Genomic DNA, 57,671 nt, shown 5'->3' on the forward strand with positions numbered 1-57,671 from the left:
CAATTCAGCAGGTATTCCAATTGCAGCCATCGGCTTATTAGCACCTTGGGTAGCTGGAGCAGCTATGGCATTTAGCTCAGTATCAGTTGTGACAAACTCACTTCGCTTGAAGAGAGTCAAAATCTAACGGTGCTTATGTGGAGGTTTTGTTTAATAATTTATATATGAGATCTTTAGTTTTATCAAATAAGTTCTTATGTTGTTATTAAGTGTCGTGCATCTTTTCTATTAAAGTACGAGGTCTGGGTAAAATCTTAATAATAGCAACAAAGTTTACAAAAGAAACTTTAATTAAGAAATTCTAGTTATGAAGCTACCGCTACCTACCTATAATCAAATGATATTGTAACCTCGTCATCAGCTAATGACGAGGTTTATTGTGTTAGTCAAAACATATAGAAAAAATAAATATATTGATTTACAACTATAAAAAAGCTCGAATGGTGAAGGAATATTCAGAATATACTGTCGAAATAGGACGATAGATGTCATTATGTAAGTTTTATAAAAGATAAAATTCTTGTAGTATACAAGAAACTAGAATTGCTAGCGATTAAAGTCAATAGCATGGTCTAGAAAAATATGCGAAAAGGGAGTGGAAGTGAAATGGTCAATAAAAGTAAAAAAAACGTCATTGTTATGTTAATTGTTCTACTGTTCTCTCCTTTTGTAACCTTGAATACTACCAATGCAGCAGAATCTGATCAATATCTTAAGATGGACGCTAGTATCTTTGTTAGAATGGGTAACTTACAAACAGCAAAAGCGTACGTCCAAGTTCTAGAATATGAAGATTATATAGGTTTAAACTACCGCTTTTTTTATCCATATAATGGTAGTATAGGAGGGTTAGGTATTATTCCAAGTGGTGCTCATGCTGGTGACTGGGAAGGGGTAAAGATACTGGTTAATAAAGACTCAAATGAAATTGAAAGTATACTTCCTTCAGCTCATGATAATGAACATGATTGGACTGACTCATCTAAGTTTGAATTTGAAAATGGTCCCACTCACCCTGTTATATATTCTGCTGAGCAAAGTCATGCTAACTACTGGACTGAAGGGAAGCATAGTAGATTAAGTGGGTTCGGAAATGATTATACAAATAGAGGGCAGAAATGGGATATCTCTGACGATAACTTTATTATTTTCAATCAACAAAATACGCCATGGATGGATTTTAAAGGAAGATGGGGTGAAAGTGGAACGTCTGATGCTGTAGATCTGTGCAATCTTTCGTGCCCAGATAGTCCAAAAGGGCCAGGAGTGTCAAAAGGGTGGTTTAGGGATGTGACAGGTGCAAGTCATAATAATGATATTACGGACTTAGGAGCGAATCCTGAACAATTACAAAAAGCAGAAGAATATGCTGAAAAATACGCTCCTACAGTTTATTTGCATAGTAATGAACTATACTTCCCTTCAACAGTAGAATGGCTTCTTCCTCAAGTACAATTGAAAGAAAACGGAGAAGTACTATTGGATAAAGGACAAGTTACACCATGGACTCTCGTCGGCAAAGAACCACCTGCAGCAATGATTACGGATTTATCTCATACTACTAGTATGATGAAGCTGAATTTTGCTGTAAGCGTAAGCGGTGGTGATACTGTGACCTTAAGACGTGAAAAGTTATATGAAGATGGGATATGGCGTTATTCTGATTACGACGTAACTGGAAAATCAACTTGGGAAAGAGAATCAGTATGGGATACCCAATATAGAATGAAACTAACGATTACAAATTCAGTGGGTAATGAGAAATATGCTTCCCCTTGGAGCTATTATCTAATGCCAAAACCAGTTGAAATTAAGGGGATCTATAGTAGCGGTAATCTAATGATTGTTGATTTACTCGCAAATGTTGACGATGTAGGTGGCCCAGAGTATGTTTATTTACGACGTGAGAAGTTATACCCAAATGGACAATGGGGTTACACGGATTATAAACTTTTAAACCCGACTGATTGGAATGATGTTTGGACAAAAGAAGCGGATTTTGACACAGAATATCGAGTTAAAATGCTTGTTAAATGGGGGATAACTCAAGACCAAATTACTTATGAATCAGACTATGTGTACTTTACAATGCCTTCAGAATAAGTTCATACTAAGTAAAGAGCGTAAAACCGTAGATAATGCTCATCTACGGTTTTTCCATGTATAAAAAAGATTAACTTCAATTTTATTTTAATTTAATTAATATTTAAGGTTGCTTAATTATTTGTGTTAGTTTATAATAAAGGTGAAATTAAAAGGATCTTTTCGTAAGCTTTATCGCTATTGATAGTAAATTAGCATTATAAACAATGAGGCTATACGAGAGACCATGCACTCTTTATGGATGAAAAGAGTCTTAGTACGAAAACAACAATAAAAGTCAATTTCAAACTTCAAAGGTGATTATATGGATGACATTACTGCTATTTATTATAAAAAATTGAAACACTCTTCAGATGCTTTAAATACTATATTTTTGGAAGAATATCATGGATTTGCTAATAAAGAATTTCTAAATTTAACTACAAAGCAAAGTATCTTATTGGAACTGTTAAACGCAAATTCACTAACAAACAATGAGATTTCAAACCATTTTTCCATCACACCTAGTGCCGCAACTCAACTCGTAAGTAAACTTGAGAAAAAAGGCTTTTTGAAAAGAGAGATCAATGTTAATAACCGAAGAGAAATCATTGTCCATCTAGACGAGAAAGGAAAAGAATACAATCAAATAATGGCTAATTTCGAGTTATATATCATCCAAAAATATTATTCAAAACTAAATGAAAATGATTTAGAAAATTTAGTTGATTTACAACAGAAACTTTACAATATTGCTACAGAAATTCAACAAAAAGAAAAAAAATAACTATATATTTTTATATTATAGTTAAGTATAATTAAATATTTATATAATTTAAATTTTAAGTTACTTAGGCTTTTTGCCCGTCGATTGTTGTTTTTGGTGATTTGGCTCATATATAACTAAGTATTTGACCTGTAAATATTGTGATTTGACCCATATAACTGAGTAATTGACCCGTAAATATTATAATTTGACTCATATAACTAAGTAATTGACCCGTAAATATAGTAATTTGACCCATAAATGTGGTTAGGAAAAAACACGTGCAAACTAGAGTTCATGGCATCTTTCTTCTGTAACATGATGACTCACTTATAAAGCCACTTCTTATAGTACATATGTGGTCATAATAGCAACAAGTCTTACAAAAATAGCCTTTAGTTTCAATAAATGTTGGTCAGAAATGAATAATTTACAATTTTTTTCATTAAAATTTAAGTATACTTAAATTTTAATATAATTAAACAATTAAATTATAGGAGGTTTTTATTCATGAAGTTATTATCAAATAGAGTTTTCCAAATCATTCTTTTCACGGATTTAATTCAGCAATGTGCTATTTGGATTCGAAACATTGCATTATTGTTTTTTGTAATGGAATTAACTGATAATAATGCAATTTATGTTTCATTGCTAACTGTGATTGAATACACCCCGATTTTTCTTTTTTCTTTTGTTGGAGGAGCGTTAGCAGACAGGTGGAATCCTAAAAAGACAATGATCTTAGGGGATTTCGCTAGCGCTTTATCCATATGCATCATCATCTTATTTGTGAATAACGGAAATTGGCAGGTTATTTTTCTAGCTACACTTGTTTCTAGTGTTGTTAGCCAAATATCACAGCCTTCATCTTCCATAATATTCAAAAAACATATTCCAGAAGATATGGTTGCTCCTGCAATAGGAATTATTCAAAGCTTGCAAGCACTATTTTTAATCATTGGTCCAATTATCGGAACGTTAATCTACAGTTGGTTTGGCATTACCGCTTCCTTAGTAAGTATTACTATTGCATTTTTCATTTCGTCTATCACATTATTGTTCCTACCAACACCGCATAAAGAGCACTCACATAGCTCTTCTAGGTTTATTAAAGAATTGAAAGATGGAGTTCGATACGTAAAAAACTCAAGAAATTTAAGTATTATTGCAATTGCTTTTGTCTTTATTGGATTAGGAGCAGGTATTGTTCAACCGTTGGACATTTTCATTGTTATTGATCGTTTAGGCCTAGATAAAGAGAGTATTCAATGGCTTTATATGCTAGCAGGCATAGGAATGTTTGTTGGAAGTATTATGGCTGCTATATTAGGCAACAAGTTTAAGGTGAAAAGGGTAATTGTCGGAGGGTTATGTTTCTTGTCTTTCTCACTTATCATAGAGGTTTTGTCTGTATGGTTTGTATTAACAGCGACAATGAATTTTATAACAGGCTTAATATTAGCCATGTGGCAAACGATGCTTGGAATGCTCATCATTAAAATGATAGATGAAAAGTATATAGGGAGAACAAATGGAATATTAACTCCATTGTTTATTGGAGGAATGCTAGTAGGGTCAGCTGTTGCTGGACCTTTGGTCACTTACACATCATTAATCGTTACTTATGTTACAGCTGCAATCATCATAATAGTCGGTGCTATGGTTAGCATTAAGCTTAATTTAACGAACTTATCTGTTAATCAGCCAAACAAATCTAAAGAATTACCTTATGAAACAAAAATTAGTAATGAGTTCAATTAACAAATGCTCATGTTTTAGTAAATAACCGTAGATACAAATGTATCTACGGTTTTCATCTCTTTTGATACAACGGGTATAGCAGCGAGTCTACTTAATGACGAATCCTGTTAATGATTTTGAGAACTCCACAATCTATTGACATCTACTAACTCATGTCCATCAAAGGATAATTTATAAATATCTGGCATGGTGAGTTGTTTCCAAAAGGCAAAATCGAATTGTGGGTCAAAGTAATTCATGATTAATACCATAATATTGCCATGTGTACCGACGACTATATTTTTACCTTCATATTTTGATAATATCTCTTTAGTTATCTTTACACCTCGTGCCTGAGCAGTTATATTTGATTCCCCACCTTTGAATGAAAGCTGCTTATTTTCCCAAACGGCTGTTATAGCCTGTAGGAAGTTTTCAACTGGTCCGTCAGACAATAATCTCTCTTTAAAGTCTTCTTTTAGTACTATCTCCATATCTCTAAGCTGGGCAATACCGTCAACTGTTTGTATCGCTCTTTTGTAAGGGCTAGATATGACGATATCGATTTTCTCGTCTTTAAGAATAGATGTTACGTTAGTTGCGTCAAATAGACCTTGTTTAGACAGAGGCCTACTTAATTCATCAGGTGTATAAGTAGCATGAGCATGGCGCACAAGAAATAAGTTTGTTTTCATATAATCACCTTCATTTATGTTTGATATTGTTTTTTTCCACAGCTCGTTTCTTTTCTTACTAAGATATAAACACGGATAAAGCAGTTAGTGGCATCTTTTTTTACGAAGACTATAAAAACCATATCCTACATATCAGTTGCTCGAATTTAAGTGAAATAAAGCAACAAAGATAACAAAAGGCTGTTTTAGTATACTTTGCTGTTATATCAATATTTTTTAGAAGAAAAGATGCCCCGAAGCTTGAGTTGTTCTCATATATATTTATTAATAGGAAAAACAATCGAAAACAGCCTAACAAAAAGTGCCTATTAAATTAGCATTCCTTTGCTGCTAAAATGCAAATAGCTATTCCTTAGCTGATATGCAGTAACTTAATCGCATACAGCTTCAAAACTTTTTTAACTAGATTAAGGTGCTTCCGCATTCTGTGTATGGTGTCTCAACGATATTGATCTTATTTCTTTCGTGAAATACATATATAAACTTATGCTTAACAGTGTTGATCCTCCGACTAATGGTAGCCAATAAGGTGAGATGATGTTTAGTAGTGTTCCTGACAGTATCATAGCGATCGGTACAACGGTCTTAACAATAGTTAAGCCAGTACTTATAACTCTCCCTCTTAACTGATCAGGAACCGTTTGTTGAATAAACGTCATGATAGGGATATCGACAAATGATGAAGAAATCCCAAAGCCTATATTTAATACACAGTAAAATATTGTGTAAAAAATAGGGTGATAAGTTTGGTTAAAGAGCAATGGTCCACTAATGAGGATTGTTAAACTGGAGATGATCATAGTCATAAGTATTAAAAACTTATGATAATGTAACTTTGAAATAAATTTTCCAATGAAAATAGCTCCAATTAGCATACCAATTGGAAATGCCGCTTCAATGATTCCGAATGCAGTAGAAGGAAGCTTTAGAACATTTGTAATAATAAATGGAACTGGGATTGTTGATGATAAAGTAATAAAGAAGTTAACAAGTATTGACAGAACGATAATTGTCCGTAATTTTTGTTGAGAATAAATATATGAAAAACCTTCCTTTAGTTCTATGAAAAAGTGGTCTTTTTTTTTGTTAGGAGAATTTTTTTCGTTGAATCGGAAATTAATAAAGCACTCACTTATACTTGAAATGATAAAGGAGATAGCATTTATTAATATAAAGGTTTTTATATTAACAAAAGCAAATACCATTCCTCCTATAATTGGTCCTAAAGTAAAAGAAATTGAAAAAATCATTCTTGTGATCGCGTTGATCTTCATCAAGTTATTTTCATGAACAATATTTGGTTTAGATGATTCGATGCTCACACTAGCAAATGTACTGAAGACATTTAAAATAAATGTAATTGCATAAATCCAATATAAATGGAGTTCATGAAGACTAATTACATATAAAACAAGCAGCACCACGCCACTTAATACATCACTAAAAACTAGTATGAATTTACGGTTCAGGCGGTCTGTGATAACTCCAGCTACAGGTCCTAAAATAATGGTCGGTATAATAGATAATATTAAGTTTGTTGCAAATGAAAGCCCTGAACCTGTTTCTGTCAAAACATATAAACTGATAGCAAATGAGTAAACGAAAGATCCAAATAACGAGACAATGCTTCCAAATGAAAGTAAGATCAAATTTTTTACATCAGATTTTGGATCAAACATTTGACTTAATTTATTCCTCAATATTTCCCCCTCCTTTATAGTAATCCTAATTCATCGGGAAAGGGCAATAGCAAGGTAGTATTTACGTTTTTTTTACGATGAAATTTACAAAAGGTCGGGTTAACCCAACCTTTTTCCATAATATAGATAAGTATACATCTTCTCACCATCTAGTAATTGCAATTCATACTTTCCAGGGGATTGATCAACTGGAATAGAGACCATATCGTCGACAAGGTCATAGCGTAAAGTTTTTAATTTCTCTTTGATGTTATTAAGTTGAAAGTTTTGTCTATAAGACGGTTTGATTTCATTTTTTATATGATAGTTTTCATACGTCAAATATGCACCGATTAAATTACTTTCTTCTTTTAAATAAAGCTGTACTTCCTCTATTAAAAAGTTTTCATGTTGAAAGCTATGCTCTGAACTGCCTGTATCAATTAAAAAATCGACTGCTTCTTTTTTTAATGGAATATGTAGGAAATCAGAACAAATAAATAAGATGTTTTTCTGTTCTTCATAAGTTTCTAAAATACTTTTTAATACGTAATGTCGTTGGTAATCATGATCAACCGCAATATAGAGGCAATCTTTAGGCAAGGAGTTATAGATATGCCTTAATGAGAAACCAATTCCGGTACCAAGATGGAGCAGTATTTTATGCGTTAATTGTTCAAAATTAACCCTTTTATAAAACCAGTCAACAGCCTGATATAGATGATCTAAATATTTTTTATCTGTTTCCTTAATGTAATCTGATATAAAATAGTTGAATTCATTCATCATATGACTTGGACTTTTAACGTCGTGAGCATGATGAATGGTTTGTGGGGTGAAGAGAATTCCGTCTTTAATAAAGTGTTGATGCTCACAGTTACATTGAAGAACACCATGTAAGATTTGATTGTTAACGATGTCTCCATTTTTAATGCTTAAAGTAGCCCCGCATTTTTTACATTCTAAAAGTGGGAGCACTGATAAGCTCATACCCATTTTAAGCTGTTTAGGTTTATTCGTTGTATTTAAATGGGTAAGTTCATTTTGCAAATTTTGTCTCGTTTCTTCGTATTCGACTATTTTATGTTCTATCGTATGTAGCTTTTCTACAAAAATCTCTTTGTAAAATTCGTTATTTTCTAGTGCGGATAATTTGCCAAGTCTTTTATATTGAAAGATTGTTTTTATTTCACTTAACGAAAAGCCGAGGTTTTTTAAGTAAATAATATCCTTTACATCTCTGTGGCATTGTTCATCAAATTGATACTGTCCGGATGCTTTCTCAGGTGTTATTAAGCCAAGGTCTATGTAGTGTCTAGTTGTATTTATGCTTATTTTATTTTCTTTAGAAAATTTTCCTATTTTCATAGTTAGTCACCTTAACTTGTTTTATTAGAAATCAAATTAATATTTATTATATTATACACGTACTATTAGAAATTTCCTTTCACAAATATACATGCTATGAAAAAAGCTAGACTCATAATTTATTTTAGAATATACTGAATTATAACAACTGAATGATGAAATAAACAGGTGTTGTGCATAAGTAAAAGCTGTGTACAACTTAAAAGGGAAGTTCGGTGTAAAGCCGACGCGGTTCCCGCCACTGTAAGTCTGAGCAACCTGCATATGTGTCACTGTTTCGTAAAGAAATGGGAAGGCGCAGGAAGTGTTGAAGATAAGTCAGGAGACCTGCCTGTTTAAGTAACACGATTGTAACCTACGGGAATATAGGGAGGTGTTGTTAAGAATTAGTATGTAAACATATAGTTAATACTGACTTTTTCTGAGCACTCGATCCTTTATGGTTTGAGTGCTCTTTTTATTTTACATAAAGGCTCTTTCGGAATCTTCTAATTTTGTGTAGTAACCACGAGCAATATTCGTGTGTATATCAATATATTTAGAATCAGCCTTTATAAACATGGGGGAGAGCTTCACTGATGAAAAGAAAACATGCTTGGCTAATCGTAACAATTATTATTGGTTTGACTAGTTATTTTTGGCTGAATTCATTTCGGCCAGTATATGCGATGCACATAATGGAGGGCTTTCTGCCGGTTGGGTGGGCTATTTTTTGGTGGGTTTTAACGATTCCATTTTTGGCTGTTGGGATGTACTCCATCCGAAAAAAAGTGAAAGAAAACCCCGAGGTGAAGACGATGCTTGGGCTATCAGGGGCATTTGCATTTGTGTTGTCAGCATTAAAAATCCCTTCTGTAACTGGAAGTAGTTCACATCCGACTGGTGTTGGGCTAGGTACTGTGCTTTTTGGTCCAACAGTCATGAGTGTACTAGGGACGATTGTATTAATGTTTCAATCATTATTGCTCGCTCATGGCGGCATCACAACACTCGGTGCAAATGCATTTTCAATGGCTGTTGTAGGACCAATGGTTACATATTTTGTATTTAAAGCAGGCTTAAGAGTAAATTTCTCTTTTGCAGTCTCAGTTTTTTTAGCAGCAATGTTAGGAGATCTCAGTACTTATACTGTGACAGCTTTTCAATTGGCTCTGGCATTTCCGACTGAGGTTGGAGGGGTTGTAGCATCATTTATCAAATTTGCTGGGATTTTCTCTTTTACACAAATTCCTTTAGCAGTGAGTGAGGGACTATTAACTGTAGTAGTTATGAACTTGCTTGCAAAATACAATGTTCGAGAATTACAGCAATTAAATGTTCCAGTTAGTATGAGTTCAAAGAAGGCTTAGAACAACAAGGCAGCATTTTTTAGCAAAAGAGAACTAACTCAATCAATTATGCTACAGCCATTTTTCCAGTTTTTCGAAAGATTCTGATCGTATATGATTTTTTTCACTTCCATTTGAGTATCTGATGTGTATGAAATGCGAAGAAAAGATGTCCTGTACTAGTTAAATGCTTGCTTAGCTTTTATTACGAAAAGCAACTATTAATGCGAAAACAGCTATTTGAAACAAGGAGGTATGTTAATTAATGAAAAATCTGATTTTGATAGTGTTGGTCATCTTGTTGGCTATTGTTCCTTTAGTTATACAGCAGGATGCTGAATTTGGTGGGGCAGATGGACAAGCTGAAGAAGCGATTGGTGAAATAGCACCTAATTATGAGCCTTGGTTCAACGTATTATGGGAGCCACCAAGCGGTGAGATAGAAAGCTTGCTATTTTCCTTACAAGCGGCCATAGGTGCAATTATAATCGGCTATGTTATCGGCTATGGTAGAGCACGAAAAAAATTCTCCCCTGAATCTTCTAGTGAGGTGAAGCATGCTTCGGATTGACCAGCTTGCTTATTTGAATCAGCTACGACATGTTCACCCTATTGAGAAAGCAGTTTTCACATTTTTATTTTTGTTTTTCTGTCTTATTACAAAAAGTGAAGTTATTGCTGTTATAACTTTGTTAATCATGAGCATGGCAATAGTTTTCGGTGCGAAAATCTCAGTACGTGATTATATAAAACTACTTTTATTACCATCATTCTTTTTGCTTTCTAGTGTTATACCTATTCTTATTTCGATTGCACCGTATGACTACAAAGTAATTAATTCGTTATGGTCAATGACTATTGGTACGTGGCAGTTGTTTATAACTACAGATAATATATCAATCGTCACAAGCTTATTTTTTACCGTTTTGTCAACTGTAAGTTGCATGTATTTCTTAATATTATCTACGCCGCTTCATGATATTTTATGGCTTCTACAGAAAATGAAACTACCAACACTATTTATTGAACTCGTTGCATTCACATATCGATTTATTTTTGTACTTTTAGATAAAGCCCAAGAAGTCTATATCGCACAAGCTTCTAGACTTGGCTATCAACATTACCGTCTATCAATTTATTCTTTAGGTCAGCTAGTAGTAGGGGTGTTTGTAAAGTCTATGAAGTACGCAAAAGAACTACAAATAGCAGTAGATACACGTGGTGGACAAGATGGTAATTATGAAATTGAAAGCAGCTATAAATATCATCCACTGAACTGGGGGATCGTAGCGATATCAATGCTGACGCTTACATTCGTAGCATCAGCTATGTAAAAGGAGTTCTGTTTAATGAGTACACCAATTATAGAGCTTGAAAACATTACATACCAATATCCTGATGGGACTGATGCTATAAACAATATTTCTCTATCTATTGAACAAGGAAAGAAAATTGCTTTGTTAGGAAATAACGGGGCTGGAAAGTCAACATTGTTTTTACATTTCAATGGGATTTTACAACCGACGAGTGGTTCCATCTGTTTTCAAGGTGAAACGTTACGGTACAAGCGCAAAGAGATAAAGAGATTACGTCAACAGGTAGGGATTGTATATCAGGATTCTGACTCTCAATTATTCTCATCTAGTGTTTATCAAGATATAAAATATGGACCTAAAAATATGGGGCTTTCTGAGAGCGAAGTAGAGCTAGCTGTGGACAAGGCAATGATGTTAACGGAAACGACTGCATTAAAAGAAAAGCCACCTCATTTTTTAAGCATTGGCCAAAAAAAACGAGTTGCCATTGCGGGAATTGTGGCCATGGAGCCGAAGCTCATGGTATTAGATGAACCGACAGCAGGGCTAGATCCATACTATGCTAAGAAAATTATGAATGTATTACATGATATTCAAACAGAGAACAAAACAATGATTGTGTCTACACATGATGTGAATTTAGCTTATGAATGGGCTGATGAGATCATTGTAATGAATGAAGGGAGGATCATAGCTCAAGACAAACCTGATCAAGTATTTCGAGACGATGCGATTTTACAAAAAAGTCACTTAGAGAAACCGTGGATCATTGATGTCTTCGAACAGTTAAGAGTGAAAGATCGATTTAATTCATGCACCATTCCAAAAACAAAAAATGAAATAATGAAGCTTTTAGCAGAAATATAGAACTTTACATCTTTATTGAAGGGAGAGGATGAAATTGACGACATGGAATTTACAAGGGACGAAACACCACGTGTTGATATGTAATGGTTCAAGCTGCATGAGAAAAGGTGGTGAAGAAGCTACAGTAGCTATTCGTGAAGAAATTGAAAGGCTAGGTCTCGATTCAACTGTTCATACGACAAGAACGAGGTGTAATGGTAGATGTAAGGATGCGTGTGTAGCAATCGTCTATCCAGAGGGTACGTGGTACGAGAAGGTTACACCAGAACTAGGTCGCCAGATTGTTTCCGAACACCTTGCACAAGGAAAGCCCCTTACACATGCGATGAGCTATACAACAACAAATACGGGGATGCAGTTACAAGGTGATCGTCCACTTGGGATTTCGAAAGAAAAAGCAGTGGTAAATAAGTAAATGAATAAGGAGGGGTTAGCTTGAAGGGAAAATTACTCATTGTCGGTTTCGGGCCAGGTAGTGAAAAGCATATAACTAACAGGGCCAAGGAAGCCATCGCTGAAAGTGATTGTGTTATTGGTTATAAAACATATGTAGATCTCATTTTAGATCTTATAACAGATCAAGAAATAGTAAGTACAGGCATGTCAGAAGAAGTAAGTCGTGCACAAGCAGCGGTTAAGTTAGCGGAAGAAGGAAAATATGTGGCTGTAATATCAAGCGGAGATGCTGGAGTATATGGCATGGCTGGCTTAGTATACGAGGTGTTAATTGAAAAAGGGTGGTCAGAACTTGAGGGAGTTGAGGTAGAGGTTGTTCCAGGGATTTCTGCAATTAATTCATGCGCTTCGTTGTTAGGTGCTCCTGTTATGCATGATGCTTGTACGATTAGCTTAAGTGATCATTTGACTCCTTGGGAGCTTATCGAAAGAAGAATTGAAGCAGCCGGCCAGGCTGATTTCGTCATCGCTCTTTACAATCCAAAGAGTGGGAAGCGAACGAGACAAATTGTTGTAGCGCAACAAATTCTATTAAAATATCGTTCTCCAGACACACCAGTTGGTTTAGTAAAAAGTGCATATAGAGATCGACAGCATGTCGTTATGACGACTTTACAGGATATGCTTGATCACGATATTGGTATGTTAACAACTGTGATTATTGGGAATTCCACTACGTTTATGTATGATAACAAAATGATTACGCCAAGAGGTTATCAAAGAAAATACACATTGCAAACACAAGAGCAGAAGTTGAAACCACATGAACGGCTAAAAAGAGAGAACGAGCCTTGGGCATTGCACGGAGGTAAGGAAGAGTCTCCTTCAGCTTTAGATATGGCAAATAAGGCAATTGCTATGGTTGATCAAGACAAAGGGGTAACGAATGAGAGGTCAACATATGCAGGAACAAATATTGAGTCAATTTTTGAAGTAGCTGTCAGTCCAGGTGTCGTTAACAAAAAGTTTACGCCGCAGCAAATGCTTGTTCTTGCAGATGTCGTTGGTGATAAAGGAACGATGGAGTATACAATTAATCACCAGATTTTACTTCATATTCCTACTACAAGCCCTGAAACAGTCACAAATAAACTAACGGATGTTGGCTTTTTACTAGCACCGGTTGGTGATGTAGCGACTATGAAGGCATGTGATTTTTGTGATGGAGAGAAATTTGACTCCATATCGCAGGCTGAGGAAATACAAGCATTAATAGGTGGTATTGATGTTCCAAAGGAGCTTCATATCGGTTTTAACGGCTGTGCGATGGCTTGCTATGGTGCAGTGAATGATGATATTGGCATCGTATTTCGCAAAGGAAAATTCGACCTCTTTCTCGGGGCGAAAACCGTTGGTAGAACTGCTCATGCTGGACAGCTAGTCGCAGAAGGGATTGAACCTGAACGTCTGGTTCCATTAATACAAAATATCGTAGGAGAGTATAAGGAGAAGGGGCATCCGAACGAGCGCTTTCATAAATATTATAAACGTGTAAAGGAAATACAAGGTTACCAGTATAAAGATGTGTCACCAAATCTATCAATTGAACCGGTACCATGTGCTGATTAAAAGGAGGATTATCAATGAAGGCAGTGTTATTTGTTGGTCATGGAAGTAGAGATCCAGAAGGAAATGAACAAGTATTAAAGTTTATAGAAAATATGAAACCTAGTATAGATGATAGTTTATTAGTAGAAGCGTGTTTTTTAGAGTTTGAGTTACCAAATATACTTCAAGGGCTGGAAGCTTGTGTGAACAAAGGGGCGTCGCATATTGTTGTCATTCCAATAATGCTACTTCCTGCGGGCCATTCAAAGATTCATATCCCTGCAGCAATTGATGAGGCAAAAGAGAAGTATCCTCATATTGATTTTACATACGGTAGGCCGATAGGTGTTCATGATTTAGCACTAGACATCTGTACTAATAGACTAGTAGAGGCTGGAGAGAAGATAGATGATCCTAAAGAGCATACAGCAGTAATTTTGTTAGGTCGAGGAGGAAGCGACCCTGATGCGAATAGTGATTTGTATAAAATTACAAGACTGCTGTGGGAACGACTTAAATATAAGATCGTTGAACCTGCTTTTATGGGCGTCACTGATCCTCTTATTCGTGAGAGTATTGAGCGATGTATGAAGCTAGGAGCCAAAAGAGTTGTTGTCGTACCATACTTTTTATTTACAGGTATATTAATTAAACGTCTTGAGCGGTTGATGGCAGATTTTCAAACAGAATTCCCATCAGTAGAATTTGTGTTAGCAGAATATTTTGGGTTTCATCCAAAACTTGAATTGATTTTGCATGACCGCATAGCTGAGGCGTTAAAAGATGAAGTTAAGATGAATTGTGATACGTGTCTGTATCGTTTAGAGGCGATGGAACATATTGATCATCACCACCATCACGATCATGATCACGGTCACCACCATCATCACCATCCTGACGTGAAGACGGAGCATGTTAAATGATTCTATGTTTAGCAGGTACAAGTGACGCAAGAGAACTTGCGATAACTTTGAAGAATGGCGGATACTCCCTGCTTACAACGGTCGTCACAGATAGTGCAGCGATAGAGCTAAGAAAAGCTGGACTTCCTATAAAGGTCGGGAGATTAAATGTAGAAGAGATGGTAGAAGTTATTCAACTACAAAATATTGAAACAATTGTGGATGCAAGTCATCCCTTTGCGGAGGAAGCATCTAGAAACGCTATACAAGCAGCTAGAGCTGCAAATATTCCGTATATAAGGTATGAGAGGCAGCGAGAGCATATTAAGCACGAAAAAATCATCACAGTCGAGAGCTATGAACAAGCGGCTGAGGTTGCTGCTAGCAAGGGTGGCGTGATTATGCTCACGACGGGGAGTAAAACATTACAAGTTTTTGCTCAAAAGCTATTAAATTTACCAAACACTCGCTTGATTACTAGAATGCTACCGCGCAAAGATAATATGGAAAAGTGTGAGCAACTTGGTATTCTTCAGAAGAATATTGTCGCCATTCAAGGTCCGTTCACGAAAGAGTTTGATATTGCGCTTTACAAACAATACGGTGTTACATTGATGATTACGAAAGAGAGTGGAAAGGTTGGGTCTGTTGATGAAAAGCTAGCAGCAGCTGCTGAGCTAGACATAGAAACAATCGTGATCAAACGACCAAGCATTGAGTACGGCCTTACTTTTTCAACTTTTGATGAAGTACTAAGGCAACTAAATGAAATGGAAGTGCAGAACATATAAGGAGGACGATTTAATGGATTTTCGCACTGAATTTAAACCGGAAACTGTTCAGCCACAGCAAATTGAAGGAAGAAGCTTTGAAATGATTGATGAGGAGGTAGGGGATCACCCGTTTTCCGAAGAGCAATACCCTGTCGTTCAACGTGTCATTCATGCTTCTGCTGACTTTGAACTTGGGAAAAGCCTTGTGTTTCATAAAGATGCTATTGGAGCAGGTATTCAAGCTATTCGGAGTGGCAAGAAAATTGTTGCTGATGTGCAAATGGTACAAGTGGGTATTAGCAAGCCGCGCGTAGAAAAATATGGCTGCGATATTAACGTATATATATCAGATGCTGACGTGATGGAAGAAGCAAAAAGGCTTAACACAACACGGGCAATTATTTCTATGCGCAAAGCAATTAAAGAAGCTGACGGAGGCATTTATGCCATTGGAAATGCGCCAACAGCGCTATTAGAGCTTATTCGCCTAATAAAAGAAGGCGAGGCGAAACCGGGGTTAATTATCGGTTTACCAGTAGGCTTTGTTTCAGCTGCTGAATCAAAGGAGGAGCTGGCTAAGTTGGATGTTCCATTTATTACGAACATAGGTCGGAAAGGTGGAAGTACCGTAACAGTTGCAGCATTAAACGCAATTTCAATTCTTGCTGATAGAGGATAAGTATGAAAGACCAGAAACAGTCTACGGAAAAAAAATTACGACAAGGTTATACGACTGGATCGTGTGCTACAGCAGCTACGAAAGCAGCACTCACAGCATTAATTACGAAGGAAGAGCAAGCCGATGCAACGATTTATCTTCCGGTCGGAAAGTTTGTTACCTTCCAAATGGAGCATTGTGATTTTCATGTGGACGGTGTAACTGTTGGTGTGATTAAGGATGCTGGTGATGATCCAGATGCAACTCATGGTGCCTTAATACAAGCAACAGTGAGCTGGAAAGATACTGCTGGCATTGAGTTGGATGGAGGAGTAGGTGTTGGTAGAGCAACAAAACCAGGGTTACCTATCGAAGTTGGCGAAGCGGCAATTAACCCTGTTCCAAGAAAAATGATTCGATCCACAGCTGAAGAAGTGTTAACCCAATTTCACATTCATCAAGGAATAAAGGTCGTTATTTCGGTACCTGATGGTGTTGAAATTGCCAAAAAAACACTTAATGGAAGACTTGGAATTTTAGGTGGTATTTCTATTTTAGGTACAAGAGGGATCGTAGTACCGTTTTCTACTGCTGCTTATAAAGCGAGTATCGTACAAGCGATAAAAGTTGCTCGTGCAAGCGATTGTGAGCATGTTGCAATTACAACAGGTGGGCGTAGTGAAAAATATGCGATGCAACAGCTTCCTAATTTATCAGATGAGGCTTTTATTGAAATGGGTGATTTTGTCGGCTTTACCCTTAAACAGTGTAAGCGACTAGGGATCAAGAAGATCTCTATGGTTGGTATGATGGGAAAATTCTCAAAAGTCGCCCAAGGAGTGATGATGGTTCATTCGAAAAGTGCACCTGTCGATTTTGGCTTTTTAGCACAAGTTGCATCCGAGGTGGGTGTGAAAGGGGAATTAATTGAGGAAATTGAACAGGCAAACACCGCTTCACAAGTTGGGGATATGATGGTCGCGAATGGGTTTCATAGTTTTTTTGAAGTTCTTTGTAATTATTGTTGTCAGCAAGCTCTTCAAGAAATGTCCGGTGGAGTAGATGTCGATACAACTTTGTATACATTAAAGGGTGATCTGTTAGGAAGGGCGGAATGCTATGACGAGAGCGATTAAGATGATTGGTATAGGGGATGAAGGGAAACAAAGTCTCCTTTCTACATATGAACAATGGATTTATGAAAGTGAAGTGCTTGTTGGAGGAGAAAGGCAGCTCGCATTTTTTCCTGATTACTGTGGAGAAAAGGTAGTGATTAAGGGAGGGTTACGTTCTCTTGTTGAACGCCTTGAAAGTGAATCGAGACGCATCGTCGTACTCGCCTCGGGTGATCCGTTATTTTATGGTATCGGTAGTTATTTGGCAAAGAACCTTCAGCTAGAAATTTATCCATATGTTAGCTCAGTGCAGCTTGCTTTTGCCAGAATGGGTGAGAGCTGGCAGGATGCATATATAACAAGCTTACATGGAAGAAAGATGCAAGGTCTAGCACAAAAAATAGACGGCAAAGACAAAGTAGCTATTTTGACAGATGAAACAAATACGCCTTCAGCTATAGCTACGTACCTACTTTTTTACAACATGGTAGAGTATCGTGTTTTTGTAGCTGAAAACCTAGGTGGAGAGTCGGAAAGGTGTGGCTGGTATGATCTTCATGAGCTCCATGACATCGTAGACAATGTTTTTTCACCTCTTAATATTGTCATTCTGAAAAAGGTGGCAGAAAGCCCGACTTGGTCCTTAGGAATTAATGATAATGAGTTTGCCCAACGAAAGCCTGAAAAAGGGTTAATTACGAAAAAGGAAATCAGAACGCTAAGTGTAAGTGCACTACAGCTTAAACTCGATAGTGTCGTTTGGGATATTGGGACTTGTACTGGGTCAGTTGCTATCGAAGCTGCGAGAATTGCTCGAGAAGGGCAAGTGTTTGCGCTTGAGAAAAATGAAGCTGATATTGAAAATTGCTTGTTGAATATACGTAAATTCCGTACAGATATAACAGTAGTAAACGCAAAAGCACCTGATGGACTCGATTCTTTCCCTGATCCTGACGCTGTTTTTATTGGAGGGACAGCTGGTGGCATGCGTAATATACTACAAATTTGTTGTAACAAGTTACGGAAAGGTGGAAGAATTGTGCTTAATGCTGTGACAATTGAGAACTTATCAGAAGCAAATGCCTTGTTTGACGAATATGGCTTTCATACTGAAATTACTTTGGCACAAGTTTCGAGGAGCAAGCCGATTTTGAACTTAACGAGATTCGACGCATTAAATCCAATATATATTATTACGGCTACAAAGAAGAAAGGAGCTTAAAGCATATATGACTGGAACATTATACGGACTAGGAGTAGGACCAGGTGACCCTGAGCTGATTACGGTAAAAGCTTTTCGTACTTTGCAGGAATCGCCAGTAATTGCTTATCCAAAGAAACGCAAAGGAAGTAAAAGCTATGCTCATCAAATTATCGATGTGTATGTGAATCCGAACGAAAAGGAAATGCTTGGGTTAGTTTTTCCTATGACAAAGGATAAGAGCATTTTAGAGCGTGAATGGAATTTAACAGCGGAAAAGGTATGGGAAAAGCTACAACAAGGAAAAGACGTCGCTTTTATAACAGAAGGAGATCCGCTTCTATACAGCACTTTCATTCAAATGTTGAATGTGATGAAGGAACGATATCCAGAAGTAAAAGTTCATACGGTACCTGGTATCTCATCAATTAATGGTGCAGCTTCTAGGCTAGGTATCCCATTAGCTGAAGGAGATGATCATGTAGCAATCATCCCTGCTAGAGATGATTATGAAGCGATGAAAAAAGTGATTGAAGAAAATGATTGTGTCATATTTATTAAGGTTGCAAAAGTGATAGACCTTATGATCAACGTGTTAAAGGAATTGCAACTGTTAGATAAAGCTTCAGTGGTGACGAAGGTAACTTCAAATGAAGAGATTATTTGGAATGTAGAAGAACTCGAAGGTGTAGATCTTGAATATTTAACGTTAATGGTGGTGAGAAAATGAAGCTATATATCGTTGGAGCAGGACCTGGTGCGAGTGATTTAATTACTGTCAGAGGCTTAAGGCTACTTCAAGAGGCAGATGTTGTTTTGTATGCTGATTCGCTAGTTAGTGAAGAGTTAATAAAGGAATCGAAGCCTACAGCAGAAGTGCTCAAAACAGCTGGTATGCATTTAGAAGAAATGGTAGAAATCATGGTAAGCAGGTTGAAGCAAGGAAAAAAAGTAGTAAGGGTTCACACAGGAGATCCAGCCGTTTACGGAGCGATAATGGAACAAATTTCACTTTTAAAAAGTGAGGGAGTGGAAATAGAAATCGTTCCTGGTGTAAGCTCTGTTTTTGCAGCAGCTGCTGAATTAGGTGCCGAGTTGACAATACCTGATTTAACACAAACGGTTATTTTAACTAGGGCAGAAGGAAGGACACCTGTACCTGACCGTGAAAAATTACAAGATTTAGCTCGCCATCATTGCACGATTGCCTTCTTTTTAAGCGCAACATTAACTAAAAAGGTTATAAATGAACTACTAGAGGCTGGCTGGAGCAAAGCGACACCTGTTGCTGTAGTATACAAAGCAACATGGCCTGATCAAAAGATTGTTCGATCAACGCTTGAGCATCTTGATGAAGATATGAAAAAGAATGGTATAAGAAAACAAGCGATGATTTTAGCAGGCTGGGCGCTCGATGAGCATATACATGAAAAAGATTATCGATCAAAGCTATATGACAAAGAATTTTTCCACGGATTTCGCCCGGGGGTGAAATCGTGATTTTGTCGTTAGCGGAGAACAAGCTTCCAGTTATTAAGCACAAGAATACATATGCTGTTGTTGCTATAACAAAGCATGGGGTTGACCTTGCTAGACAGCTCGCTTCTTCATTCTCAAATACGGATGTTTACTATATGAGTAAATTTGCAAAAGGGGATGAGGAACAGCAAAACATTCAAATGTTTCAAGGAAGTGTAAGGTTGCTTCTTCCCTCACTATTTCAAGCTTATCAAGGGATTATCATAATTATTTCATTAGGTGCAGTCGTACGAATGATTGCCCCACTATTGAAGGATAAAAAAACAGACCCCGGTGTTGTTGTCATCGATGATAAGGGTGAGCACGTGATCAGTGTGTTATCAGGTCATTTGGGTGGTGCAAATGAATTAACGAAAGAGGTAGCTGCTGTGCTTCAAGCTACACCAGTGATTACTACAGCTTCAGATGTTCAGCAAACAATCCCAGTTGACTTATTTGGAAAGCGGTTTGGTTGGCAGTGGGAATCAGCAGAAAAGCTCACACCTGTAAGTGCTTCTGTCGTAAATGAAGAACAAGTAGCAGTTGTGCAAGAGTCAGGCGAAAAGAATTGGTGGAACTACGACAAGCCCATACCTAATCATATTTCTATTTATTCGGACATAGCTCAAGCCTTAGCGAGCAATCCTTCAGCAGCCCTTGTTATCACTCATCGGCTGCTCACAACTAAAGAGCAGGCAATTTTGGAAAATGGCGTATTGTATCGACCTAAAGCCGTTGTTTTAGGGATGGGATGTAATCGAGGGACTAGCTATGATGAAATAGAGCAAGTCATTGATGATACATTAGTAGAATTACAGATTTCAAAAAAAAGTGTCAAAGCAATTGCCACAATTGATTTAAAAAAAGATGAAGTAGGCTTATTGGAGATTACTGAAAAGAACCATTGGGATTTTACCTATTATACAGCGGAGCAGTTGAATAGTGTATCAATTGAACAGCCATCAAATACAGTATTTAAATATACTGGTGCATTCGGTGTTAGTGAACCTGCAGCGAAGCTGTATAGCGGTGCTGAGGAATTACTATTAGTAAAGAAAAAATCAGGTAATGTGACGATATCAGTAGCAGTTATTTCATATTGATTGATATGATAGGTAGTAATCTAGTTTTCCTAGCTTGTGAGTAGAAATATTAGGTTATGACAGTAAAATAAGAAGTTCTGACAGTAAACAGAGTTACTTGGACAGTAAAGTAAGAAGTTCGGACAGTAAACAGAGTTATTTGGACAGTAAAATAAGAAGTTCGGACAGTAAATAGAGTTACTTGGACAGTAAAGTAAGAAGTTCGGATAGTAAACAGAGTTACTTGGACAGTAAAGTAAGAAGTTCGGACAGTAAACAGAGTTATTTGGACAGTAAAATAAGAAGTTCGGACAGTAAATAGAGTTACTTGGACAGTAAAGCAAGAAGTTTGGACAATAAATAGAGGTAATTTGATAGTAAAGCAGAAGTTCGGACAGATATCTTCTTCCACAGTTGCTCATAGAACTTGGGCAACGTGTGGAATCGGGGCGCCTTTTGCATTTCTTATAAGGAGGCTACAAAATGAGCAAAAGATTTGTAATTGCTGGAACGGGAAGTGGAGTTGGTAAAACGACATTAACAATTGGTTTGATGGCTGCCTTTCAGCAAAGAGGATTGAATGTACAAGGTTTTAAGTGTGGACCAGATTACATCGATCCTACGTATCATACCGCTGTTACAGGCAGACCATCAAGAAATTTAGATAGTTGGATGCTTTCTCATGAAGTCGTTCGTGAAATATTCAGTCGTGGGAGTGATGACGCTGATATCTCAATTATTGAAGGTGTGATGGGTTTTTACGATGGCAAAAATCCACAAACGAATGCAGGAAGTACGGCAGAAATTAGTGTGATTACAAATACACCAGTTATACTAGTTGTCAATTGTACGAGTATGGCTAGAAGTGCGGCAGCTATTGTGAAAGGTTTTCAAGTCCTTTCTCCAGAGCCGAATATTGTAGGTATTATTGCGAATAGAGTAGGTAGCGAAGGTCATTATAAACTTGTGAAAACGGCGATAGAGCAAGAGTGTCATATTCCAGTGGTTGGCTATTTAAAAAGAGAGGATAATATTGAAATTCCAGAGAGACATTTAGGGTTAGTGCCCTCCATAGAAAGGGGTGAACTGGATCATTTTTTTGCAACCTTAGGAAATCTTGTGTCAGAGACAATAGACCTTGATCTACTGTATGAGCTTGCTGAATCAAAAGGAATTGATCATCACCCGACTGGATTATTTGATATACAACATGCCCAAAGTGTTAAGATTGCCGTTGCGAAGGATGAAGCTTTTAATTTTTATTATCAAGAAAATTTAGATATTTTAGAAGCCTACGGAGCTGAGCTCGTCTTTTTTTCTCCGTTAAGGGGTGACCAATTACCTGAAGGGGTTTCTGGTTTATACATTGGAGGAGGATTTCCTGAAGAATTTGCCCAGCAATTATCAGAACAAGCTGCAGTCAAAGGTTCGATCAAACGTGCGATAACTAGTGGGATACCAACATTAGCAGAATGTGGTGGATTTATGTTTTTAACAGAAACGATAGAATCTACAGAAGATGAGCGTTTTGAAATGGTCGGTATTATCCCTGGGAAAGTAAAAATGCAGCAAAAGCTTGCTGCACTTGGCTATCGTGAAATAAGTGGTGCACCAGGTAATTACCTATTACCAAATCACTTAAATGCTAAAGGCCATGAGTTTCATTACTCGACCTTTTCATCGGCCACTAATGTACAATATGCTTATGAAACAAAGGGGATGCGAGGGGTGAAAAAGGAAGGCTTTATGAATAGTAATGTTGTAGCAGGCTATACTCATTTTCACTTCGCTTCATGTCCAGAAATGGTTCAAAATTGGGTGACTAAATGTCGACAGTGGAAGAAAAATAATTAGCCATTGTTATGGGAATTAAGAAACGTTAATTATGTGAAAGAAATCACAAAAAATTAATACAAGCCTGTTTTTGGATAGATTGAGGTTTGTCGTACAAGATGTAACTCTCATTTAGCAATTCAAATTTGATAAGGTAGTTTTCACATGAATTGTTGTTTTTCGTACTTTATTTAACATTAAGACGTATACACCTTATTCTTCGTGTTTTCATTTGTTGTTATATAATGGTATCAACTAATTAAAAATCATTTATTGTTATTCTAATTTTGTCATAATAGCAACAAAGCTTTTAAAAAGAGCTTTACATATAAACAATTCAAGGAGGTTTCATTATTATGTCTATTCATGTGACGATTCCACCATTAGCGAAGCAAAAAGGAACAGAAGTAAGTAGGTATGTTGATACATTAACAAAACCTCAAGGTAGCCTTGGTAGATTAGAAGAAATAGCGATTACACTTGCTGAAATGACGGGAGAATCTTTTCCATCGGTAATGCCACCTGGTGTGATCGTCTTTGCAGCAGACCACGGGATTGCCAAGGAGGGTGTATCTGCGTTTCCTCAAGAAGTAACATCTCAAATGGTTTACAATTTTCTAACAGGCGGAGCGGCTATAAATGTCTTTAGTAGACAAATAGAAGCTAAGTTTAAAATCATAGATATAGGAGTAGCAAATGATATTGATGGTGAAGGATTAGTAAATAGAAAAATAAAGTATGGCACAGCAAATTTCCTACAGCAGGATGCAATGAGTCGTACAGAAGCTGAGCAAGCTGTCAAGGTTGGTTATGAAGAAGCTGAGAAGTTTATAAAGGATGGGGTAAAATGTCTCATCTTAGGTGAAATGGGTATAGGAAATACGACAACAAGCAGTGCAATATTGGCTGTATTAACGGATGAGAATGTAGCTGAAATTGTCGGTCATGGTACGGGTATTTCAGATGATGGGAAAATTAAAAAAATTGAGGCAATTAAGCAAGGAATAGTGAAACGAAATCCAAATTCAACTGAAGTATATGATATACTGTCTAAAATAGGTGGATTAGAGATTGCTGGAATGACTGGTGCAATGCTTGCAGCTGCTCATCATCGAGTTCCAATTCTAGTTGATGGCTTTATTTGTACCATTGCAGCATGTCTTGCTAAAGTAATTGATCCTGCAGTTGTGGATTATATGATAGTTGGACACCAATCGGTTGAGCCTGGACACAAAATTGCAATAGAGTTTTTGGGAAAAAGACCTTTGGTAAATCTTGGACTTCGGTTAGGTGAAGGAAGTGGAGCAGCAGTTGCATTTCCAATCGTAAAATCTGCCACACTAATGTTGAAAGAAATGGCCACCTTTACTCAAGCAGGTGTGTCTAATAAAAAAGAGTAAAGCGTACTCTTTAAAGAATGACAATGGGGAGTCATGTGGAGATCTGCTGCACATGAATGTAAGGTTCCACACAAGATGAGGTGTGAGTCTTAACCCCTTTATACAATATTTAAGATAAAGGGGAGACATCTATGAAAAAGGGAAAAGTGTATATAGTAGGAGCTGGTCCAGGAGACCCTAAACTTATTACTTTACGTGGATTAGAGTGTATTCAAGAGGCAGATGTGATTGCTTATGATCGCCTAATTAGTAATGAGCTTTTAAAGCATGCAAAAGATGGAGCGGAATTGATTTTTTGTGGCAAGCTTCCAGGCAAGCATGAACTAATTCAAGAGCAAATAAATGACCTTCTCGTTGAAAAAGCACTTGAAGGGAAAGTTGTAACTCGTTTGAAAGGCGGAGATCCTTTCGTCTTTGGTAGGGGTGGAGAAGAGGCAGAAGTATTAGTCACAAATGACATTCCTTACGAGGTTGTTCCAGGGATTACATCTGGTATTGCGGCACCTGCTTATGCTGGAATTCCTGTTACTCACAGAGATCATGCATCATCATTTGCGATTGTAACTGGCCATGGTCGAGAAAGCAAAGGACAAGACATGATTAACTGGCAGGCACTTGCTCAAGGAATTGATACGATTGCATTTTATATGGGTGTAGGTAATCTTAAACATATTTGTACACAATTAATAAATAACGGGAAAGATCCTTCAACACCGGTTGCCATGATTGAATGGGGCACAACAGCGGAACAAAGAACAGTAACTGGAGAATTACATTCGATTTTTGAAATCTCTCAAAAAGAGAATATTACCCACCCAGCTGTTGTACTCGTTGGTAATGTCGTTGGTATGAGAGAAAAAATTAAGTGGTTTGAAGCTATTAAATAATAGTGTTGTCTGCAGTCACTAGCTTTGTATATAGCTTTTTGTGGATGCAGTAATAAACACAAATTTTCTTATGTATTTAGAAGCCCCATAAACAGTCGTTTATGGGGCTTCGTATGTTCATTAAAATAGTTTTAAGTTATTTTAAAACTTTTATTCTGTCGATTTCGTTTAAGTTTATAGGTAAATACTAGTGATAAGTGAGGGTGTGAAAATTAGTATGAAAGTGAATAAAAAGTCTTTTATATATATTGGCATTGTCTTAATAGTAATCTTTTTTGGCTACTCAGTTTACACGAATGAAAATAACAATCAAACGTTAGTACAAGAATGTAAAGATAGGGGGATGTATCCTGAATATGAAAGAGGTTTTTTAACTTTTTCTTCTTCTGTTTCTTGTTTAGATAGGCTATCAAAATAAACTATAAATATTTGAAGTATTTCTATCGTAAGAACATATAATAAGAAGGCCAATTTCTCATTTAAATCTTGAGAGGTTGGTCTTTTGTTTTTACTTAATCATTTGCAGAACTTACATCATTTATTTCAAATAATAATCAACATCCTATTATTTACAATTATTTTTTTAAAACTTTTTTTATTATCATTTCGTTTAACTAACCGAGGTAACAAATACGAAGGACTAGTATACTACTAAAGTCATTTTTATCTGCACTGCAACATTGGTCAATATAAAGTTTGAAAGGTGTTTCACTTGAATTTAACAATTGAAAATATCTAACAGGTTTGGAGATAATTTCGCAGTAAATGATGTTTCATTTGAGTTATTAACACCGAACCTTGAAAATTTTTATTTATTCGAACAGGAGGTAGTACGATGAAACAACTAGTGAAATTTGAATTATATAAAATATTTAGACAAAAAGGGATATACATTTCGATGATACTTATGTTTCTCCTATTTGGTATGATAATGTTTAACGAATCCAGAATCCCAAATAATTTAGATACTTCTGCTGTAGATATTAAGGAAGAACTGCATGGAGTTGCAAAAAAGTGGGAGGGAAAAATAACAGAACAGAAGATAGAAGATGCCTCGGAAATTTCACAATCGCTTGAGGCTAAAGTACAGCAGAAATATGATGAAAATAACAAAGGAGTAATGACGGAATTAACATCAGAAGAAGTTGCTGAATACTTTATCCTAAATAAAATAATTATTGCAAGATCATATTTAGAAGACTATAAGATAACTATGAAAGAATTCGATGATAAGTTAAATACGCTAAATAAAAATGATTTCACTTATAAGGAAGCTTTGTTAGAAAAGGAAATGTTAGAAAATTTAGTTGTAGATACTTTCAAGTATAATGAAGGACCCAAAAATATAATTGGTTTCGCCAGTGGTTACGCCGCTTATTTTACAGGATTAATTATGCTAGTCGGACTAGCTTCAGTTTTTGTAAATGAAACAAGTACTGGAATGGACCAATTGATATACAGCACACGCCATGGACGTAAAATAATTGTTACTGCAAAAATAATTGCTGCAACTGTTTTGATCTTAGTTATTACATTGTCATGGGTTATTTTTGATGTGTTAATGAACACATACATTTATGGGACAAGTGGATGGACTTCATCTATACAAAATTTAGGATATCCTCATTCACCTTATAACCTAACTGGTCTAGAGTATTTTGGTATTCAAATCAGTGCTCACATACTCGCTGCAATTGCTTTTATGGCTTTCATATTAGCAGTGTCAGCACTATCGAAAAGTGTACTCGTATCTTTTATTATTAGTGCATTAGTCTTCATCTTGCCATCTATCTCTATGCCTATTCCATTATGGGAATATGTGCAGAAGTATAGCTTTGGAAGCTTTATGTCTGCTTCAGAATTTATAAACCCATTTCATGCAATAAATGTTGTTGGAGTCCCAATATTAGATCCAATTGTTCACTATCCACTAGTTGCAATCCTAGCAATTATTTTCACAATTGTAGTTTACAAAACGATTCAAAGAAAACAAGTTTCATAAGGGAATATTCACATAATAATGAATATGTAACTGAAAGACCAGCTAATGCTTACAAGATTAGCTGGTTTTAGTTGCCCAATAAATTTATATTATGCTATTCTTCCTTATCATGTTTAGTATCTTCTTGCGCTTTATGGATAATTCCGCTAATGCCAGCTGCAAGTTTTGAATCAACGATTTCAGCATCTTCAATATGCTTGAGAATCGTTTCATTAATTTCATCAAAAACAAACTTAGTGTCATTTATTTGCTGAATGACCTCTTTAGAAAAGGCTGTTTGTTCATTAATTGCTTGAAGTACGCTATTTACTTCTTCTTGTTCTTGTTCCATTATTAGTAAATTGTTATTTATTTTTGAAGTTGTTTCAGCACTTAATTCAATTCCTTTATCAACTAAAGAAGAGCTCTTTGTCGTTTCATTTAAGGCACTACTTATTTCACCTTGTATATGACTTGTAAGTTCAGCAATGTTTTTAGTACTTAAAGCTGTGCTTTCAGCTAGTTTTCTAACTTCATCTGCCACGACAGCGAAGCCTTTACCTTGTTCACCGGCACGTGCTGCCTCAATAGATGCATTTAATGCAAGTAGATTTGTTTGATCGGCAATATCGTTTATAACATTGACGATATTTTCAATTTCTTTAGATCGAATACCAAGCTGTGTCATACTCTCAGAAGCATTATTCGTTTGATCACCTAATTGTTTAATGAGAGCTTCTACTTCAATAACAGAATCTCTACCTATTTTTGACTGATCGACCATTTTGGTTGTAGAGGCTATAAGTGATTCTCCTTTATTGATAACAGATGTAGAAATGTCATTGGATTGAATACTTAAATTTTGAACTTGTTCAAAACGGCTTTTTATCGTTTTTACTAAAGAATCTAATGCTTGATGTTGATCATTAACGACTTGATGCTGGTCAACCGTCGCAACTAAGTCTGTTTGTAATTGTGCTAGAAACTCATTTGTCATCATTTCTTGTTGTTTTTTTTCTAATTCTAGTATTCTTACTTTCTCTTCTAGTTCATCTATGTGCTTTTGTAAATCTTTCGTCTTTTTCGTTTTTATTAACATATCGGTGCCTCCTGAGCTTTTTTCCTACTAAGTTATATTTTGTCATATTATGTGTGATTTTGTCGAGATTAAGAGAACATGTAATTATAATTTAAATGAAAGAGAATGAAGGGAATATGTATAAATTAGAGGAAATGTCATAAAGAAGTAGTAATTAATAAGTTAGCATTAAAATTGAACTTGTAAATCACTTTTTGAAAGAGCTAGAGGTTCAGGTTTCACGACCAATCGAGTTTACGGTGTGAACAACGAAATAATCTTTCTAATTAAATAATGTAATCAGATCATAAGCTTACAATGGTATGAATTAATATAACAGAGAGTAGCAAATTTACCAGGGGAGCCTTGGTGGAATTATTTAGAGTCTAAATGGGGTTCGGCAACCTGTTTAAAGGAATACTAGGGTTTATCTATGAATTAGATGAATATAGTATTATACCAATCCAAGCTGCTATAGGTACCCAATTTATATCCCAGTCTGGTGGGTAGCCTGACCTACAATATGTATTCGGGTTTTTTATAACAGCCATTATATAGCTTTGTTCGGGCTGCATTGTATATTAAATTGAATTGGAGCGAGTCACTTGTTTGATAAAATTGAGCTAGTAGTAGATGCAAAGGCAACGTTAGGAGAAGGACCATGCTGGGATAGTAAAACTCAACAATTGTATTGGGTAGATATATTTGAAAGAAAACTATTCGTTTATGATCCTCATTCCGATGAAAATAGATAAATACAGTTGAATAAACTTGTAAGTGCAGTCGTTCCTAAGGAAGCAGGAGGGCTTATTTTGGCGATGGAAGATGGCTTCTTTTCAATGAATGTTGAAACAGAAAAGACTCAGTTGATACATGATCCAGAAAGTCACCTTCCTGAAAATCGATTTAATGATGGGAAGTGTGATCCTGCAGGACGTTTTTGGGCAGGAACGACCGATAGAAACTTGAAAATGAACGAGAATGGCGCGCTTTATTGTTTAAATACAGATTTAAGTGTTGTAAAGAAACGGACACGTGTAAATATATCTAATGGACTAACATGGTCCCCTGACCATAAATATATGTACTATATAGATACTTTAACTAAGAAAGTAATTCGGTTTGATTATGTTATTTCGACTGGTCAAATAAAAGATCCGATTGATATTATTTTCTTTCGTAACGGCGATGGATTACCAGACGGTATGACGAGTGATGAGGAGGGTAAACTATGGATTGCCCATTGGGGAGGGTCAAAGGTTTCAAGATGGGATCCAAACACAGGTGAACAAATAAGCGAAATATACGTTCCAGCAAAAAATGTGACGTCTTGCGTATTTGGTGGCAAAGACTTAAATGAATTATATATTACAACAGCTAGATCAAGAACTTCCGAGCAAGATCTAGCGAGTTATCCACATGCAGGAGGGCTATTCAAAGTAGTCACTGATGTAAAGGGAAGTGGGACATACCGGTTTGGAGGCTAATAGTCACTCAAAGGTGAACTTTGTCAAAGAGTTTAACTCTAATAAACTGATGAGAGTTAAACCCTTGATTTTCCCCTATATACCGTTTGGGAGAGTTTTTAATAGTAAAAGCAAATCTCGTAAACTTATTTTTTACTAAAAATAGACAGTTAATGAGTTTTATAAGAGCTCAATAATTGTAAAAGTAGCAAGGTGCCAAGAACGTTAGTCGTATACTTGCTTATACCTTAGAACAAAATAGCAACAATTAATTTGAACTCATGTTTATGGAGTGGACAGAACTTCCTATATTTGTTAAATAATTTTCATTCTTAAATACAACACATGCATTTTTCGTCAATGCCATAGCCAAATGGAATGGAAGTCTGATTCAAAGCACTATGCAAATAAGGTTCCTGCTTGTCCACTGTATAATGTACATCTATAAGGATATTAGAAAGTAGACCAATACCTTTAATCATCTCAATCTCCTTAGTATAAGATTCGTCAGGTGAGATAAAACTTTCTGTTAATGAAATGAGTGCACCAGCAGAACGACCTGCGACAGGAACGCCATTGTAATAATGTTCTTTTATTAACTGTTTTATTAGTGACTTTGTATATTGTTTATGGTATTCGTATGTACTTCCACCACCTATGAAAATCCCCGTAGATTGAGCTAATGTATTGGTAGCTTGCTCGTAATCTAGTTGATTATTTTCGCCTGGCATAATGACAGAATAGCTATTAATACCTATCTCCTTCCAAGTCTGTACATAGTACGGTAAGGATTCTTTCCACTTAGGAGAATAAGTGATTAATAATGCAATATGAGCTTTTTTGCCCCCACATTTTTGAATAAACGTCTAATTAGCTTGTATTAATGAAGGGTTTCCACCAAATAAAAATAAATATCTGTCTTTCATTACATTCACTACGAACTGGGTGTATTTTTATTAGGCTACTTACGTAAAATTTGTTGCTATTAAGATTAGTTTAGGACAGCAATAAATAAAAAATTTATGGAATTGATCTTATTTTAAATGTATCCGAGGACTACTTACTCAGTATATGTCGTTTAAATCGACAAGGATTTTTTTCATTTCTATAATTAGTTGCTCCGGCCCTTCAACTCGCGCATGTTTACCTAGACTAATAAAAAAAGAAGCATAATATTCTAGATCAGGTTTGGTGATTTGAGTATATAAGTTACCGATGCCATTTTGTTCTTCGACAATACTCTGTTCTAAGAATGGGTCGTTTTTACAAATTTTCACACCTTCACGACTAAGCTTTACTTTGAGTGAAACCTTTTCAGGCTCTTTACCCATATATGACCAATTGTGAATGTTGAACTTACTTAAGTCCACACCCTCATGTTCTTCAACGATGGTTGCATTTAAAATGCGATCAGCTCTAAATAAGCGTGTATCTTCTCTCTTGAAGCAATATGCAGGGCAGTACCAATGCCCATTTTGTGAAAAAACACCGACAGGCTGAATGGTTCTAGTTGATTTTCCTTTTATTGAGTCATAGGTAATTTGAACAACCTGTTGATTAATGGAAGCATCTAGTAATAATTGTAAGCAAGGAGATGACTGCTGTCTTTGTTGTGTATAAAAGACAAAACGCTGTTCCATTTCCTCAATTCGTTTTTTTACATCACTCGTTAAGTAATGATGAAACTTTTTTAATGCAGATTTAGCATCTGTTTCAAAGGGAAGATCGTTATAGTATTGGAGTGACTGGTTTGCAAAGAACATTGCAATCGCTTCATTTTCAGTAAATGCAATTGGAGGAAGAATGCGTTCTTTGATAATTTTGTATCCTCCTCCTGCACCAACTTCTGAATATAGTGGGACACCTAGTTCTTGTAGATCAAGTAAGTCCCGTTGAATTGTACGAAGTGATACACCAAATTCATCTGCTAACTCTTTTGCAGTAAATACCCGCTTGGAGTTAATGACCATCATTAATTCCACTAACCTCTTCGATTTATTCATTCAATACAGCCCCCTGATTAGTCCCACCTTTATACGCTTAATATATCATATTAATACGTCAATAATTGTCGTAATTATAAGTTAAGATCTAAATGAAGGGAGGTAAATGTATGTATTATATAGTAGCAAGGAGTCATAAAACGAATTATCCCAAGCCTATTACTTTGATGAAGGGTCAAGCAATTGTTGTAAGTGAAAAAAGAGAGGGATATTGGATCTATTGTAAAACAACAGATGAGGCAATGGAAGGATGGGTTCCAGAAAGCCTTATTAAAATCGATGGAGGCACAGCGTTTGCCTCGGAAAATTATACAGCAAGGGAACTAAATATAGACGTAAATGAAAAGGTTATTGGAATAAAGGAACTTTATGGCTGGTTATGGTGCCGTAACGTTAGCAATGATGAAGAGGGTTGGGTCCCAAGTGATCATCTAAAACCAATAGTTTAAAAAACTATTAGTCTGTTGGATTCGTACAAAGTTACTACTCATATTAATTTTCATTTAAGTCGTGGCATCTTTTCATCTTAAATACGAGAAAATTGAGGTTAGTTAGTAAACATAGTAGCAAAGTTACTTAAAGAACTTTTTAACAGTTTGATATTAGTAATGGGTCTTAAGCTAAAATTCTTAAATGTCTATCTGCACATAACCACAATGTGCCCTCATGAGGAATGTCTCCAGTGGTTGTCTGGGGTAACTTAAGTGAGGGGGCTTTTCTTACTATTTGATATGAATAAGGGAATTAATCTTTGTGATAAAATTTGTTGCTTTTTCATGTGATTTTGAGTAACTGATATGTATTATGTGATTGTTATAGTCTTTGGAGAAAAAGGTGCCCTAATTATTAGCTCGCTATTTTTAGAGATATAAAGCTAATAAATAATTTGGAAAAATATAATAAATACGACATTAGATGTCGCTATTATTAACTAAGATGAAAGTGTAAAAGAAAAGGAGGAATAAATAATGAATATTAAAACGAATGAAATGAAGCTTGAACCGACAATTAAAGAGATGGACGAGATGGTGGTTGTAGGACTAGAATGTCATACTTCAATGACTGAAATGCAAAAAAATAATCCGATTCATGGTTTATGGATGGACTTTATGTCTTTGGAAAGTAGCATTCCTTTCCGAAAAGACAAAAATGTAACGTATGGCGTTTGCTACGATGAAAATAAAGAAACAGGTGATTTTGTTTACGCTGCGGCTGTTGAAGTAGAAAAGGTGGATCAATTGACAGATAAGCTAGTGACAAAAACAATTCCTGCACAGCGCTATTTAGTCTTTACTCATAAAGGGCTAATAAGTGAGCTTGGTAAAACATTTGGCTATATTTTTGAAGCTTGGCTGCCGCAATCTAATTTTGAAGTCGTTAACTCAGCTTCATTTGAGTTATATGGCGAGAGATTTCTTGGACCAGATAATGTTCAATCGGAGACAGATATTTACATCCCGATAAAATAGCAACATTTGTATGAAGTAATGATTGTGAAAAAATATGTCGCTTATCTTACTAATAAACAAGAATAGCGTTGTGCTCGCATATTTGTATTCAAAGAGATCGGGTTCAAGTACATTTGATATTATCGATGAACCAGCTGAAGGTTGGTAATTGTCAATATCAATTATAGAGTTAAGGGGCTTTAAGCCCTTAATAGCTGAAGATAATTTCTACAACATATAGGGTGACTCACTTATAGATAACTAATTTGAGTCACCCTTATGCTATGAAAGGAAGGTTATAATATGAAAACAGAAATCATCAATGAACGCATCAACAGTTTTGAAGGATTTATTCATTTTGTAGAGTCCTTACGGAATATGGAGGATGAGAAGTGGGAGCTGCCGATTGCTGAGGGAAAGTGGGCTGTGAGAGACATCATAGCTCATATCATGCTTTGGGACAAATATTTTCTTGAGAATGCTATACGTAAGATAAAATTACAACAACCTTTAACTAGTCGTCATGTTAATTTTGATGAATTTAATAATAATGCGGTTCAATATGGTAAGACAAAAGATAAAGATACACTTATTAGTGAGACAATAAGTTATCGTCGTGAAATTATTGATCATTTAACCCCCATACCACGTGATAAATATGAAAACAAGTATGTAGATGAAGACGGGAATCATTTTACTATTAAAAGCTATCTCGATGGCTTTATCCCCCATGATAGCCACCATAAATCTCAAATTGAACAATATTTAAATAAACCATAAGAAATATCTCTGCATATTTGAGGTTATACTGTTAAAACGTCTATAGTTGGATCACACTTATACTATCCAGATAGAGGAGGATTTTTCGTGTCTAACACATATACTAAAAGTAATGTTATAGCAAGAGAAGGTTTTGATTTCGTAGGCAATAGTACAAGAACAGCTAATAAAGTTGAAATGACAGCAGATAGACGTATCCCTAAACTATGGGACGATTTTTACAAAAATGAAGTTTTAGAAGCTATTACTCATAAGAAGAATTTGAATGTATTAGCAATCTATACTGATTACGAGACAAATGAACATGGTGCTTATACCTTTGCATTAGGTGCAGAAGTCAGGGACAACAATATGGTGCCGAATGGGATGGAATCAATGCAAATTCCTGATCAAAAATATATTGTATTTACAACTCGAAAAGGTCCTTTACCAGGAGTAGTTATAGAGGCTTGGGAGGAAATTTGGAAATGGTCGGAGCAGAGTGCAAGAGCTTATGGAGCTGACTTTGAACTATACGACGAAAGAGCAATGGACCCAAATAATAGTCAGGTTGATATTTATATCTCTGTGAAATGAACTACAAAACATTTAACTAGTATTGAAGACGGAAACTCAAAGCTTACGTAACTAGCAGTTAGGAAGTTGTACTTTATATAATAAGACTTGTACGTACATTCCCACGTTCTCTTCTTTATCTTAGTTTTCACACCTTTGGTGAGCGTGGGTGAAATCCTACAACATCCTCATAGCTTCAGTTCTGAAGGAGCAATCTGTACTTATAAGCTGAAGTAAATATTCATTCCGCATTTATATATCTGTACGCTCCGAATTGTTTCCGATTTAGTGAGGTTAATATGATAAAATAAGGTAAACTGTTATATATAGGAATTCTTTAGTACTAGTATTTTTAAACGAGAGGTATAGATAATGATATTGTTAGAACATGAAATATAACAACTTTGTTGCTATCCTAGAGGACCTCCTCCCTAAATTTTAATACTGTGCAATTTTGAAAATTTAGGAGGAGAAATAATGGTGGCAGTAAAATTTGAAGAATATATAAACGATGTGAATGAGAATTTTTCGGGTTGGGATTTTTCCTTTATAACTGGAACTGGGCGAATGAAAAGCAGTCTACTTCCCTGGTCTTACGGAAGCATGGCTAGGCAATTAATGAAGCATGCAAATTCTATGTTAGATATGGGCACAGGTGGCGGAGAATTTTTGTCAAAGCTTCAACCATTTCATGAGACAGTTTATGCTACAGAAGGGTACAAACCAAATATTCCGATCGCAAAAAAACATTTAGAGCCTATTGGAGTTACAGTGGTTTCAGTTGAAGAGGATTCCAATCTGCCATTTAGCGATAATCAGTTTAATGTCATTTTAAATCAACATGAATCTTATTGTCCTAAAGAAGTTAGAAGAATAATAAATTCTAATGGGATATTTTTAACTCAACAAGTTGGTGGCTTGGATTGCCTAGGGATAAATGAAGCACTAGGATCTTCGATAAATAATGAATTTAAAGACTGGAATCTGACTACGGCAATGAGTGACTTGGTGAACAATAATTTTGAAATTTTGTATTGTAAAGAAGAGTTTCCAACACAGCGTTTTTTTGATATAGGTGCCCTTGTATATTACTTAAAAGCAATACCGTGGCAAGTACCAGATTTTAGTGTAGAACAATATTGTGAAAATTTATACACCATTCATAAACATATACAATCTAAAGATTTTTTTGATGTAAACCAGCATAGATTTATCATTAAAGCTCTTGCAAAATAGAAAATATCACTTTAATAGTATATATGTTGTTACACAAGGTCTTCTTATTAGAAGACCTTGTTATATATTCAAAAACTCCTTCACTCCTTCAACAAAGGGTAGTGTAATGAATGAAGGAATGTAACAGTCATTCACAGAGGAAGGTAATTAATGTTAACTAGAGATTATAAAGTATGGAAGGCTGATCTTGAGAATTTCTTGTTAAGATTAGTTGGAGGGCAGCATCAAAACTCTTTAGAAATTGCTCAACCAGCTACAGAAGATGAAATAAAGACTATAGAGCACCAATTGGGGATACTTATTCCACAAGATTTTCGGCATGTATTGCTTCATTTTTCTAAACATCTACACTTTTATTGGTTTTTGAATAATATAACCTATCCAATAACACGACAATCAAATTACATTGATAAAACTTGCTTTAACATGGGGAATGTAGACCAACGTATTCTTGATTGTGGAGGAATATTTGATAACCCTTTGTGGTCCATACAAAACCTTATAAGCTATGAAAATGCCAGAGAGACATACGAATTTTTAGATGATGATGATACGTTCGAAAAAAAATATTGGGAAAATTGTTTACTGTTCACATCGTTCGGAAATGGAAGTTACTTAGGAATTGATCTAAAGTATAATGTTGGTGAAATTATCTATTTAACGACTAGTTATCATATGCATGGCTTAAGGTTAGGTGGTGATTTCTATACTTTTTTTAATAATTGGATAAAACTCGGTTGTGCTGGACATTGGGGAGAAGATTTTTACTTATTCAGTTCAAAAGATAAGCCATATTTAAATGAACAATCTGTAAATGCTACTGGATGGAAAAAATGGATAGGTATCATTTAAGAAGCTATTAAGGAGTTGACCTATATGGCAGTATCATTAGATCCGGTTTTGCAAGAACAAAAGCACGTATTAAAAAATCTGTATTCACTCTACCTTCATGATTTATCAAAATTTACTTCTAGTTTAGATATTACTAGTGACGGAATATTTGAGATGGAGGAATTGAATATATTTTGGGATACAGCTGGTTTTTCTCCATTTTTTATAAAACAAGGTGAAATGATTATTGGTTTCGTTTTACTTTTAGAGAGACCTTTTTTAAAAGGGCAATATGATTATTGTATAAATGACATCTTTGTACTTAATAAATATAGGGGAAAAGGAAATGGAATAAATGTAGTAAAAGAGCTTTTTGAGCAGAAGAAAGGGAAGTATTATGTAATTGAGCTTGCTAGCAATGAATCAGCTGTATCTTTTTGGAAGGGTATTTATAAAAAGATGAATATAAAATATGAAGACAGCAGAGATTTGATAGATGAAGAGGAATGTTTTGTTCAAACTTTTCAAGTTTAAGTAAAATACCTATTAAGTTCAGATAGGGCAAAAGTCTTGAAAAAGATTATTATTAATATTTTCAGAATATAAAATTATATAAGGTTATAACCTTAATTTTGGTATTTTACTACTTAAATAGTAGTGTTTTTTTGATTATATTGACGGAATTTTTGTATTTTTATTTTTTGCTTTAATATAACTATTCCCAATGAAAAAACTATACATTTGAACTTAAAAATCTAGAACACAAAGTGGTGTAATGACTACTGAATTAGCGAGTTCATTAGCATTAGGTAATCATCTACATTTAGTCAGTTACGCTCATCTTTAATCCAATCTGCCACTGACTTGTATGGAGAGAATGGTTCTGAAGTTGCAGCAATATCAGCAGCATTTGATGAAGTAGGAGTAGAATAATTATAAGGTGAGGCTTTTTCGAAAACTTTGTTGCTATTGTCACCAAATTATCATACTGGTTTAAACGTTTGATTACAGACAATAAAGGTGCCGATGGTGATGTAGGTATTTATTACTCGATTCGAAAAACAACAATCAATACGAAAACAGCCTAAGTAACAAATAGAGGATAGCTTAAAAGGGTAGGGCTAAATGTCCAACAACTTCTTAAGTATCCTCTTTTTTGTGTGTAATATCCTCGTTATATCGTTTTATTAGTAGGGGGTATATTGTGCTTTTTATAAATACCATATGAGCCTAATAGCATAACGAGAAGTATCATTCCTAAGGCGATAAAAAATGTGATTAGTAGTACTTTTGGTGTTAAGAAAATAAGAGGAAGCATGAGTATTCCTCCCACGAAGAGAACTTTTGCTAGAAAAAATCGAATGGTATTCCATGATTCATTTATAGTTGAATTTAATGGTGAAACATTGTCAGTGTTCATTTTAAATTGTTGAATGACATTTCCAGTTACGATAAAAATTAACGCTAAACATAATGGTAATAGGAATAAAATGTTAACTTCATATCCTAAACCGTTTACGACCACTCCAAAATAAACAGCAAAAACAATAAGCATCACTACCGTTAAAATCTTTTCAACATTTTGTTGAAATCTTCTGTATTGAGATTTTTTTTGTAAAACCCATGAACTAATAATGGCTGACAGATAAACGGCGATGACAGATATTATTAAGCTAAACAGGACATTGATTGTTGAAGTATAACTACTTGGTGTTCCAAAGTTGTTAAATTTATTAGGTAGCTGATCTGGTAAATATGGGTAAAGTAACAAACTTGATCCAATTACCACAATAACGACAACTCTTGTGATCCATTTACTCATCGTTTAATCCTCCTTGTTTTGAAATTGTAAAACCCATTTCATTAAATCTTGAAAGACAGTCGTGTTAAGTGAATAAATAATGTACTGGCCCTTGCGTTCATCCCATACTAGGTCTGCTTGCTTTAACAAATTCAAATGACGTGAAATGCTTGGCTTAGTCATATTAAAATGTTCAGCAATTTCTCCAGCTGTTAAGTCTTTGTTTTTTAGTAAATCTAAAATTTTTCGGCGGGTAGGATCAGACAAAGCTTTGAAGGCCAAATTTAGAGACATAGAAGTTCCCCCAAGATTGGTTTTTATTTTAACATTTAACTAATTAGCTAAATATTAATTTAAATTGTACTGTGGTTGAATTTATTTGTCAATGTAAAATTGAAAAAATTTACTTTTTGTAAAGAGTGAATAAACAAATAGTCTTAAATGAATAATGAATCAAAGCTACTAAATCCAATAGAATAATAGCTTTGATTCATGACAGATTTAGAGGGCAGGTCATATGGGTTTAGAATATATTATTATAATGTTGTTGTCTCTTTATCGTTAATTATCGTGCCGCATTGAAAGCCCTCGCATATTTTCTTCATAGAGCCTACTTGATCAAAATTAAATATGTGTACAGGTATATGATGGTCTCTTGCTAACAGTAAAGCGGATTGGTCCATTACTTTAATATCTTTTTTGACGATATCATTGTAGTTTAATGTGCGGAACATTTTAGCTTGTGGATTGGCGTTCGGATCTGAATCAAAAACGCCTGAAGTACCTTGCTTTGCTACTAGTATGGCATCACTATTCATTTCAATAGCTCTTTGCACACTCGGATAATCAGTCGTAACAAACGGTTGGCCGTTTCCACCTCCAAAAATAATAATATAACCTTTATTTAAATGCTGGAGTGCGCGTAACCTTATATATGGCTCAGCAACAGATGTTACAGGAATAGATGTCATAACCCTCACTTCTTTGTTCGTAGTCGATGTCAGAACGCCACGTAGCATTAGACTATTAATAATTGTTCCTAATGTTCCTATATTATCTGCTTCCACACGGTCAATTCCCCACACGTCAGCTAAGTGACCACGAAAGATGTTTCCTCCACCAATCACAATGGATACCTCAATACCCATGTTTACAATACTTAATACTTCTTTAGCAATATGATTTAATTTTTCGATGGAGAAGTTTTCACCGTTGTTATCGCTAAGTGCTCCTCCACTTAATTTTAATAGTACTCTATTGTAATTGTTCAACTCATCAATCCTCCAATATATATAAATAGCTTGATTCTTTAAAGAGCACATCTAAGTTAGAATTTTAAGTTGTATTATGGTGTTCACATTTAATACGGTTTTCTAAGTCATTCAATTTAAACTTAAAGTTTTTCCAATTAATATCTGTTCCACAAAAGGAAGCCTCTGAATCCTATGTTTTTGAAAAACTGTTAATCGTTCGTTTAATGACGACAAGATGATTAATGTTGATAATCGTGGGGGGCATAGCTTAGTCATTTCACTAGGTGTCCTTCGTGGAGATTATTTTCGGTTTTTGTAATACTCTAGCATGCTGGTACTGCATAAAGCTCTTTTGTAAGCTCTGTTGCTTAAGTAACTGATGAGTTTTTTTAAGTCTATAGAGAATGAAGGTTCCCAAAACATTCATAGCTCTTATTACAAAGTTGTTTTCGAGTTTATTGTTTAATAAATACAACTATTGTTTTGTACATCTATTCGTCTATATATGATGATCATCACATAAAACTTCTTTTTTACTGTGATAATTTTGTATTAATAACAACAAAGTTCTCAAAAAGCAACTCTACGTGTAAACAGCCTTGTGTATTTAGCTCAAACTGTCTAAATTATACTATTTTTGAAACGTATGTCAATATTTAGTGGTAAACTAACTATTAATATTAAATAGCTATATGAAATGGAAATCTGATGAATTGTAATTTTACACTTAATCAATATATGGCTACGATAAATTTAAATTAATTATTTAAAATCAAAAGCTGTTAATATCTAAATATTTACAAGAAAAAATGTGAAATCGTTAATAGTGGGTGACATTATAGGAACAAGTACATATACATAACAATGGCAAAGGTTTAATTAAGGGAGGACAAATGTAGAGATATACAATATTTATTAAAATGCAGGGGCGTAAGCTTGTACATGAGCATTTGAGTAATATGGAGAAGTTCATTAGCAAATTTCTTTTGGCTCTTTTCGTAAACTTTGTTGCTTTTTTACTAAAAATGGATAATATAATGAGTTTTTTGAGAGCTCAATAATTTTAAAAGTAGAATAGATGCCACGAACGTTATATATACGAGTTTATAACTAAGAACGAAAAGTAACATTCGATGCGAAAACACCCCTAAATTATGATAAAGCTATGTAATTTTATGAAGTGTTATCTGAAATAATGAGTTGACGTATTTATATAAGCATTCTATTATATAAGCATATATTTATATTCTTATGATAACTAAGTTATGAAACTGAAAAAGTGATACACTTTGAATGATCTAATTTAGAACAACAAATCATCTTAAACAAGAAAAAGTTCATATGTATTTTCTTAGGATGAAAATAAAGCAGCCTTTAATATAGGAGGGGGACAAAATAGAATTGCCTCATATTGAAATTGAACATATGGCTAAGCAGATGAAATTGTTAGGTGATAAGACCCGCTTATCAATCATCGCACTTCTTTATCATGATGAATTTTGTGTATGTGAATTTGTAGATATTTTTGGAATGAGTCAGCCTGCAGTTAGTCAGCATTTGCGGAAATTGAAAGATAGTGGCCTAGTGAAAGAAAATCGAAAAAGTCAATGGATGATTTATTCTTTAAATACTGATAGTCAATACTATCCATTGATTCAAGATATGATGAAGTTCTTACCCGATCAACTCGAAAAAATTAAAGAGCTTGAGAATAATGGATTACGCATATCATGTAAGTAGCCGAAAATGTATAGTAAAGGTAGTTGAAATATGAGAAAGAAGTTAATTTCAGAGTATTTAGGGACGTATTTTTTAGTATTCGCTGGGACTGGTGCGATCATCATTAATAGCATTACAAATAGCTTGACACATATAGGCATTGCGATTACGTTTGGGCTAGTAGTGATGGCATTAATCTATACGTTTGGGCACGTTTCTGGAGCACATTTTAATCCTGCTGTTACTACTGCATTTATAGTTAATGGTGATATTGAATTACGAGAAGGGTTATACTATATCATTATTCAATTTCTCGCTGGGATCAGTGCAAGTGCATCGCTCTTATTGTTATTTGGGGATGTGGCAAATTTAGGTGCCACGCTTCCACATGGTTCAGCAACCCAATCTTTCTTATTAGAAATCATTTTAACCTTTTTTCTTATGATGGTTATCTTTGGATCTGCAATACATGGCAAGGCTGTCAAATCCTTTGCAGGTATTGCGATTGGAGCGACTGTTGGACTCGAGGCAATGTTTGCAGGTCCTATTAGTGGAGCCTCGATGAACCCTGCACGCTCTCTCGGGCCTGCATTAATTTCGGGAACATTTGATCATCTATGGGTTTATATCATTGCTACCACAATTGGAGCAGTCGCTGCTGCAGTAGTTTACAAAACAATTCACGAATAAAAGGAGATAATACAATGACTAAAAAAAAGATCTACTTCTTATGTACTGGTAATTCCTGTCGTAGCCAAATGGCTGAAGGTTGGGGTAAAAAATATTTAAGTGATGAATGGGATGTATATAGCGCTGGCCTTGAAGCACACGGTTTAAATCCAAATGCGGTGAAGGCGATGAATGAAGTTGGGATAGATATTTCTGAACAAACATCTGATGTCATCGATACAGAGATTCTACACTCCGCTGATTTAGTCGTTACACTATGTGGTCATGCTGATGAGCATTGTCCAGTTACACCTCCTCAAGTAAAACGTGTTCACTGGGGCTTTGATGATCCTGCAAAAGCGGAAGGGTCAGAGGCAGAAAGATGGGCATTTTTCCAACGTGTCCGTGATGAAATAGGTGAAAGAATAAAACAATTCTCAGACGAAGGAAGATAAAAAAGCAGAGGGTCAGTCCCCCACCACTTTAAAGCGATGGGTGACTGACCTCTATTTTTAATTTCTTTAAGCCATATACGACAGGACTATTTATAGGTTCTATTGCCATATCATCTGCAAAATTCATTTCTGGAAAATGCCTAATTAATTTAGTTAAAGCTATTCTTGCTTCCATACGTGCAAGAGGTGCACCTAAACAAAAGTGTATGCCTTTTCCAAATGCTAGATGAGGATTTGAGGAACGGTCTAGTAGGAACTGGTCAGCTTGAGGAAATTTAGTTTCATCTCGATTGGCTGAACCAATATGTGCAACAACATAATCACCTGCTTTTAACAACTGTCCATGTAGTTCGATGTCTTGTTTAACGATTCGTTCCATTGCTTGAACAGGGGATCTGTATCTTAACACTTCTTCTATCGCAGGTACGAGCAATTGCTCATTTTGCTTTAGTTGCTCAAAAATAGTTCGATCGTCAAGAAAACAATAAACTGCATTTGTAATAAGGTTCGTTGTAGTCTCATTTCCAGCAACGAGCAATAATATACAAAAACCAATCAATTCATTTTTTGTTAATTTCTTGCCATCAACTTCAGCTTGAAGAAGTATTGAAATAATGTCATCTGAAAAATTGTTTCGTTTATGGTTAATCATTTCTGCGAAGAAGTTCGTTAGATCATTTATAGTTGAGGCATATTTTTCTTGCGCTGCCTTAATGGCTTCCTCCGACGTATCAGAAACCCCTTCAACGATATTATCCGACCATTCTTTAAATAAATGTAGTTCTTCAGTAGGAACACCTAGTATATTTGCAATAATAATAACGGGCAAAGGCATTGAAAATTCGTTGACGAGGTCAAAAGAATGCTTTCCATGTAAGTCTTCAATTAGCATATTTGAAATCCGTTCAATTTTCGACTCCCATGATTGCATTGCTTTAGGAGTGAATGACTTATTAACTAAATCTCTCATTTGTTTATGTCTAGGTGGATCGATAAAAAGTATACTTTCTCCGAAAGGGTCATTATCCTGCCCCTGATATCGAGCTGAAGAAAAATATTTATAATTACTTAAAATAAAGCTTACATCATCATATTTAAACGCATCCCAATAGTTATACTCTGTATGTAAATGAATAGGATGATCTTTCCTCATTTTTTTGTACCATTCAAATGGCTCCCATTTTGTATACATCAAATGCTCAGTATCATTATTACCAATAACATTATCCAACTCGACACTCACCCTTCACTATAAAATGGAAAATCTTAATATAATTATTCAAGTTAGAACTGTTATATACCTTCCTTCAAACAGTAATTCTTCAAGGGCAATATTAATAAAGGATAATCAGCATTGAATATGGAAGTTGACAAATTACATTAAATTATATATCGTATAAACAGATATATCGTATGATAAGATATTATAGAGGTGAACCTAAATGGATGAAGTAAAACGAGTGAATGATGCTTGGACTGATATATATTATTATTTGCATATGACACATAAAGAAACGATCTCCCATCAAGCAATACGCATACTTCAGCATCTTGAGAAGAAGGGGAAATTGACAATAGGGGACATTTCAAAATATATGGAAATTAGTCATAATACTGCTTCCGAGCATGTGAAGAGGCTTATTCAAAAAGGCTATGTGAACAAAATGAGAGATAATAACGATGAACGTAGGGTGTATGTATTTCTTTCAAAACTAGGTCTGGATATTATTCATAAGCATTCAAGACTGGATGAGGAAAAATTGACTGCTATCTTTTCATCTATTTCTCCAGAGCAGCTACAAATGATTGATCAAGCATTTACCATATTGCAGGAGGAGGCTGCTAAATGTACGTGATGGTAAAAATTTTAGTTTCTGCATTGATTATTGGTATTGTGACAGAAGTAGCGCGCAAATATCCATCGTATGGCGGTATTATCGCTGCGTTACCTCTCGTAAGTTTACTTAGCTTAATATGGCTATCATTCCAAGGTGAATCGTTAGTGAACTTAAGCAAATTTACAACAGGGGTACTAATCGGCATACCAGCTACAGTTGTTTTACTAGTAATTGTTGGGATATGTTTAAAATTAGCAATGCCACTAGTGTTTTCAATCGGATTAGGGGTTATTGGCTGGGCTGGCTTCTTATTTGTACAACAGCTTGTTATGAAAGTAGTTTGAACATATTTTATGAAAATAATCAAGCAAAGCCAAAGATAGCATACCTTTGGCTTTGCTGAAGTTCTTTCTAATTAGCGATGTTCGTATTAATTATTGTTTTTCGTATTAACAAATAAACTTGTATGCAACTAGGTTTCGGGGCATCTTTTCTTCTATAAAACGATGTTTTCTTTCCTTCAATTTTATAGGAGCTATAGCAACAAAGTGTACAAAAAGAGCCTTCCAATTAGTTAATAAAGAAATTTTATTTATAGACTATCATCATTAGAGTTTATACTATTTAAGATGTCCTCTTTTAATAGTTCTTTAACCTCTTCAAGTGTTTTACCTTCTGTATCGATATCATGCTTTTCAGCTCGGTCATACAATCTATCTTGGCGCTGTTGAAGCAATAAATCAACTAGTTCTTCAGTTGTCTTACCTGTCGTATCTATGTCTAGTTCTGATGCACGATCAAGAATTTTAGCTTCTTTCTCTTCATCAGTTAAAGTGTTCCAGTTTTCAGCAAATTGTTTTTGGTTCATTCTTTTGCTATGAGCTTTACCACTACGTTCACCACTAGGAGCTTGGTCTTTGAGTAACTCCTTTACTTCATCAGCAGTTTTACCTTCTGTGTCAATTCCTTGTTCTTCTGCGCGGTCAAATAGGCGCTGTTGGCGTTGATCGTTAATTGAATCTATTACTTCATCAACAGTTTTTCCATCAGTATCAATCCCAAGCTCTGCTGCTCTTTCAAAAATCCTAGTTTCTTTTTCTTCATCAGATAGTTCACTCCATTTATCAACGAAACTATCTTTATTCATCACTTGTTTTTGATTTTGTCCTCTTTGAAACAAACCACCGTTCTCATTAGCAAATGCATGACTAGCTCCTATTCCACCTAAAGTTAATGCACCAGCAAGTGCAAATAATCCAATTTTTTTCACTTTTTTTCCTCCTCATACGAGATGTAATTATTGTTTCTACACTTATAGAATAGACAAGAATGATGTGTAAACTATGATAATTTTATGTTAAATTGTGTGATTAACTCGTTAGTGCACATAACAAGTATTATGAGGAAAATTGATATAAAGTCATAACCACGTTATTATTAAAGTTAAATATGTAAGATAAAAGGTGAGGAGCATGGAGAATACGAATATTAAGCTAATGTTAAAATTACAAAGCTGGGACCCATTAGGCTATGGTATTGGCTTTTATGAAACTGAAAATATAGATGTACTACAAGCCGTACATGAATTAAATGACAGAAGTGTTTTGGCGAAACGCATTCAATCAATTTATGATAATTCCTTTGAGGAGTTAATTCCACTTAGCGAATGTGATATCATGGCGCAGGAGCTTTTGCAGATTGCTAACACAGAAATTTGTGATTTGTAAAAGGAACAATCGTAAGGTGGATTAGTTGTTGAATAACCAGGAGATTTAATATTAATAAGCTTTAAACCTACTCTATTTCAGAGTAGGTTTTTTCTCTTTAAAACGATGATAGTTATATCGTTTTAATTTGAGATAACATTTTAAAATAACTGAATAAATTGAAATATTTGTTAAGATAAATACAACCGACAAAAAGATATAAGTCAAAATGAACTACTATAGTAGGGTCACCAAAGAAAGGTGGTGAAAACGTGGACTATCGTATTGTTTCCTCTATAGTGTTCCTAATATCCTTATTTCTCGTCATACCTACTTACGTGTCTGGGGCAAGCAATGGTAATGCTAATAAAGACCTTAAAGTAGAGGCTGAAATAAAAATAAACAGCAAGAATAAAAATAACAACAAAGAAAAAGGAACGTATAACAGTCAGGCGCAAAAAGAAGTTTTAAAAACTAAGAAAAATGAAAAACAGAATCAAGCTAAGGAAAATCATAAAAACATCCATTCAACCAAGAAGACTAATAATGGTAAAAAATCTTTTAAGAATACCAAAGTTCTAGACAAGACAAAGGACAAGGCTAACCAACTGAAAAAGATAAAGGGTAGTCCATCTGATCAAGTTGTAAACTATAGTGATGATGGACAGAAAGCCATACAATTTAAGCAATCTATTATTAGTTCGACTAAGACTGAACAAAATATGCAAGAAAGAGCTAAGTCAAGTACATCCAACTATAACTCAAAATCTGAAGAACAAAGTAAAAGAGGAATGCTACTAGACTATTTCTATGTTGTGGTGAACATTAACAACTTTCACAGTTCACCTAGCTCTGCTGATGCAGGAGGGCAAGGGTCTAACTTAAATCACCAATTACAAGCACTTGAATTAAATCAACATAGATTTAAAATTTCACAGAAGACGGATAGTGTTTCAAATATTCAAGCATTGAGCAATCAATGGATAAATGCGCCTCCTTCTCAACCACCGGATTTATCTTCTTCTTGCTAATTATCAAAATAAATTCTAAAAGAAGAAGGAGAGATTATTAATGAACAAGGTTGTTAAATCATTTGTTGTAGCGGGAGCAATTTCAGTGAGTCTATTAGTTGGAGCAGGTATGAGTGAAGCTTCAGAACAACAAGAAATAAGTGATATCCAAAGTGTTCAAAAATATGATGAGCGTGATGATATTGATGAAGTAAAGACAAAGGAAAAGAACAATCCTTCTAAAGAAAATAAAGCAAACTCAAAAGCAAGTGAAAGAGCAAGTGAGAGAGCCAAAGAAAGAGCTTCAGAAAATTCAGCAGTGCATGCATCAATTGAGGAACATATTGAAAGTGATGATATCATAACAAAGCCTCAAAAAGGTGAAGAAAGTATAACTGAAGATGATTCTGAGGATCAAGAAGTTAGTCGTGAAGAAGATAGTCAGGATAATGAAAATACTGAAGAAGTAGATGAAGAATTAATTCTGATAAAAAGACAAATCCATCTTCACAGCATAAAGCTAACTCAAAAGCCAGTATTAAAGCTAATCAACAAGCTAAAATACATGCGTCAGTTAACTCAGCGGTACATGCTACAATAGAAGAAGTGGTGAATGATGAAACTGAAGAAATCACTAAAGGGCTTAATGAACTAGCTTTAGAAGAGGATGTTGAACAAGAATTTACTGATGGAGAAAAGAAAGATGAAGAAACTGTAGTAATAAATCACGTTGACACAAAAACAAATCCATCTTTGGAGAATAAAGAAAACTCAAAAGCGAGTGATTCAGCTAAAGAACATGCTTCAACAAATTCAGCTGTACATTTCATGTCTTTAAAAGAAGAGGAAGAAGTTGAGTAACTACATTTATGAAATGTTCTATCTAAAGGATAAATAAATGAAAGAAAAAACGCTTGGTTTTCCAAGCGTTTTTTTAAAAAAATTTATTAAAGAATAACATCTTTTAAAGGGAAGCGAGGTGTCGGATGAGCTGGTGCAGCTGCTTTACCGATAGAAATAAGCATAACAGGAACGTAGCGCTCCGGAACATTAAATTCTTCAACAAATTTTACTGAATCGTACCCACCCATTGGGACAGTGTCATATCCAAGTGACTTAGCAGCTAACATTAATTGCATTGCAGCTAATGATCCATTACGAATTGCTTCATCACGTGCTGCGTTAGGAATGCTAGCATATGCACCGTTAATTTGAGCGATTAATGTATTTTTAGCTTCTTCAGGCATAAAGCCTTTTTTAACTGCTTCGCCATACACGATTTCTGCATTTTCATTCGCTTGTAAATCACCTAAAACTGCAACCGTTACGCTGCTGTCAACAACTTGTTCTTGATTATAAGCGATTGGAAGTAGGCGTTGTTTATCTTCTTCTTTGTCAATAACGATAAATTTCCAATGTTGTAAGTTCCATGAAGATGGTGCTGTTACTGTTAAGTTAAGAATTTCTTCTAGGTCTTCCTTAGGCATTACATGTCCCTTTTCATATTTACGTACTGATGTGCGTGTTTTCATCACTTCTAATGCAGACATATCTTTTTTTGTAGTTGTCATGAGTTAAATTCTCCTAACCTATATTTAATGTAATTTTTTTTGTTACAATTAACTGTCATATAAATTCAATTCTTGTTGACAATTAATATTATACTGTAATTCTAGATGTTACAGTTAGAAAAGTCAACAAAAACTAATTATTATTTATAAACATTCTTCGTAACGCATATCCACTTGTTTTTTCGATCTGTATGATTGTATTGATGTTTTCAATTTTTGTAACAAATTTGTAGGCTGTGAAATTTGTTTGTCTAAATATTGATTAGACAACTCTTCAACAATATTTAAAGCAAGCTTAGGATTATTTCCCATTAATTGAGCATAGTTATAAGCATCAATTTGAAAGTATTCAGCATTAGACAAAGCTTTGGCACTAATATTCTTTGAAGAAAAAATTGATCGGTCACCAAAAAATTCGCCTTCATGAACTATTTTCTCTGTACCTTTTTCAGCATCTGTTAAAAGGATCGTTCCTTTTACTAAAAATAACACAGAATTGATAGGTGCTTGAGGACTATATATTACCGTTCCATGTTCGACATGATGGTTTTGTCCGTATGCTTCTAATTTATTTTGATCTTGAAAAATCTGTTCATTATTAGTTGTATAAGACACAACGTTCATATTCATATGATATGATCCCTCCTGAACTGTAATTATATTTATTACATTTAGACCAAATGCTTGGTCGAACCAAGTCATTTGCTTATATGTTTTGTGCATCTTTTTCTTTAATTTGAACTAATATATCAGCAATTGTAAATTGCCCTAAGAAATTGCCTAGATGTTCTTCAGCGTCTTGGAAGATGGAAAAAAGCACATGCTTCATGTTTGCACCGATAATACATTGTTCATTTGCTTGGGAGCATTTTGGCTGTAGAGTTCCTTCAGAAGTTATAGAATAAATTTCTTTTAATGTTACTTCACTAGGTTCACAAGCAAGTATAAAGCCTCCACCTGCACCCTCTTTTGATTTAATATAGCCATTTTTTTTGAGTAAACTGAGCATCTTACGTATTCTCACTGGATGAACTGAAGCGCTCTCGGCTAAATAGTCACTAGTAGCCATTTTGCCAGGTAATAACGCAAGATATGTGAGGCTATGCACGGCAAGTGAAAATTCACTGTTCATTTTTGTTTTTCTCCCTCCCTTAACTACATGTCAAAAAGGCAATTTCACCTTATGGTATGAACAAAGTTATTGACGGTTAAGTTCTCTATCGCTTACAGCTGTTGTAGCATTCTTAACGCCAACAAGTTCTTTGTTATTGTTGCGAATAGCATTTAGTTTTTCTGTTAGCTTCATAAAAGCTTCTTCATCACGTTCAATAAGTGCGATGTCAATTAAGTTTAACAGATAACCCTCTTGTTGTAAGTCAGAGTGTTGAATAATTGAAATAGTAGTTATTGGTATTTTAATGGATTGTCCTTCAAGTTCATGATTATCACTCTGAACAATACGAACGATTCCAGTTTGTCCTTCTAAAGATTCAATAAAACCATGAAATAGTTCATCATTACGACTTGTACCTTTCACCCAATCACCGATAAGTAAAGGCTTCAAATTTATTCCTCCTTTGTAATTAATGCTCTGTAACTTAGTTGCAAATATTGCTAAAGTGGAGCAGATCAAAGTAGTATTATACGATTTCATCAGCTTTTATTTATGTGAAGTTTTTCTTGTACGAAAACAAATTAATAATAATAATTACTGTAATTATAAATGTTACAGTAGTGTTCGTCAAGAACTTGGTTTCTATTGGAAGAAGATTAGGTTATTGTATATAATAGGTAGAACATTTTTAATAAAATGAAAACAGTTATATAAATGAGTTATTCAAATTTATTGGCAAGTGTAATTTAACTATTATGCGATAATAAATAGTGGTTTCATTAAAATTATGTAAATGAATATATGAGGATTATTTAGGAGGTAATGACTTTGATAAATTTTGATATGAAATTAGAAAAATACGCTGAGACTGTAGTACAAGTCGGTTTAAATATTCAAAAGGGTCAAACTGTTTTTATTAACACGCCTATAGAGGCAACAGATTTCGTTCATAAAGTGGTGGAGCAAGCTTTTAAAGCTGGAGCAAAGGATGTATTAGTCGAATACATAGATAGCCAACTAGATCTACTTAAATATGAACTAGCACCTGAAGAGGGGTTGAAGAGCTTTCCACAATGGAAAGTGAAGGGCTTACTAGATATGGCCGAGGAAAATGTAGCGTATTTAAACGTTTATGCTCAAAACCCAGAACTGTTGAAGGATATTGATCCAAATCGTGTAGCGGTGGCAACAAAGGCTGCAAGAGCAGCTATGAAAGAGTTTCAAGGTTATATAGGTGGGGGAAGAATAAGCTGGGCAATTGTATCAGTGCCTACACCTGAATGGGCGCAGATGATATTTCCGAACTTAAATAAAGAAGAAGCTGTTGAACAGCTTTGGGACCAAATTTTTGCAGTTACACGCATTAATAATGAAGAACCAGTTGAAATGTGGAAAGATCATATTAGTTCCTTAAATGAACGTGCGAATTATTTAAATAAGAAAAAATACAAAAAATTGCATTACAGCGGGCCTGGTACCAATTTAACGATTGAATTACCAGATGCACATCAATGGTTATGTGCAAAATTCACAAACGACAAAGGAACAAACTTTGTGCCTAATTTACCTACGGAAGAAGTATTTACTATTCCTGTGAAAACGGGTGTGAATGGGAAGGTGTCGAGTACTAAGCCCCTTCATTATAATGGTACAATTATTAATAATTTTAGTCTGACATTCAAAGATGGGAAGGTTGTAGATTTTGCTGCAGAGGAAGGCTTTGAGGCATTGAAAGGTCTATTAGAAACAGATGAAGGTGCTTCATACCTTGGGGAAGTAGCGTTAGTACCACATCATTCACCAATATCTAATTCGAATCTAGTTTTCTATAACACTTTGTATGATGAAAATGCATCTTGTCACCTTGCATTAGGTAATGCATTGCCTATTTGTATTAAAAACGGAAAACAAATGAGTAAAGAAGAACTACTACAAATTGGGTTTAACGACAGCATCACACATGTAGACTTTATGATTGGATCTGATAAACTTCATATAGACGGTGAAACTGTTGAAGGACTAGTTGAGCCGATTTTCCTTGATGGAAACTGGGTTATTTAACAGCTTGGAGGAAGTATGAGTTTAGAACAGTTTTTACATGGCAGAGTTAATGAATTATTAATAAATCTTAAAAGTAAGCATATTGAAGTACAAGAAATACATGATAAAGGGTCTTATTTACGTAGCAAGTGGGAGAAGACATTTGCGAATCATCTGAATGAAAGTGAAAAAGTGAAGATATACCTAAACAGTGTCGGAGGTTTTTTATGGCATCTTTTTAGCTTTAAGAAGGTGTCGTTTTTACAAGGGGAAGAAGCCGATCTTGTATTTAATAATGAACCTTAAGGGACATGTTATATATTTTATCAGCAAATAAATATGGTGTTACTCATAGAAAATGCTGCTCACATATGTGCGAATGATTTTAAAGATGAACAGGATGTTTATATAGTAGATGAACATTTTAGTTGGACATATGTTGTTACACATGAAAAAGGGGGATTAGGTCCGTATTTTAGTAGAAAAGAGTAACATAAAAGCCAAAGAGGATTTTTGAATACATCGTAGAATAAAGTAAGAGCATGCATTTTTCAAGCAGGAGGTTTTATCGTTGTTATTATATTTTTAATACCCATCTGTTAACAAATATTTTACTAAAAAGACATTAGGGAGCTGGAAATTTTGAAATATACATCGTCACTTGATGGAGTTACTCATGAAATGCTAGAAGGTTTCTTTGTAGATTGGCCGAATCCGCCTAGTCCAGAAACACATTTCAGGTTGTTGACAAATAGCTATAAAGTTGTCATTGCAATAGAAGAAACAAATAATCAAGTTGTTGGGTTTATTACAGCTATAAGTGATGGCGTTCTTTCTGCTTACATTCCTTTGCTAGAAGTGTTGTCGACATACAAAAACAAAGGGGTTGGAAAGGAATTAGTCACTCGAATGCTTCAAGAGCTTAATGACATATACATGATAGACGTGATGTGTGATGAGGACCTTCAGCCTTACTATGAAAAGTTTGGCATGATGAGGTCTACTGGTATGATAATAAGAAACTATAATAAACAATCAGGTAGAGGTTAAATGACATATGTTAAATGGAAAGAGATTGGATGCTTATCCAGTCTCTTTTGTAAATTAGTGCTATTCATTGATCGAAAGGATCTTCGTTTATAGTTAAGGAGATATAATAGGCTATTTGCTTCTTTAAATTATGGTTTTTTCGCAAGTATAGTTGTTTTCGTTTAAAGATATAAGCACGTATACATCTAGCTTTCGTGCCAACTTTCCTTCTGTAAAATGATAAGCCACTTTTTATGGTCTTAATTTGGTGATAATAGAAAAAATTTCACGAAAAGAGCCATACAATAACATGACTATCGAGGTGTGATTAATATGACTGATGAGGTTTGCATAAGACCAATTAAACGTGAAGAATTACAATCATTATTACATTTGTATAAACATTTGAACTTAGATGATCCAGAACTATCTGCTACCGATATAGCACCTTTATGGGAGCAAATTTGCTGTAACCCTCATACATACTATATCGTTGCAGATAAAAATGGTCAGCTAGTTGCATCATGTGTGCTAAACATTATAATGAATTTGACGAGGAACGCACGTCCTTATGGCTTAATAGAAAATGTGGTTACTCACAGTAATTATAGACGTAAAGGGTATGGAATGAAGATATTGCAGGCAGCGTTGGATATTGCATGGGAACAAAACTGTTATAAAGTGATGCTCCTTACTGGCTCCAAAAAAGAAGAGACTTTATCTTTTTACGAACGTGCAGGGTTTAAAAAAGGGATAAAAACTGGTTTTATCGCTACTCCTTGAAAATATCGCACGTTATCGTTTTTAGCTTCATTTGTTGGAAATACAGACCTGAAAAACTTAATTCTTTAGTTTTCTTGCCTCAAAGGTGACCATATTTATGTACTAGAAGGCTACAATGAGCCTTCATGTATACAGTTGTATTTGTACTGCTTAATAAAATCATCGTTTTAGTTTAAAAAGGATGATCCCTAATAGAATAATACATATTCCGACTACTTTATTCCATGTAATCGTCATTGTATCAAACCCAAACCAACCGAAGGTATCAATGAGAAGCGCTACAGTAAACTGTGATACTAAAACAACAGAAACAGCATAAGCTGGCCCAATATGTCGAATACCTTTCATAATACAAAATACAATTCCTACGCCAATTACTCCGCTAAAGAGATAGAGTTTATTTATATTTTCTAATTTGAATAAACTAGTATCATTATTCAAATAAAAGATGGGTAATGAGGCTATGAAGCCTAATCCTAGAACGAGTGTAGTCGTTGCCCATGAACCTACACGTTCACTAACTCTTGCATTAAATACGGTTTGGATGCTAATCAATATACCTGTAACGATTGATAATATAACGCCTTGCATATTATTCCTCCCTAGTTATTCATAAATATTCCCTTCTGCTCGTTCACTTAATAGACTAAGGTTTTTTACGTAAATTGAACCTTTTCTACGCTCTATCACACCTTCTTCATCTAGTTTTTGAATGACACGATTTAAATGTCGATAGCTCGTCCCAATTAAATCAGCTAGCTCAGTTAAGTTCGATGTTCTCATTTCTTGATGAAATAATGAACCCTCTTCATCAGATGAAATCGATAGTAAATAGCTTGCAAGCCGCACTTCGACAGAGTAAAGTATATTTAAACTAGATGTTTGGGATTCAGTAAAAAATTTATGGGTCATTATTTCAAGTAAAAATTTCACAAAAGTGACTCGGTTCTCCTCTTTATTTCTAATTTGCTCATACGATACTCCGATTAAATAGCCATCAGAAGCAGCTTCAACTGTATAAATCACTTTGTTTTTTTTAATAAATTCTATATCTCCAATGATTGCTATAGGTTTTTTGAAGCGTACTATCCTTGTCTTTCCTTCAGGAGAAATCGTATATATTTTAATTTTTCCTTTTACTAGAAAATACATATGATTTAATGTATCTCCTCTTGTGCATAAGGTCTCTCCTTTAACGAAACGATGTAATGTCATCTTCTTTTGGGTTTCCTGTGAAAAAACGGAATCTAACTGATGGTAATTAAGATTTTGTATTAGTAAACTTGGATTATTAACCTTGTCCATCATGTATCACCAATCTTCATTAAATTTTAAAGACAATCACTCCACAAAACATTAAAGCAATACCAAGCAACTTTGACCAAGTGATGCGCTGTTTTTGCTCTTCAAACAAACCTTTAGTCTCAATAATGAATGCTGAAAATAACTGAGCTATTAATAGTACTGCAACAGCAAAAGTGGGACCTATAAGGTTGATTGCGGTCATTTGTCCGAATACGATCATAACCCCAAAGGTTCCACCTAGAAGGTATAGGAATGGTGTCTTTTGAATTCCACCTCTTTGTCCATCTCTCACAAACAAATAAATGACGAATGAAATTATAAATCCAATCAAATGAATGAGTGAGGTCGTATGCCATGGTCCTAGATCATCACTTAACCGGGCATTAAAAGCACCTTGTAAAGTTATAAAAATTCCTGCTGCTAGTGAATATAATAAACCTTTCATGATATCCCTTCCTCTCAAATTCGTTATAGATTAATTAAAATATAAAAGTGAAGTAAGAAGAAAGGACATATGTCCTTATTTTAGTCATTTTCTTTAATTCATAATATAGGGAAGTAATTTATTGATTTGTTAATAAATTACTTCCCTATATCAGTAATCGTATCTACGTCGTGCTGTTGTTCTTTAGGAATAGCAACATAGTTTGCAAAAGCCCCTAACAATAGGGTTGGTGAGGTGAGGATAGCAAAAAAAATTAATTCTAAATTGACATGGCATTAAAGTTAGATTAATATCTAATTAGATGAATATCTAATTGAATGGAGGGTAAAGCGTGCAACTAGAAAAGATTGTTCAGTTTCATAAGGTTCTTGGAGATCCCACAAGAATTCGGATTTTAGTGTTGTTGGCACAAGGGCCGTTACATGGTCAAGCAATAGCGGGAAAGTTAGGATTAAGGCCACCGACGATTACTCATCATGTTACTAAATTAAGAGATCTAGGACTCATTAAAGAAAAAAGGGAGAAAAATACGATTTATTTTTATTTAAACAAGAAAGATCTAGAACATAAATCGTTAGCACTAATAAATGTTATTAACCACAAGGGAGAAATAGGTATGAGTCGTGATACAAATAATCAAGCAATACTAAATAATTTTGTTACGAGTGATGGGAAATTAAAAACGATACCAGCACAAAGAAAGAAGAAGTTAATTATCTTAGAATATATTATTAAAGGGCTAGAGCAGGGAAGAAAGTACACCGAAAGAGAGATTAATGAACATATTAAACAATTTCATGATGATTATGCGACTTTACGTAGAGAGCTTATTATGGGACATTATATGTATAGGGAAAAAGGAATTTATGAATTAAACCCCCAAGAAATGTGGGCAAAAATTGATTAGATTGTAAGGCTCTTTTCGTAAACTATGCTGAAATTTTTATTAAAATTGGATAGAATAATCAACATTTATAATGGTTCATAATTATAAAAAGTAGAAAAGATGCCCCGAAGTCTAGAGGAATAATACGTGCTTATAGCATAGAGTGAAAAGCAATAATCAATGTGAAAACAGCGTTGTTGTTTGATTACAGAGGGAGATGTTTTATACGACACACCTTTGGCTGTTGTAAGAGGTGAAGAAAGTGGAAGAGTCCCAGCTTTACGTGATCATTATAATGATGATCATTTTAAGTTTCGTTCTCATTGGGGGAGTAGTCTTGGAGGTTATTAGTACCCGGAAAAATTATGGCGTCGTTATGGAATCTAAGATTTTTTTTCTCATGAATGTAGTTGTAACCATTCTATTTCCGTTTATTTTTCAAAAATTCGGTAATATTATGGCGAATATAAACTTTTATCTAATTTTTGTTTTCTTCATTTTCGTCATCCTTTTTTTGAGATTTTATTATGGTGGAAGAAGTATATCAGTTTATGAGATTACACAGCAAGAGGTAAAAGCTATCATTAAAGAAGTGTTAGATCATTTACAAATCGTATATGAAGAGAAGGAAGATGATGTGGATGATAAGTACATATTTGACTTAGTCAATGACCGAGCGAAAGTAGTGATGAGTTGGCACCCTCTAAGAGGTCATAAAAGGACGACGATAAATATATCTATTAAGCGGTGGTGGAGAATATCTCGTCATGAAGAGGTATTGCAAGACATGCTTCTAAAATTAAAGGCAAACAGACAAAAAAAGTGGTATTGGGAAAAGCATACTCTCAGCTTTATCGTACTGTTAATCTATATTGTTTTTGTAATTAATATTATTGCTAAAATCAACTCATGAAATTAAATTTGGCTACCAACCAATGTATTTATATGAACCGATACGGTTTTTGGATCAAGAATCGTATAGATGACTAGCGCAAAGAGCTTTATCAAATTTAGCAATTCAAACACCCCTCATACATAAATTTTAACTATTATATGAATGTAAGGTTTATTTTGCTTGTGTATAAACAACATCTCAATGAAAATCATATGGAATAAATGACGTATGAAATAGGATAATAGCATGAATGGGGTTAAGAACAAGGCTAAAATACAAAAATGGGAATATACATAAAATCAGAAGATAAGCTGAATTACTAATGGTGAATAAGTATGAGGTATTGATAGGGGATGGAAAATTATGTCTACATTACAAAAAGCAATTAAGCTGAGGGAAGAAGGTCATTTAGAGTCTTCAAAGGAGTTAATGCTAAAGCTTGTTGATGAAGAACCTAACAATCCAACTGTGCTATATCAATGTGCTTGGTCACATGATGTACTTGGACTTGAAGTTGAAGCGGTCCCTTATTATGTGAGAGCACTAGAAACTGGTTTAGC

At 34.8% G+C, this 57,671-nt stretch carries 62 protein-coding genes, 3 pseudogenes and 1 riboswitch (1 of these 66 running past the window's edge); of the genes and pseudogenes, 47 read left to right on the top strand and 18 right to left on the bottom strand.

Annotated features, from left to right (window positions below):
- Window positions 1–606 precede the first annotated feature (606 nt).
- The 3 genes from SLH52_RS19250 (at window position 607) to SLH52_RS19260 (ending at window position 4,609) form a co-directional block, all read left to right on the top strand.
- Entirely contained in the window at window positions 607–2,103 is a 1,497-nt protein-coding gene (locus SLH52_RS19250; RefSeq protein ID WP_320210876.1) for a Vps62-related protein, read from the top strand.
- Window positions 2,104–2,407: 304 nt separating this feature from the next.
- Window positions 2,408–2,869 carry a MarR family winged helix-turn-helix transcriptional regulator gene (locus SLH52_RS19255; protein WP_320210877.1) on the top strand — a complete coding sequence of 154 codons (462 nt, stop codon included), beginning with the start codon at window positions 2,408–2,410 and terminating at the stop codon, window positions 2,867–2,869.
- A 489-nt stretch (window positions 2,870–3,358) separates the two neighbouring features.
- A complete protein-coding gene (locus SLH52_RS19260; RefSeq protein WP_320210878.1) occupies window positions 3,359–4,609 on the top strand; it encodes an MFS transporter in 1,251 nt (416 codons plus the stop codon).
- A gap of 107 nt (window positions 4,610–4,716) precedes the next feature.
- Here the strand turns inward: SLH52_RS19260 and SLH52_RS19265 are convergent, their stop codons facing one another.
- From SLH52_RS19265 to SLH52_RS19275, 3 genes are all read right to left on the bottom strand, one after another.
- Window positions 4,717–5,283 (bottom strand): histidine phosphatase family protein, encoded by a 567-nt coding sequence (locus SLH52_RS19265; protein WP_320210879.1) that lies wholly within the window; start codon window positions 5,281–5,283, stop codon window positions 4,717–4,719.
- A 407-nt stretch (window positions 5,284–5,690) separates the two neighbouring features.
- Window positions 5,691–6,983: an MFS transporter gene (locus SLH52_RS19270; protein WP_320210880.1), complete on the bottom strand. Its 1,293-nt coding sequence runs from the start codon at window positions 6,981–6,983 to the stop codon at window positions 5,691–5,693.
- Window positions 6,984–7,082: 99 nt separating this feature from the next.
- Entirely contained in the window at window positions 7,083–8,330 is a 1,248-nt protein-coding gene (locus SLH52_RS19275; RefSeq protein ID WP_320210881.1) for a MerR family transcriptional regulator, read from the bottom strand.
- Between the two features lie 149 nt (window positions 8,331–8,479).
- Window positions 8,480–8,680, top strand: a riboswitch (cobalamin riboswitch).
- 228 nt (window positions 8,681–8,908) lie between these two features.
- Between SLH52_RS19275 and SLH52_RS19280 the strand changes: the two genes are divergently transcribed.
- From SLH52_RS19280 to SLH52_RS19370, 19 genes are all read left to right on the top strand, one after another.
- The gene (locus SLH52_RS19280) at window positions 8,909–9,679 is read left to right on the top strand and encodes an energy-coupling factor ABC transporter permease (RefSeq protein WP_413785564.1); all 771 of its coding nucleotides are present in this window, start codon (window positions 8,909–8,911) and stop codon (window positions 9,677–9,679) included.
- 244 nt (window positions 9,680–9,923) lie between these two features.
- The gene (locus SLH52_RS19285) at window positions 9,924–10,229 is read left to right on the top strand and encodes an energy-coupling factor ABC transporter substrate-binding protein (protein ID WP_320210882.1); all 306 of its coding nucleotides are present in this window, start codon (window positions 9,924–9,926) and stop codon (window positions 10,227–10,229) included.
- On the top strand, window positions 10,216–10,992 hold the full coding sequence (gene cbiQ / locus SLH52_RS19290; RefSeq protein WP_320210883.1) for a cobalt ECF transporter T component CbiQ: 777 nt from the start codon (window positions 10,216–10,218) through the stop codon (window positions 10,990–10,992). The genes SLH52_RS19285 and cbiQ overlap by 14 nt, the downstream gene beginning before the upstream one ends.
- Before the next feature lie 15 nt (window positions 10,993–11,007).
- Complete coding sequence (locus SLH52_RS19295) at window positions 11,008–11,841, top strand: energy-coupling factor ABC transporter ATP-binding protein (protein WP_214484398.1); 834 nt, start codon at window positions 11,008–11,010, stop codon at window positions 11,839–11,841.
- 34 nt (window positions 11,842–11,875) lie between these two features.
- Window positions 11,876–12,256: a (2Fe-2S) ferredoxin domain-containing protein gene (locus SLH52_RS19300; RefSeq protein WP_214484397.1), complete on the top strand. Its 381-nt coding sequence runs from the start codon at window positions 11,876–11,878 to the stop codon at window positions 12,254–12,256.
- A gap of 20 nt (window positions 12,257–12,276) precedes the next feature.
- Window positions 12,277–13,866 carry a precorrin-3B C(17)-methyltransferase gene (gene cobJ, locus SLH52_RS19305; protein WP_320210884.1) on the top strand — a complete coding sequence of 530 codons (1,590 nt, stop codon included), beginning with the start codon at window positions 12,277–12,279 and terminating at the stop codon, window positions 13,864–13,866.
- A 14-nt stretch (window positions 13,867–13,880) separates the two neighbouring features.
- On the top strand, window positions 13,881–14,768 hold the full coding sequence (locus tag SLH52_RS19310; RefSeq protein WP_320210885.1) for a sirohydrochlorin chelatase: 888 nt from the start codon (window positions 13,881–13,883) through the stop codon (window positions 14,766–14,768).
- Window positions 14,765–15,538: a precorrin-6A reductase gene (gene cobK / locus SLH52_RS19315; RefSeq protein ID WP_320210886.1), complete on the top strand. Its 774-nt coding sequence runs from the start codon at window positions 14,765–14,767 to the stop codon at window positions 15,536–15,538. Before SLH52_RS19310 ends, cobK begins: the two co-directional genes overlap by 4 nt.
- A gap of 13 nt (window positions 15,539–15,551) precedes the next feature.
- The gene (locus tag SLH52_RS19320) at window positions 15,552–16,199 is read left to right on the top strand and encodes a precorrin-8X methylmutase (protein WP_320210887.1); all 648 of its coding nucleotides are present in this window, start codon (window positions 15,552–15,554) and stop codon (window positions 16,197–16,199) included.
- Window positions 16,200–16,201: 2 nt separating this feature from the next.
- The gene (locus tag SLH52_RS19325) at window positions 16,202–17,314 is read left to right on the top strand and encodes a cobalt-precorrin-5B (C(1))-methyltransferase (RefSeq protein WP_320210888.1); all 1,113 of its coding nucleotides are present in this window, start codon (window positions 16,202–16,204) and stop codon (window positions 17,312–17,314) included.
- Window positions 17,298–18,515, top strand: a complete 1,218-nt coding sequence (gene cbiE, locus SLH52_RS19330; RefSeq protein WP_320210889.1) for a precorrin-6y C5,15-methyltransferase (decarboxylating) subunit CbiE — start codon at window positions 17,298–17,300, stop codon at window positions 18,513–18,515. Before SLH52_RS19325 ends, cbiE begins: the two co-directional genes overlap by 17 nt.
- A 7-nt stretch (window positions 18,516–18,522) precedes the next feature.
- Window positions 18,523–19,224: a precorrin-2 C(20)-methyltransferase gene (gene cobI, locus SLH52_RS19335; protein ID WP_320210890.1), complete on the top strand. Its 702-nt coding sequence runs from the start codon at window positions 18,523–18,525 to the stop codon at window positions 19,222–19,224.
- Window positions 19,221–19,994: a precorrin-4 C(11)-methyltransferase gene (cobM, locus tag SLH52_RS19340; RefSeq protein WP_320210891.1), complete on the top strand. Its 774-nt coding sequence runs from the start codon at window positions 19,221–19,223 to the stop codon at window positions 19,992–19,994. The genes cobI and cobM overlap by 4 nt, the downstream gene beginning before the upstream one ends.
- Window positions 19,991–21,115 (top strand): cobalt-precorrin 5A hydrolase, encoded by a 1,125-nt coding sequence (locus SLH52_RS19345; RefSeq protein ID WP_413785565.1) that lies wholly within the window; start codon window positions 19,991–19,993, stop codon window positions 21,113–21,115. Before cobM ends, SLH52_RS19345 begins: the two co-directional genes overlap by 4 nt.
- Before the next feature lie 462 nt (window positions 21,116–21,577).
- The gene (locus SLH52_RS19350; RefSeq protein ID WP_320210892.1) at window positions 21,578–22,948 is read left to right on the top strand and encodes a cobyrinate a,c-diamide synthase; all 1,371 of its coding nucleotides are present in this window, start codon (window positions 21,578–21,580) and stop codon (window positions 22,946–22,948) included.
- Window positions 22,949–23,283: 335 nt separating this feature from the next.
- On the top strand, window positions 23,284–24,327 hold the full coding sequence (gene cobT / locus SLH52_RS19355) for a nicotinate-nucleotide--dimethylbenzimidazole phosphoribosyltransferase (RefSeq protein ID WP_320210893.1): 1,044 nt from the start codon (window positions 23,284–23,286) through the stop codon (window positions 24,325–24,327).
- A gap of 131 nt (window positions 24,328–24,458) precedes the next feature.
- On the top strand, window positions 24,459–25,214 hold the full coding sequence (cobA, locus tag SLH52_RS19360; protein WP_320210894.1) for a uroporphyrinogen-III C-methyltransferase: 756 nt from the start codon (window positions 24,459–24,461) through the stop codon (window positions 25,212–25,214).
- Window positions 25,215–25,431: 217 nt separating this feature from the next.
- The gene (locus SLH52_RS19365; RefSeq protein ID WP_320210895.1) at window positions 25,432–25,632 is read left to right on the top strand and encodes a hypothetical protein; all 201 of its coding nucleotides are present in this window, start codon (window positions 25,432–25,434) and stop codon (window positions 25,630–25,632) included.
- Between the two features lie 417 nt (window positions 25,633–26,049).
- Window positions 26,050–27,216, top strand: a complete 1,167-nt coding sequence (locus SLH52_RS19370) for an ABC transporter permease (RefSeq protein ID WP_320210896.1) — start codon at window positions 26,050–26,052, stop codon at window positions 27,214–27,216.
- Window positions 27,217–27,310: 94 nt separating this feature from the next.
- On the opposite strand, the gene SLH52_RS19375 is transcribed toward SLH52_RS19370, so the two are convergent.
- Window positions 27,311–28,294: a methyl-accepting chemotaxis protein gene (locus tag SLH52_RS19375; protein ID WP_320210897.1), complete on the bottom strand. Its 984-nt coding sequence runs from the start codon at window positions 28,292–28,294 to the stop codon at window positions 27,311–27,313.
- A gap of 584 nt (window positions 28,295–28,878) precedes the next feature.
- On the opposite strand from SLH52_RS19375, the pseudogene SLH52_RS19380 reads away from it, so the two are divergent.
- Window positions 28,879–29,760, top strand: a pseudogene (locus SLH52_RS19380) (SMP-30/gluconolactonase/LRE family protein).
- Between the two features lie 311 nt (window positions 29,761–30,071).
- Here the strand turns inward: SLH52_RS19380 and SLH52_RS19385 are convergent.
- Complete coding sequence (locus SLH52_RS19385) at window positions 30,072–30,470, bottom strand: Type 1 glutamine amidotransferase-like domain-containing protein (RefSeq protein WP_320210898.1); 399 nt, start codon at window positions 30,468–30,470, stop codon at window positions 30,072–30,074.
- A gap of 333 nt (window positions 30,471–30,803) precedes the next feature.
- Window positions 30,804–31,742 carry a YafY family protein gene (locus tag SLH52_RS19390; protein ID WP_320210899.1) on the bottom strand — a complete coding sequence of 313 codons (939 nt, stop codon included), beginning with the start codon at window positions 31,740–31,742 and terminating at the stop codon, window positions 30,804–30,806.
- A 110-nt stretch (window positions 31,743–31,852) separates the two neighbouring features.
- Between SLH52_RS19390 and SLH52_RS19395 the strand changes: the two genes are divergently transcribed.
- From SLH52_RS19395 to SLH52_RS19430, 8 genes and pseudogenes are all read left to right on the top strand, one after another.
- Window positions 31,853–32,191 carry an SH3 domain-containing protein gene (locus SLH52_RS19395; RefSeq protein WP_320210900.1) on the top strand — a complete coding sequence of 113 codons (339 nt, stop codon included), beginning with the start codon at window positions 31,853–31,855 and terminating at the stop codon, window positions 32,189–32,191.
- A 519-nt stretch (window positions 32,192–32,710) separates the two neighbouring features.
- On the top strand, window positions 32,711–33,211 hold the full coding sequence (locus SLH52_RS19400; RefSeq protein WP_320210901.1) for a GyrI-like domain-containing protein: 501 nt from the start codon (window positions 32,711–32,713) through the stop codon (window positions 33,209–33,211).
- A 282-nt stretch (window positions 33,212–33,493) separates the two neighbouring features.
- A complete protein-coding gene (locus SLH52_RS19405; RefSeq protein WP_320210902.1) occupies window positions 33,494–33,970 on the top strand; it encodes a DinB family protein in 477 nt (158 codons plus the stop codon).
- An 87-nt stretch (window positions 33,971–34,057) separates the two neighbouring features.
- The gene (locus tag SLH52_RS19410) at window positions 34,058–34,546 is read left to right on the top strand and encodes a GyrI-like domain-containing protein (RefSeq protein WP_320210903.1); all 489 of its coding nucleotides are present in this window, start codon (window positions 34,058–34,060) and stop codon (window positions 34,544–34,546) included.
- Window positions 34,547–35,002: 456 nt separating this feature from the next.
- On the top strand, window positions 35,003–35,761 hold the full coding sequence (locus SLH52_RS19415) for a methyltransferase domain-containing protein (protein WP_320210904.1): 759 nt from the start codon (window positions 35,003–35,005) through the stop codon (window positions 35,759–35,761).
- Between the two features lie 150 nt (window positions 35,762–35,911).
- Window positions 35,912–36,613, top strand: coding sequence for an SMI1/KNR4 family protein (locus SLH52_RS19420; protein ID WP_320210905.1), 702 nt, complete (start codon window positions 35,912–35,914; stop codon window positions 36,611–36,613).
- 24 nt (window positions 36,614–36,637) lie between these two features.
- On the top strand, window positions 36,638–37,126 hold the full coding sequence (locus tag SLH52_RS19425; protein ID WP_320210906.1) for a GNAT family N-acetyltransferase: 489 nt from the start codon (window positions 36,638–36,640) through the stop codon (window positions 37,124–37,126).
- Between the two features lie 294 nt (window positions 37,127–37,420).
- Window positions 37,421–37,525: pseudogene (locus tag SLH52_RS19430) on the top strand (M4 family metallopeptidase); the annotation flags it as partial.
- Window positions 37,526–37,766: 241 nt separating this feature from the next.
- Here SLH52_RS19430 and SLH52_RS19435 read toward each other — a convergent pair.
- The 3 genes from SLH52_RS19435 to pyrH all read right to left on the bottom strand — a co-directional run bounded on the left by SLH52_RS19435 (window position 37,767) and on the right by pyrH (window position 39,664).
- Window positions 37,767–38,414, bottom strand: coding sequence for a hypothetical protein (locus SLH52_RS19435; protein ID WP_320210907.1), 648 nt, complete (start codon window positions 38,412–38,414; stop codon window positions 37,767–37,769).
- A gap of 3 nt (window positions 38,415–38,417) precedes the next feature.
- Window positions 38,418–38,687, bottom strand: a complete 270-nt coding sequence (locus SLH52_RS19440; protein ID WP_320210908.1) for an autorepressor SdpR family transcription factor — start codon at window positions 38,685–38,687, stop codon at window positions 38,418–38,420.
- Window positions 38,688–38,929: 242 nt separating this feature from the next.
- Entirely contained in the window at window positions 38,930–39,664 is a 735-nt protein-coding gene (gene pyrH, locus SLH52_RS19445) for a UMP kinase (protein ID WP_320210909.1), read from the bottom strand.
- Between the two features lie 1,377 nt (window positions 39,665–41,041).
- Here pyrH and SLH52_RS19450 point away from each other — a divergent pair.
- From SLH52_RS19450 to arsC, 3 genes are read left to right on the top strand one after another with little or no spacing between them, the layout of a single operon-like run.
- The gene (locus SLH52_RS19450; protein WP_320210948.1) at window positions 41,042–41,386 is read left to right on the top strand and encodes a metalloregulator ArsR/SmtB family transcription factor; all 345 of its coding nucleotides are present in this window, start codon (window positions 41,042–41,044) and stop codon (window positions 41,384–41,386) included.
- 30 nt (window positions 41,387–41,416) lie between these two features.
- Window positions 41,417–42,055: an aquaporin gene (locus SLH52_RS19455; protein ID WP_320210910.1), complete on the top strand. Its 639-nt coding sequence runs from the start codon at window positions 41,417–41,419 to the stop codon at window positions 42,053–42,055.
- A 14-nt stretch (window positions 42,056–42,069) separates the two neighbouring features.
- Window positions 42,070–42,489 carry an arsenate reductase (thioredoxin) gene (gene arsC / locus SLH52_RS19460; protein ID WP_320210911.1) on the top strand — a complete coding sequence of 140 codons (420 nt, stop codon included), beginning with the start codon at window positions 42,070–42,072 and terminating at the stop codon, window positions 42,487–42,489.
- Window positions 42,490–42,517: 28 nt separating this feature from the next.
- On the opposite strand, the gene SLH52_RS19465 is transcribed toward arsC, so the two are convergent.
- Window positions 42,518–43,720 (bottom strand): cytochrome P450, encoded by a 1,203-nt coding sequence (locus SLH52_RS19465; protein WP_320210912.1) that lies wholly within the window; start codon window positions 43,718–43,720, stop codon window positions 42,518–42,520.
- 211 nt (window positions 43,721–43,931) lie between these two features.
- Here SLH52_RS19465 and SLH52_RS19470 point away from each other — a divergent pair, with 211 nt between their 5' ends.
- Complete coding sequence (locus SLH52_RS19470; protein WP_320210913.1) at window positions 43,932–44,345, top strand: MarR family winged helix-turn-helix transcriptional regulator; 414 nt, start codon at window positions 43,932–43,934, stop codon at window positions 44,343–44,345.
- Window positions 44,336–44,671 carry a DUF3147 family protein gene (locus tag SLH52_RS19475; protein WP_320210914.1) on the top strand — a complete coding sequence of 112 codons (336 nt, stop codon included), beginning with the start codon at window positions 44,336–44,338 and terminating at the stop codon, window positions 44,669–44,671. The genes SLH52_RS19470 and SLH52_RS19475 overlap by 10 nt, the downstream gene beginning before the upstream one ends.
- 248 nt (window positions 44,672–44,919) lie before the next feature.
- On the opposite strand, the gene SLH52_RS19480 is transcribed toward SLH52_RS19475, so the two are convergent.
- Entirely contained in the window at window positions 44,920–45,597 is a 678-nt protein-coding gene (locus tag SLH52_RS19480; RefSeq protein ID WP_320210915.1) for a hypothetical protein, read from the bottom strand.
- 202 nt (window positions 45,598–45,799) lie between these two features.
- On the opposite strand from SLH52_RS19480, the gene SLH52_RS19485 reads away from it, so the two are divergent.
- The 4 genes from SLH52_RS19485 (at window position 45,800) to SLH52_RS19500 (ending at window position 47,904) form a co-directional block, all read left to right on the top strand.
- A complete protein-coding gene (locus SLH52_RS19485; protein WP_320210916.1) occupies window positions 45,800–46,054 on the top strand; it encodes a DUF1871 family protein in 255 nt (84 codons plus the stop codon).
- A gap of 251 nt (window positions 46,055–46,305) precedes the next feature.
- Entirely contained in the window at window positions 46,306–47,064 is a 759-nt protein-coding gene (locus SLH52_RS19490; protein ID WP_320210917.1) for a hypothetical protein, read from the top strand.
- 40 nt (window positions 47,065–47,104) lie between these two features.
- Window positions 47,105–47,644, top strand: a complete 540-nt coding sequence (locus SLH52_RS19495) for a hypothetical protein (RefSeq protein ID WP_320210918.1) — start codon at window positions 47,105–47,107, stop codon at window positions 47,642–47,644.
- An 8-nt stretch (window positions 47,645–47,652) separates the two neighbouring features.
- The gene (locus tag SLH52_RS19500) at window positions 47,653–47,904 is read left to right on the top strand and encodes a hypothetical protein (RefSeq protein WP_320210919.1); all 252 of its coding nucleotides are present in this window, start codon (window positions 47,653–47,655) and stop codon (window positions 47,902–47,904) included.
- 86 nt (window positions 47,905–47,990) lie between these two features.
- On the opposite strand, the gene SLH52_RS19505 is transcribed toward SLH52_RS19500, so the two are convergent.
- The 4 genes from SLH52_RS19505 to SLH52_RS19520 all read right to left on the bottom strand — a co-directional run bounded on the left by SLH52_RS19505 (window position 47,991) and on the right by SLH52_RS19520 (window position 50,178).
- Window positions 47,991–48,614, bottom strand: coding sequence for a nitroreductase family protein (locus SLH52_RS19505; RefSeq protein WP_320210920.1), 624 nt, complete (start codon window positions 48,612–48,614; stop codon window positions 47,991–47,993).
- 144 nt (window positions 48,615–48,758) lie between these two features.
- A complete protein-coding gene (locus SLH52_RS19510) occupies window positions 48,759–49,244 on the bottom strand; it encodes a Crp/Fnr family transcriptional regulator (protein WP_320210921.1) in 486 nt (161 codons plus the stop codon).
- Between the two features lie 76 nt (window positions 49,245–49,320).
- Window positions 49,321–49,746, bottom strand: a complete 426-nt coding sequence (locus tag SLH52_RS19515; RefSeq protein ID WP_214484412.1) for an RrF2 family transcriptional regulator — start codon at window positions 49,744–49,746, stop codon at window positions 49,321–49,323.
- A 66-nt stretch (window positions 49,747–49,812) separates the two neighbouring features.
- The gene (locus SLH52_RS19520) at window positions 49,813–50,178 is read right to left on the bottom strand and encodes an IDEAL domain-containing protein (RefSeq protein ID WP_320210922.1); all 366 of its coding nucleotides are present in this window, start codon (window positions 50,176–50,178) and stop codon (window positions 49,813–49,815) included.
- 372 nt (window positions 50,179–50,550) lie between these two features.
- Here SLH52_RS19520 and SLH52_RS19525 point away from each other — a divergent pair, with 372 nt between their 5' ends.
- The 4 genes and pseudogenes from SLH52_RS19525 to SLH52_RS19540 all read left to right on the top strand — a co-directional run bounded on the left by SLH52_RS19525 (window position 50,551) and on the right by SLH52_RS19540 (window position 53,580).
- Entirely contained in the window at window positions 50,551–51,789 is a 1,239-nt protein-coding gene (locus tag SLH52_RS19525) for an aminopeptidase (RefSeq protein ID WP_413785566.1), read from the top strand.
- A 15-nt stretch (window positions 51,790–51,804) separates the two neighbouring features.
- Window positions 51,805–52,260 (top strand): annotated as a pseudogene (locus SLH52_RS19530) (DUF4275 family protein).
- Between the two features lie 150 nt (window positions 52,261–52,410).
- The gene (locus SLH52_RS19535; RefSeq protein WP_320210924.1) at window positions 52,411–52,818 is read left to right on the top strand and encodes a GNAT family N-acetyltransferase; all 408 of its coding nucleotides are present in this window, start codon (window positions 52,411–52,413) and stop codon (window positions 52,816–52,818) included.
- 312 nt (window positions 52,819–53,130) lie between these two features.
- Window positions 53,131–53,580 carry a GNAT family N-acetyltransferase gene (locus tag SLH52_RS19540; RefSeq protein ID WP_320210925.1) on the top strand — a complete coding sequence of 150 codons (450 nt, stop codon included), beginning with the start codon at window positions 53,131–53,133 and terminating at the stop codon, window positions 53,578–53,580.
- A 159-nt stretch (window positions 53,581–53,739) separates the two neighbouring features.
- Here SLH52_RS19540 and SLH52_RS19545 read toward each other — a convergent pair whose 3' ends face one another.
- The 3 genes from SLH52_RS19545 to SLH52_RS19555 are packed head-to-tail and all read right to left on the bottom strand — an operon-like array spanning window position 53,740 to window position 55,330.
- The gene (locus tag SLH52_RS19545; protein WP_320210926.1) at window positions 53,740–54,171 is read right to left on the bottom strand and encodes a DMT family transporter; all 432 of its coding nucleotides are present in this window, start codon (window positions 54,169–54,171) and stop codon (window positions 53,740–53,742) included.
- 15 nt (window positions 54,172–54,186) lie between these two features.
- The gene (locus tag SLH52_RS19550; RefSeq protein WP_320210927.1) at window positions 54,187–54,885 is read right to left on the bottom strand and encodes a Crp/Fnr family transcriptional regulator; all 699 of its coding nucleotides are present in this window, start codon (window positions 54,883–54,885) and stop codon (window positions 54,187–54,189) included.
- A 19-nt stretch (window positions 54,886–54,904) separates the two neighbouring features.
- Window positions 54,905–55,330 (bottom strand): DMT family transporter, encoded by a 426-nt coding sequence (locus SLH52_RS19555; RefSeq protein ID WP_320210928.1) that lies wholly within the window; start codon window positions 55,328–55,330, stop codon window positions 54,905–54,907.
- A 331-nt stretch (window positions 55,331–55,661) separates the two neighbouring features.
- On the opposite strand from SLH52_RS19555, the gene SLH52_RS19560 reads away from it, so the two are divergent.
- From SLH52_RS19560 to SLH52_RS19570, 3 genes are all read left to right on the top strand, one after another.
- Window positions 55,662–56,237, top strand: coding sequence for a metalloregulator ArsR/SmtB family transcription factor (locus SLH52_RS19560; RefSeq protein ID WP_320210929.1), 576 nt, complete (start codon window positions 55,662–55,664; stop codon window positions 56,235–56,237).
- A gap of 316 nt (window positions 56,238–56,553) precedes the next feature.
- Window positions 56,554–57,129, top strand: a complete 576-nt coding sequence (locus SLH52_RS19565) for a hypothetical protein (RefSeq protein WP_320210930.1) — start codon at window positions 56,554–56,556, stop codon at window positions 57,127–57,129.
- A 345-nt stretch (window positions 57,130–57,474) separates the two neighbouring features.
- Window positions 57,475–57,671, top strand: partial view of a tetratricopeptide repeat protein gene (locus tag SLH52_RS19570; protein WP_320210931.1) — the beginning only. The gene runs 286 nt beyond the window's last position; only the first 197 of its 483 coding nucleotides appear in the window; its start codon is at window positions 57,475–57,477; its stop codon lies beyond the right edge, outside the window.

It is taken from the genome of Cytobacillus sp. IB215665 (genome assembly GCF_033963835.1).
GTDB lineage: Bacteria > Bacillota > Bacilli > Bacillales > SM2101 > Nanhaiella.

Coding starts and splice junctions, on each gene's coding strand:
- SLH52_RS19250 (WP_320210876.1), top strand. CDS start 607: ATGGTCAATAAAAGTAAAAAAAACGTCATTGTTATGTTAATTGTTCTA.
- SLH52_RS19255 (WP_320210877.1), top strand. CDS start 2,408: ATGGATGACATTACTGCTATTTATTATAAAAAATTGAAACACTCTTCA.
- SLH52_RS19260 (WP_320210878.1), top strand. CDS start 3,359: ATGAAGTTATTATCAAATAGAGTTTTCCAAATCATTCTTTTCACGGAT.
- SLH52_RS19265 (WP_320210879.1), bottom strand. CDS start 5,283: ATGAAAACAAACTTATTTCTTGTGCGCCATGCTCATGCTACTTATACA.
- SLH52_RS19275 (WP_320210881.1), bottom strand. CDS start 8,330: ATGAAAATAGGAAAATTTTCTAAAGAAAATAAAATAAGCATAAATACA.
- SLH52_RS19280 (WP_413785564.1), top strand. CDS start 8,909: ATGAAAAGAAAACATGCTTGGCTAATCGTAACAATTATTATTGGTTTG.
- SLH52_RS19285 (WP_320210882.1), top strand. CDS start 9,924: ATGAAAAATCTGATTTTGATAGTGTTGGTCATCTTGTTGGCTATTGTT.
- cbiQ (WP_320210883.1), top strand. CDS start 10,216: ATGCTTCGGATTGACCAGCTTGCTTATTTGAATCAGCTACGACATGTT.
- SLH52_RS19295 (WP_214484398.1), top strand. CDS start 11,008: ATGAGTACACCAATTATAGAGCTTGAAAACATTACATACCAATATCCT.
- SLH52_RS19310 (WP_320210885.1), top strand. CDS start 13,881: ATGAAGGCAGTGTTATTTGTTGGTCATGGAAGTAGAGATCCAGAAGGA.
- cobK (WP_320210886.1), top strand. CDS start 14,765: ATGATTCTATGTTTAGCAGGTACAAGTGACGCAAGAGAACTTGCGATA.
- SLH52_RS19320 (WP_320210887.1), top strand. CDS start 15,552: ATGGATTTTCGCACTGAATTTAAACCGGAAACTGTTCAGCCACAGCAA.
- SLH52_RS19325 (WP_320210888.1), top strand. CDS start 16,202: ATGAAAGACCAGAAACAGTCTACGGAAAAAAAATTACGACAAGGTTAT.
- cbiE (WP_320210889.1), top strand. CDS start 17,298: ATGACGAGAGCGATTAAGATGATTGGTATAGGGGATGAAGGGAAACAA.
- cobI (WP_320210890.1), top strand. CDS start 18,523: ATGACTGGAACATTATACGGACTAGGAGTAGGACCAGGTGACCCTGAG.
- cobM (WP_320210891.1), top strand. CDS start 19,221: ATGAAGCTATATATCGTTGGAGCAGGACCTGGTGCGAGTGATTTAATT.
- SLH52_RS19350 (WP_320210892.1), top strand. CDS start 21,578: ATGAGCAAAAGATTTGTAATTGCTGGAACGGGAAGTGGAGTTGGTAAA.
- cobT (WP_320210893.1), top strand. CDS start 23,284: ATGTCTATTCATGTGACGATTCCACCATTAGCGAAGCAAAAAGGAACA.
- cobA (WP_320210894.1), top strand. CDS start 24,459: ATGAAAAAGGGAAAAGTGTATATAGTAGGAGCTGGTCCAGGAGACCCT.
- SLH52_RS19365 (WP_320210895.1), top strand. CDS start 25,432: ATGAAAGTGAATAAAAAGTCTTTTATATATATTGGCATTGTCTTAATA.
- SLH52_RS19370 (WP_320210896.1), top strand. CDS start 26,050: ATGAAACAACTAGTGAAATTTGAATTATATAAAATATTTAGACAAAAA.
- SLH52_RS19375 (WP_320210897.1), bottom strand. CDS start 28,294: ATGTTAATAAAAACGAAAAAGACGAAAGATTTACAAAAGCACATAGAT.
- SLH52_RS19385 (WP_320210898.1), bottom strand. CDS start 30,470: ATGCCAGGCGAAAATAATCAACTAGATTACGAGCAAGCTACCAATACA.
- SLH52_RS19390 (WP_320210899.1), bottom strand. CDS start 31,742: ATGAATAAATCGAAGAGGTTAGTGGAATTAATGATGGTCATTAACTCC.
- SLH52_RS19395 (WP_320210900.1), top strand. CDS start 31,853: ATGTATTATATAGTAGCAAGGAGTCATAAAACGAATTATCCCAAGCCT.
- SLH52_RS19400 (WP_320210901.1), top strand. CDS start 32,711: ATGAATATTAAAACGAATGAAATGAAGCTTGAACCGACAATTAAAGAG.
- SLH52_RS19405 (WP_320210902.1), top strand. CDS start 33,494: ATGAAAACAGAAATCATCAATGAACGCATCAACAGTTTTGAAGGATTT.
- SLH52_RS19415 (WP_320210904.1), top strand. CDS start 35,003: ATGGTGGCAGTAAAATTTGAAGAATATATAAACGATGTGAATGAGAAT.
- SLH52_RS19420 (WP_320210905.1), top strand. CDS start 35,912: ATGTTAACTAGAGATTATAAAGTATGGAAGGCTGATCTTGAGAATTTC.
- SLH52_RS19425 (WP_320210906.1), top strand. CDS start 36,638: ATGGCAGTATCATTAGATCCGGTTTTGCAAGAACAAAAGCACGTATTA.
- SLH52_RS19435 (WP_320210907.1), bottom strand. CDS start 38,414: ATGAGTAAATGGATCACAAGAGTTGTCGTTATTGTGGTAATTGGATCA.
- SLH52_RS19440 (WP_320210908.1), bottom strand. CDS start 38,687: ATGTCTCTAAATTTGGCCTTCAAAGCTTTGTCTGATCCTACCCGCCGA.
- SLH52_RS19455 (WP_320210910.1), top strand. CDS start 41,417: ATGAGAAAGAAGTTAATTTCAGAGTATTTAGGGACGTATTTTTTAGTA.
- arsC (WP_320210911.1), top strand. CDS start 42,070: ATGACTAAAAAAAAGATCTACTTCTTATGTACTGGTAATTCCTGTCGT.
- SLH52_RS19470 (WP_320210913.1), top strand. CDS start 43,932: ATGGATGAAGTAAAACGAGTGAATGATGCTTGGACTGATATATATTAT.
- SLH52_RS19475 (WP_320210914.1), top strand. CDS start 44,336: ATGTACGTGATGGTAAAAATTTTAGTTTCTGCATTGATTATTGGTATT.
- SLH52_RS19485 (WP_320210916.1), top strand. CDS start 45,800: ATGGAGAATACGAATATTAAGCTAATGTTAAAATTACAAAGCTGGGAC.
- SLH52_RS19495 (WP_320210918.1), top strand. CDS start 47,105: ATGAACAAGGTTGTTAAATCATTTGTTGTAGCGGGAGCAATTTCAGTG.
- SLH52_RS19505 (WP_320210920.1), bottom strand. CDS start 48,614: ATGACAACTACAAAAAAAGATATGTCTGCATTAGAAGTGATGAAAACA.
- SLH52_RS19510 (WP_320210921.1), bottom strand. CDS start 49,244: ATGAATATGAACGTTGTGTCTTATACAACTAATAATGAACAGATTTTT.
- SLH52_RS19515 (WP_214484412.1), bottom strand. CDS start 49,746: ATGAACAGTGAATTTTCACTTGCCGTGCATAGCCTCACATATCTTGCG.
- SLH52_RS19525 (WP_413785566.1), top strand. CDS start 50,551: ATGACTTTGATAAATTTTGATATGAAATTAGAAAAATACGCTGAGACT.
- SLH52_RS19540 (WP_320210925.1), top strand. CDS start 53,131: ATGACTGATGAGGTTTGCATAAGACCAATTAAACGTGAAGAATTACAA.
- SLH52_RS19545 (WP_320210926.1), bottom strand. CDS start 54,171: ATGCAAGGCGTTATATTATCAATCGTTACAGGTATATTGATTAGCATC.
- SLH52_RS19550 (WP_320210927.1), bottom strand. CDS start 54,885: ATGGACAAGGTTAATAATCCAAGTTTACTAATACAAAATCTTAATTAC.
- SLH52_RS19555 (WP_320210928.1), bottom strand. CDS start 55,330: ATGAAAGGTTTATTATATTCACTAGCAGCAGGAATTTTTATAACTTTA.